The organism is Novosphingobium sp. CCH12-A3 (assembly GCF_001556015.1).
Classification (GTDB): Bacteria; Pseudomonadota; Alphaproteobacteria; order Sphingomonadales; family Sphingomonadaceae; genus Novosphingobium; species Novosphingobium subterraneum.
The window spans coordinates 115,344-173,014 of record NZ_LSIA01000121.1 but is presented as its reverse complement, the minus strand read 5'-3'; the positions used below and the strand labels follow the sequence as shown (position 1 = coordinate 173,014).

Genomic DNA, 57,671 nt, shown 5'->3' with positions numbered 1-57,671 from the left:
GATCCTCAAGCTGCTGGCCGAGGACCCGGCGATCCGCACCCGCGTCTTCGAGGATTATGAGAACATCGAGGCGATCAAGGCAGCAGACATCCTGATCACCTACACTTGCGACGTCACGCCCTCGTTGAAGGCGCAGGAAGCCTTGCGCGATTGGCTGCAGGCGGGCGGGCGCTGGTATGCGCTGCACGGCACCAACTCCGTCCTGCGCTTCCTCACCGAAGGCCCCAACAAGGACCTGTGGGACGCGCCGCGCTGGGCGCCGCTGATGATGGACCTGCTTGGCAGCCAGTTCCTCAGCCACCCGCCGATTGCGCCTTATACGGTCACGGTGGCGGACCCCGATCACCCGCTGGTGCAGTGTATCGAGCCGTTCGAGACCACGGACGAACTCTATCACATGGAGTACCACGGCAAGCTACATGTGCTGCTGGAAACCGACTGCACCGTGGAGGGCACCGGCTTCGTCGAAGCGGCCGACGCCATCGGCAAGCATGCCGTCATGTATCTGAAAGACCACGGAAAGGGCGGCGTGCTCTACAACACGCTCGGCCATTGCCGCGGGCACTATGACCTGCAACCCATGCTTGATTGGTGGCCGACAGTCGACCGCTGCGCCTGGGACCTGCCGGTGTTCTACGAGTTGCTGCGGCGCGGGATCGGCTGGCTCAAGGATCGCGCGCCCAAGTCTTGATCCTAAAGTCCAATTTTGGCGGCAAGGGGGTCATGTCACACCCTTCCGGGTAAACGAATCCGGGAGAGACGACATGACCATCCTCCGCACAGCGCTGATCGCCGGCGCCCTGCTGACCGCCAACGCCGCGCAAGCCGGCCCCGCCGCTCCGCCCTCAACCTGGGCCCGCTGCGCCGTCTGCCACAGCAACACCAAGGGCGCGCCCGACAAGATCGGTCCCAACCTCTACGGCGTCTATGGCCACAAGATGGGCGTCAAGGGCACCTACAAGTTCTCTGACGCGATCAAGAAATCCGGCCTCAAGCTCGATGACGCGACGCTCGACAAGTGGCTGGAAAACCCGGCAAAACTCGTCCCCGGCAACCGCATGAGCTTCCCCGGCATCAAAGACAAGGCCAAGCGCGCCGAACTCATCGCCTACCTCAAGACGCTGAAGTAACGCCGGAAAATCCTCCCCGATAGTGCTGGGCTAAAACGGGGAGGGTCTCAGTGTGGCGCTATCGTCACCGGCTCTGCCTTGACCAGCGACCGCCCGGCGTCATTCCAGCCCTCGATGCCCTCGGCGAACCAGTAGACTTGCGCAAATCCCTCGCTGGCCAGGCGACGCGCGGCGTTCCAGCTCATCCAGCAATCGCTGCGGCAGAACACCACCACCGGAAGCGAAGGGTGCCTCGCCCGCTCGGCAGAAATCGCGGTGCGCAGCCCCTGCCAAAGCGCCGGATCGGGATGGCTGCGCCCTGTTTCGGGATGCCAAGCTGCACCCGGGATCGTCTCATGCTGCGCAGCAAGCGTCCACCTTCCCGACAGCGGATCGCGCACGCCACCCTCTGCCGGAAGCACATCGATGAACAGGGCATCGACCCCCGGCCTCAGGTGGAGCGCCTCTTCCGCCGAGATGGCAACGGCCGGTATCGGCGGGCGATCGACCGGAGCGCGATAGCGTGCCTTGCGATAGCCCGCAGCGTCGAACAGTTCGGGGGGAGTTGTGGCAGAGTTGGTGGTTTGCGCCTTAGAGTTGCCGGGGAGTTGGAAAGCGGCGAAGATCGCCAGGAAAAGCGCTACATGCCTTGTGTTCATGGCCTTTTCCGCCCCCTACGCCTTATTCCAAGGTCCAATATGATCGCTCTGGCAATGCGCGCATAGTGTGCTTTGGGAGAATGCGCATGATGGTCAGGATGACGATTGCTGCCCTCTTGATGCCGGGCTCGGCGCCCGCGCTGGCAGCGCCTGCCGATCCCCTGCACTCGCCAATGTGGGAGCATCACGCCGCGCGCCTGTTCGGCAAGGACTCTATCGTGTTCGATGACCGCGTTGCCGTCCACATTCCCGAAATTGCTGAAAATCAACGTGTTTTCCCTGTGACGGTGGACGCGCGCGCTTTGCCCAACGTGCGCCGCATCGTCCTCTTTGCCGATCTCAACCCCATCCCCGTCGCCGTCGACTACGCCCCCACGCGGGCCCAACCCTTCCTCGCCACGCGCATCAAGCTCGATCAGCGCACCCCGGTGCGCGCGGCGGTGCAGACGCAGGACGGAATCTGGCACGTCGGCGGATCCTGGATCGATGCCGCAGGCGGCGGCTGCTCCGCGCCGCCGGTCAGCCGCGTGAAGGGAGACTGGGCGGATCATCTGGGGGAGGTTCGGGGCGCGCAGTGGCTTGAAAAGGCTGGAGAAACCCGCCTGCGTCTGACCTTCCGGCATCCGATGGACACCGGGCTGGTGGAGAACATTCCCGCCTATAACATCGAGCGACTGACAGTCCGCGACGCCAGTGGCAAGTCCTTGGGCGAAATGCAGATTTTCGGCTCCGTCGCCGAAGACCCCGCGTTTACGGTGGTCGTCAAGGCAACGGGACCAATTGCCTTCGAGGCACGCGACAGCGCCGGCCTGGAGTTTCCCGGCAAGGTGGGTGCGTGAGGCTGGACCGCAGGGCGCTGTTGCTGGTCGGACTGTTCAGCCCCGCCGCCGCCTTCGCCGAGAAATTTGCGAGCAAATACAATCCCGTGGCCGAGCCGATCGCGGACGGTGTGTGGATGGTGCGCGGCGCGGACGAGGCCATTGCCTTTGCCAATGGCGGCGCCATTGCCAACAGCGCGATCATCGCGACAGAGGCGGGCGCAGTGCTGTTCGACCCCGGCGTCTCACGTGAACACGGCCTTGCGCTGGGAGCGCTGGCGCAAAGGCTGACCGGCAAGCCGGTGGGCCGCGTCTATATCAGCCACCTGCACCCCGACCATGCGATGGGCGCAGCGGCGTTCGACCCTGCAATCGTCCACGCCCTGCCCGCGACGCGGGCCGAACTGGAGCGCGATGGCGAGGGATTTTCGGACGCGATGTACCGCCTGCTGGCCGACTGGATGAAGGGCACGGCAATCGTCGTCCCGCAGGGCGATGTGTCTGAAGGCGCAGTGGAATTTGGCGGACGCAAGCTCCGCCTGATGGCACTCAAGGGCCACTCCGGCGGCGATCTGGCTCTGATTGACGAGGCGACGGGCACGCTGATCGCCGGAGACCTCGTGTTCCACGACCGCGCACCTTCGACGCCGCATGCCAAGCTGCCAGACTGGCGCGCTTCGCTGGATGTGCTTGCCGCCCTGCCGCACAAGCTGCTGGTGCCGGGGCACGGGCCGATTGACCGCAATGGAGCCGCGATTGCGCAGACCCGCGATTGGCTCGACTGGATCGAGGCGACGCTGCGCGATGCGGTGGCCCGGGGCCTCGACATGAGCGAGGCTGGCGAACTGCCGATTCCGCCGCGCTTTTCAACGCTCAAGGCCGCGCGGTATGAATTGCAGCGCAGCGTCTCGCACTTCTACGCAGCGCTCGAGGGTGAACTGCTGCCGCGGTTGTGATCAGAACTCCGCCCTGAGCGATACCGTCAGCCGGCGTGGGGCGCCGGGGGCGTAGGCGCGGGGGTCTTCGGCACCGGGCGCTTCGGCAAGATCGATCTCATCGACTTCGGAAAAGGTGCCGAAAGTGGCATAGCGCTTGTTCAGCACATTGCGGACCTGCGCGACAAGGCGGATGCCCGGCGCAAGGCGGACCGCGCCGTCGAGATCGAACACGGCATAGGCAGGCGTGCGCGCATTGTCGTTGCCCTCGTCACCGGCGAGATACTGGCCGGAGCGGGCGCGCATCGTGACACCGGCAGACCAGTTCCGCTCCTCGCGCGCAAGGCGCAGGTTGAGGGCGTGGCGCGGCACGGCAGGCAACTGGTCACCGCGCGCGACCATGATCGTGCCCTCGTCATCGGCCGCCGGGTTCGACGGGCTTGAAAGGGTGAAGGCATCGCGAAAGCGCGCATCGGTGAAGGCAAAGCTGGCCGAGGAATACCAGCCATCGTGCCGCCACTCCGCCGAGGCTTCGACGCCCTGCCTGCGGGTGTGGCCGAGATTGGCGAAATAGGCCCGCCCGCGCACGCTGGAGGCAATCATGCGGATATCGTTGCTGGTCTCCGAACGCCACAGATTGACCCGCCAGGCCAGCCTTCGGCCGGTTGCACTCAGCCCACCATGCCAGTTGGTTGCCGTTACCTGCCTGAGCGGCGGATCGGCGATGAAGAAGTTCGCGAGGGTGCAAGGCGCTTCCGGGTCGGCGCAGCTCAATTCCGCAGGGGTGGGATTGCGGCTGGTGAGCGAAAAACCGGCGGTGGCGTGAAGGCCCGGGGCCAGCGCATAGTCGAATTCGATCGAAGGATTGAAGCGATCGAAGGTGTGGCGCCCATTCAGCGCGGTGCCCAACTGGTCCTTCATCACCACGCGATTGTGCGAATAACGCGCTCCGGCCTCGACCGAGAGGGCCGTGGTCAGCGGCAGTTCGAGACTGGCAAAGAGGGCGAAATCGTTCAGCTTCGATACCAGCGACACCGGCTGGATCGCCCCTTCCGCCGAGACCAGCGGCAGGCTGAGATCCTCGACCGAGCGGTCTTCTTCCAGCTCGCCAAGGTCGGTCTGCGCGCCGAAGCGCGTGCGGGCGTGCTCCCATGTGCCGCCCAGTGCGATGCGGCGCGTGCCGAGGTCGGTTTCGACCGTGCCCTGCCATTGCAGGGTGACGCCATAGGCCTGCGTGCGCTCCTTCCCGCGATTGAACACCGCGGGATCGTCGCCAGCTGCGTCGGCGGCAACGGGAACGCCATTGGCAAAGAGAGGATCGCTGTAGCCGTCGTCATCATCCTCGACGCAAAGTTGCGCCGGGTTGGCATCGCAGGCACCGAAATCGGCAAGATCGCCGTTGGCATTGCGACGATCGAGGTATTGCCAGTGGGCGCGCAGTTCGAAGCGGGACGTATCGCCGGTCGAGAGCCACGGCGCGGCGACAACGCGGGCAAAGCGGGTACGCGTGCTGTCGGGCCGGGTGAACACCGCATCGTACTTCGCATCGAGCAGCTCGGCGGGCGAGACGCCGTTGCCGGTCAGGTCGGTCGCAGCGCCAAGCGCGGAGACCTCGATGCCCCAGCCCTCGCCCTGATGGATGCCCTTGGCAAAGCCGCGATAGAGCGTCGACGGACTGGCCACGCGCCAGCCTTTGTCATGCCGCGCTTCGAAGGCGACAAGCAGGTTGCCTTGTGCGGTGCCGGTGCCATAGCTGACCGCGCCGCCCGCCATGCCTTCGCTGTCGACATCGCCCTGGCCGCGCAGGCCGGACAGGGTCACGCCGTCGCCGGTCTGGACAAGAACCGATCCGGCCAGCGCATTGCGCCCCAGCACCGGATTGGCATCGTTGACCTGCGCCGCGACAAGCACCGTATCGGGCATGAGATCGAGCAGGACGACATCGCCGAACGGCTGGTTGAAGCGCACGCCATCGAGATAGACGGCGATGCCCTGCTCCATGCCCTGCAGCGCGCCGGCGGAAAACCCGCGCCAGTTCAGCGTTGCCTGCCACGGATTGCCGGCGGCTTCGCCCAGCGTCAGGCCGGGAATGGCGCGTTCGAGTGCGCGGCCAAGATCGGCGCGGCCCGAGGAATCCATGGCCGCAAGATCAAGTGCGCGAGCCTCGTCGAGGTCGATCATGCCACCGGGAGCATTGACGACGATCTGCGGATCGGTCTGGGCGAGAGCGGGTGCGGAAACGGCGGCAAACAGCAGCGGGATCAGCTTGCGCATCATCAGATCTTGACCCTCACCCCTGCCCAGAGCGTGCGCGGATTGCCAAGGTCAATCGAGCCGCCCGCATTGCGCGTGACGATTTCGGTATCGAACAGGTTTTCCGCGCGCAGGACCAGGCTGATCCCGCGGGGCAGCGGCACTTGCGCAAACATGTCGAGCGTGGTTGCGGCCTTGAGGCTGTCGATCTGCAGGTCGTCCTCGTACTGCTGGCCGACATGGCGCAGGGTGGCCGCAATGTCCCAGCCTACGGCAGGGCTAAGCCCAAGCGTGGCGGACGCGGCAAGGCGCGGGGTCTGTGCCGGGCGCTTGCCGGTGAGGTTCGACAAGGGGCCGTTGCGCACTTCGGCGTCAGTCCATGCCAGCGAGCCGTCGAAGCGGACGATGCCCACTTCGGCGTGAGCGGAGGCTTCGATGCCGCGGGCGCGAATCTCGTCGACGTTGCGGCGCTGGCGCAGGTTGGTGCCGATAGTGACGTTGGCGATGGCGTTCTCGATCCGGTTGTCGAAACCGGTAACAGACAGGCGGATGCCCTCGGCGGGGGTCAGGTCGATCCCGGCCTCGAAGCCTTTCTGCTTTTCATTGCGCAGGGCGGCGTTGGCCTGCGTGGTTACCGGGAAGACGGTAAAGGGCCGGTAGAGTTCGTTGAGCGTGGGCTGGCGCAGGCCGGTATAGGCCGCGGCGCGCAGAGCAATCCTGTCACTGACGCGCAGCACCGCGCCGCCGCGCCAGGTGACGGTCCAATCGGTCTGCGTGGCGTAATCGGTGCGGCTGGTGACAGTGCCTGCCGTGTTGCGCACTTCGAAATAGCCGTCGGCGATCACGGTGCGATCGGCGCGCAGACCGCCAGTGAGGACAAGGCTGCCCAGCGTCAGGTCGTTCTCGGCATAGAAGCCGAGGTCGGTGTTGTTGCCCCCTGCCCGGCGGCGCGCGGTGATGGCGCCGGTGGCGGCGCTGATCGCGTTCTCCTTCATCGTGCCCGATGCCCGGCGCCAGTCGACGCCAAGGCGCAGCACATCGTTTTCGCCCATCGGCGGGCGCAGCTCGAACTTGCCGCCAAGCCCTTGCGCGGGCGTATCGTACTGGTCGAGCGTGGGTTTGAAGCTGGTGGCGGAGACGACGATGTTGTCGAAATTGCGGACCTGGACATAGGCGAGGGCATCGAACTGCCAATCGCCCCGGCCGACCAGGCGCAGGCTGGCGTCCTGGCCTTCGCTGGACGTGGTGGCGCCCTTGAAGCGCAGCAGGCGATCATCGCGATAGACCAGCGCGCGGGCCTGAAGCTCCACCGTATCGGTGAGCGGCGCGACGGCGCGGACCTGGGTGGACCAGGACTCGTAGCGGGCACGAACGGTGGCGGGAACGCGCTGCGATTCCGGCGTGGTGAAGAAGCCCTTGCCGCGATCCCAACGGCCCGAGACGACAGCATAGCCCGAGCCGAGGCGCGGGGCGATGCTCAGGGCAGCTTCGGTCTCGCCGCGCTGGCTGGCGAGGAGCTGGCCGTTTACGAGGCCAAGCTGATCGGGTCCTGCGCTCTCGAGCTCGATCGTGCCGGACAGCGCTCCCGCCCCGAACGGGCCCGAGCCCCCGCCGCGGGTGACGCGGATCGAGCCCAGCGTATCGGGCGTGAGCGCCGGGAGCGGGACGTAGCCGAAGAAGGGATCGGCCATGGGGACGCCGTCGAGCAACACGAGCGCGCGGCTCGTGGCATTGCCACCCAGCGCCCGCAACGTGACTCCCTGGGCCGAAGGGTTGGACGAGCGGCTGTCTGACCGGCGGAACTGCTGGAACCCGGCGACCTGTGTCAGCACGTCCTCGATGCGGCCCGAAGCGGATGTGGTGATGGCATCGCGGCCGATCTCGACAGTGGAATAGGCAGGCGTGCCCGGGGTCTTTTCAAGGCCGGCGCCGGTGACGACGATCTGGCCATCGGGACCTTCATCGGCAAAGGCCGGAAGCGCGGTGGAGGCAAGAGCGGCTGCGGCCAAGAGGCTGCCAACCCTGACTGAACGGGCCCGAAGAAAACTGGTGTCGTCCATCTGCTGCGACTTTCCGGATGACGATTTGAAGACAGAACTGTCGGCGGCGCTTTGGGAGCAATCGGCGCCGCCGACAAGGGTGGACTTTGGTATCGAATGTTAAGTTTATGAAATCCGGCTCAGAAGAACAGGATTCCGCCGACGGCCAAGGCATCGCTTTCGGCCTTGTTGCCCGAGTGGGCGACGGCCTTCGAATGCACGTATTCGCCGATCAGCGTGACCCACGAGGTCAGGCCATAGCGGACCTGGCCGACGTAGCTGGAGTTCACATCGAGCAGGTTCGGATTGGCGAGACGATCGGTGTTGCTTGCGTAATCGAGGTGGCTCTCGCCATAGCTTCCGCCGACCGAAACCTTGCCGAAGGTGGCCAGCGCCTGGGCGTAGAAGCCGCTGGAATCGCGCTTGGCAACGCCGCTGCCGGTCTGCGGAAGACCGGTGTCGAACAGGCCGAGCACCGTCGTGCCGAGGCCGCTGGCGGTGTAGTAGTAGCCGGTCGCCGTGACCGGGCCGACGGTGACCTTGCCGCCGAAGTCCACGCCGCTGCCGGTGTAGCTGCCGCCGCCAACGATATCGTGCTTCTGGGTGATGCCCGACACCCACAGGCGCGCGGCAACATCGCCGAACTTGCCGTCATACGTCACCTTGCCCTGGAAACCGGGAGCCGAATTGCTCTCGGCAGGGCCGGTGAGCGAGGACAGCGGCTGGAACACGCCGACCGAAGCCTGCAGACCCTTGAGGTTGGGCGAGGTGTAGGTGATCTGGGGCTGGAAATCGGTGTAGATATAGCCGACGCCGATGCGTCCCAGCGTGGTGTTGCCCGGCGCAACGTTGTTTCCGGGCGTGCCCGAGGACAGCAGTGTGATGTCGTTTAGGATGCCCTCCGAGCCGAACAGGCCGATATCGCGGCCGATCTTGAAGGTGCCGACGTTGGGCTTCCCGAAGGTCATGTAGGTCTGGCGGAAATCGATGCCGGCGGTGGCAAGGGCGGTCGGCTGGCCGCCGTTGTTGGCGCCGAGAGCGCCCCAGGCGGTCGAGTTGATGCCGGGGTACATGCCGAAAGTGGCGCCGACGTCCCAACCCGACTGCTGGGTCGCCACCGAGACCTTGAGGAAGCCGGGGAGCAGGCCATTGCGGATCGCGCTGGAGTTGTTGGCGCCGACGCTGGCAATGCCCCCGGTGACGGCAGTGCGCGCCGTGGGCGTGGCGGGATTGTCGTGCACGTAGAAGCCGTTGACCGAGCCAGAGAACGTGATCGTGGCGGGGCCGACTTCTAGGCCGATGCCCGACGCGGCCATGCGGACCATGCGACTGGAATCGACGGATTCAGTGGCGCGGGTCATGGTATCGCCGGCAGGTGCGGCGGCAGCTGCGGGGGCGGGAGACGGCTTGTTTTCCTCGGCCAGCAGCTCGGCATACTCCTCGTCGGAGAGGATGCCCTTTTCGTGCAGGCGCTTGAGAAGTTCGGCCGTGCCGGCGTAGGCGGGCGTGGTCGCAATCGCCATCGTGGCGAGCGCAACCGAGGCGCAAAGCGCCTTCTTCATGTTCATTTCCATCCCCTCCGTGAAAGGTCGTGTCGATTATTCTGCGACTGAGAGGAGAGAATGCTGCGCGGAAACAAACTGCGATATTGGACTTTGGGCGTTGGACTTTGGGATAATGACGAAGGTCAGTCAGCGCCCCAGTGCGACGCCCCAGGGGCCGCCGCCTGCCTTGATCGTGGCGGTAACCTGCATCACCGCAATGTCGACGAAGGACACGGTATCGCTGGCTCCGTTGGCGACGATGGCGCGGGTTCCGTCCGGGGTTATGGCGAGGTGCCACGGGCGGTCGCCGACCTTGACGTAGCCTCGCACCGTGCGGGTGGGAACGTCGACGACGGCGATGCTGTCGGCGCGTCCAAGAGCGACAATCGCGGTCTTGCCATCGGGGGTGAAACGGATGCCGCAGGGCATGACCTTGTAGGCCGGTACACCGGGCGGAGCGAAGGCAAGGGTCTGTTCGATGGACTTGGTGGCGACGTCCGCGATCTGCACTGTCCCGGCCATTTCGGCGGCGATCCACACCTTCTGGCCTTTGCCCTCGAATTCGATGTGGCGGGGGCGGGCGTCGGTTTCCATCTCCTCGGCCACGGTGCGCGTGGCAAGGTCGATCCAGGCGACGGTGTTGTCCTCCTCGCTGGTGACGAGCAACCACTTGCCGTCGGGGCTTTGTGCGACGCCTTCGGGCTCGTCACCGACGGTGACCTGCCACGCAACCTTGCGCGCATCGAGATCGATCGCCGTGACGGCGGCGTTGTCCTCGTTCGCAGCAAAAAGCAGGTTGCCAGAATAGGCGGGGAAGAACTGCTCCGGATCTGCACCTGAAGGCAGGGCAGCAAGCAGCGCGCCAGTGGCGGGATCGCGCATTTCCACCGCGTTGTCCGCGCTGGCGGCGACGAGCACGGCCTTGCCGTCTCGCGTCATCGCGATGCCGCGCGGGCGATTGCCGACCGGCCATTCCGCCTCGACCGTGCCCTTCTCGACATCGATCACCGTCACGGTCGAGGACCGTTCGTTGCTGACGTAGGCGCGCGTTGCGTGTGCCGCAGGCGCAAGGGTGGTGCCGAGCAGCAGGGTTGCTGCGAATGCCTTCAGTTGTCTCTCCATGCTGCGCACCATATCCGACGCTCGTGCGCGCGCATATGACACCTTGGTCTTGTACCATGGTTCAATTTGCGATGGCCCGGCAGCGCGATAAGCAAGGAGCACTATCGGGGCGGACGATCATCCGCACCCGTGTCGCAGAGGATGACTGATGATCAAGATCTCCAAGGGCCGTGCCGCCCTGCTGGCGGCTGTTGCGCTGACCACCGGCGCCATCGCATCGAGCCTTTCCGCGCATGGTAACGTCACGCCGCAAGCGGTTGACACTTCGGCACTGCCCGACCTTGTCGGTGGCAATGACACCTGGGTGACGGTCAACCCCTACCGCGGCAACGAGAAGGCACTGGAGATCGGCCAGTCTGCCTATGGCCAGAACTGCGCGCGCTGCCACGGGCTCGACGCGATCTCGGGCGGGATTGCGCCTGACCTGCGTTATCTCGAAACCGGCGACAGCGGCGACGAATGGTTCGTCCAGCGCTTCCAGCACGGCTCGTCACGCGATGGCAAGGTCTATATGCCACCGTTCGGCGAAGTGCTCGGCCAGAAGGCCGGATGGGCGATCCGCACCTGGATCGAATCCAAGCATACGGAAGAGTGACCGCAATGCGCGCCAGCAGGCGTTCGTTCCTGCAGGGGCTGGCGCTATCCGCGCTGGCCGCGTCCTCCAGCGCCTTTGCTGCACCGCTTGAGAAGGTCAAAGACCTCGGAGTCCTTCGGGTCGGACTCTATGCGGATAACCGGCCCTGGTCGTGGAACCAGGACGGCAAGGTGGCAGGCATCGATGCCGACATTGCGCGCGCGCTCGCCGAAGCGCTGGGCGTTCGCGCCGATGTCCAGCTGTTCTTCGCGGGCGAGGACATCTCCGACGACTTGCGCAACGTGGTCTGGCGCGGGGGGCTGCTCGGGTTTCAGCCATGCGACGTGATGCTGCACGTACCCTTCGAGCGGCAGCTGATACAGCAGGAAGACAATGTCGTGTTCCTTGCGCCTTATTACCGCGAAACCTTTGGCGCGGCCTGTTCGCGCGATGGCGGCAACTGCGAAGCGGTGCCGGCGTCGTTCAAGGGCCGGAAGATCACCGCCGAACTCGCCTCGATCCCTGACTTCTACCTGCTCGGCCACGCTGGCGGCGTCCTTGCCAAGGACCTGGTCCACGTTCCCAATGGCTATGATGCGCCCGCCGCGCTGGTGGATGGCAGTGCCGACTTCACCGTGGCGACCACCGCGCAGATCGAGGCTGTCGTCGCCGACAACCCCGACGCCGGGATCAAGGTGCGCAAGGGACCGCTGCCAATGATGATGTCGCCGGGCTGGGACATTGGAATCGCGGTGAAGGAAAATTCGCGCAACCTGGGCTTCAGGCTTGAGGAAGTGCTCGAGCCGATGATTGGCGATGGGCGCATGGCCGCGCTGTTCCAACGCCATGGCGTGAACTGGAAGCCGGCGCTTTCCGCGCAATCCTGAACGGTCAGCTCGCACCCGCCATCCTCGATTGGCGGGCCAACGGGGGGACGGGAACACCGACTGCGACCGGTGTTCCCCGAACCGTTTTTGCTGCGGTTGTATTGCGCAGCATTTGGCGCGCTTGGGCATGAAGCACAAGGCCTTATCCCAAGGTTCAATTGTGCAGCATACTGCAACCGATAGGCTCACATTGACGATAGGGGATCAGTGGCGAACCGGGGGGATTCCCGCATGACCGCACTCCATCGCAGAACAAGACCCCATAACAGGAGGGACAGGATGAAGCGGCGTTTTTCAATCGTGTTGGCAGGCCTTGCGGCAGCCACTAGTCTTTCGGCAGTTCCAGCCATTGCCGGCGGGCCGACCAGCGCGGACATCATCAACGATGCGGCCACGCCCGGCGACGTGATCAGCTATGGCATGGGCCCGCAGCAGCAGCGGTTCAGCTCGCTCGACAAACTCAACACCAGCAACGTCAAGAATCTCGTGCCCGTTTTCGCAGCATCGCTCGGCGGTGAAAAGCAGCGCGGCCAGGAATCGCAGCCGCTGGTCTATGACGGCACGATCTATGTAACGGGTTCGTATTCGCGCCTCTTCGCGTTCGATGCGCGCACCGGCGAGAAGAAGTGGGAATACAACGCCCGCCTGCCCGATGGCATCATGCCCTGCTGCGACGTGGTCAACCGCGGCGCGGCGATCCATGGCGACAAGGTGATTTTCGCGACGCTGGACGCGCATCTCGTTGCCCTCGATCGCCATACCGGCAAGGTGATCTGGAACAAGAAGCTGGCCGACTACCAAGCCGGCTATTCGGCAACGGCGGCGCCGCTGATCGTCAAGGACATGGTCATCACCGGCAATTCGGGTGGCGAGTTCGGCGTGATCGGCGAAGTGCAGGCCCGCAACGTGGATACGGGCGAGCTGGTGTGGTCACGCCCGACCATCGAAGGCCACATCGGCACGCTGGGTGGCAAGCCTTCCACGATGACCGGCAAGCTCAACGCTTCTTGGACCGGCGACTTGTGGAAGACCGGCGGCGGCGCGACTTGGCTGGGCGGCACTTATGACCCCGGCACCAACCTGCTCTACTTCGGCACCGGCAACCCCGGCCCGTGGAACAGCCACCTGCGCCCCGGCGACAACCTCTACACGTCCTCGACACTGGCGATCGATGCCGATACCGGCGAGATCAAGTGGCACTACCAGACCACGCCTCATGACGGCTGGGATTTCGACGGCGTGAACGAGTTCATCCCGTTCGATGCCACGATGAAGGGCAAGCCGATGAAGCTCGGCGCCAAGGCCGACCGCAACGGCTACTTCTACGTGCTTGACCGCACCAACGGCAAGCTGCTGGGCGCGCACAAGTTCGTGATGCAGACGACCTGGGCCAATGGCATCGACCTGAAGACCGGCCGTCCGAACTACGTGGCCGAAAACCGCCCCGGCGCGCCCAATGCCGCGGAAAAAGGCAAGACCGTGTTCGCCAGCCCGTCGTTCCTCGGCGGCAAGAACTGGATGCCGATGGCCTATTCGCAGGACACCGGCCTGTTCTATGTGCCCAGCAACGACTGGGGCATGGACATCTGGAACGAGCCCATCGCCTACAAGAAGGGCGCGGCCTACCTGGGTGCAGGCTTCACCATCAAGCCGATTGCAGAAGACCACATCGGTGCGCTTCGCGCGATGGACCCGGCCACCGGCAAGATCGTGTGGGAGTACAAGAACAAGGCTCCGCTGTGGGGTGGTGTTCTGGCCACGCGCGGCAATCTGGTGTTCACCGGCACGCCCGAGGGCTACCTCAAGGCCTTCGACGCCAAGACGGGTGCGGAACTCTGGAAGTTCCAGACCGGGTCGGGCGTGGTCGGCTCGCCGGTGACCTGGGAGCAGGACGGCGAACAGTATGTCGCGGTCATGTCCGGCTGGGGCGGCGCGGTGCCGCTGTGGGGCGGCGAGGTGGCCAAGACCTTCAAGGAGATCAGCCAGGGCGGTTCGCTCTGGGTGTTCAAGCTGCCGAAGTGATTTTCCCCGGGGCGCCGGACCTTACCGCAGGTCTGGCGCTCCACCCCCTCCCCGGGTAGAGACAGATGAGCAATACCATCGCAATGACCACGTTCGCAGCCGAAAGGGGGAGCGCTGCCATGGCCGTAAACGGACCTGATCGCGTGCTGATTGTGGACGACCATTCGCTGGTGCGTGATGGGCTGCGCTCGATCTTCGACGACGCCTTTCCCTCCTGCACGATCCTTGAAGCAGACAGCCTGGAAGCTGCGCTCAATACCCTCGAGCAGGAAGGGGATGTCGACCTGGTCCTGCTGGACCTCAACATTCCCGATGTTTCGCACCTGTCGGGCCTCGAAGCCCTGCGTGACCGCTTTCCGGCGACGCCGGTAGTGATGGTCTCGGGCGTGACAGACCGCAAGGTGGTGCGCGATGCGCTGGCCGCAGGGGCGGCGGGCTTCGTGCCCAAGAGCCTCAAGCGCGCGGCAATCCTCGACGCGCTGAACCAGGTGCTTTCGGGCGAGATCTACATGCCTGAACTCGAAGGTGATGACTCCGCCGCTGCCGAGGAAGACGCGATCCGCAGCCGGATCGACAGCCTCACCCCGCAGCAGCGGGTGGTCCTGGGGCACCTCGTCGCCGGGCGGCTCAACAAGCAGATCGCCTATGAACTCGATGTCTCGATGACGACGGTGAAGGCGCACGTTTCCGCGATCCTGCAGAAGATGAACGTCTTTTCGCGGACGCAGGCGGTGATCATGGCCGGCAAGATCGGCTTCAAGGGGTAAACGGTCACGATCCGGCAATTGCACTACGCGCCCGGTCTGGCAGACTGGCGCGGGGGAGATTGCCATGCTGATCAAGACACCGCTGGCCCTGCCGTGCGGCATCGTCATTCCGAACCGCCTCGCCAAGGGCGCGATGACCGAGGGACTGGCCGATCCGTCGGGCAGACCGACGCCGGAACTTGACCGGCTCTATGGCGTGTGGGCCGATGGTGGCGCGGGCCTGCTGATAACCGGCAACGTGCAGATCGATGGTGACCATCTGGAGCGCCCCGGCAATGTCATCGTCGATCGCGCGCCCGATGCGGCGACGAAGGCGGCTCTGGCGCAGTGGGCAAAGGCCGGGACGCGCGCAGGCAACCAGTTGTGGATGCAGATCAGCCACGCAGGGCGGCAGACGCAGGCCACTGTCAACCCGCACCCCAAGGCGCCATCGGCGGTGAAGCTGGGGCTGCCGGGCGGGCAGTTCGGCGAGCCGGTGCCGCTTGAGGAAGCGGAGATCCTCGATCTGATCGGGCGGTTTGCCGCTTGTGCGAAAGCGGCGCAGGACGCGGGCTTTGGCGGGGTGCAGATCCATGCCGCGCATGGCTACCTGCTTTCGCAATTCCTCAGCCCGCGCAGCAACCAGCGCACCGACCGATGGGGCGGATCTCTGGAGAACCGGGCGCGGTTCCTGATGGAGACTGTGCGAGCAGTGCGCGAAGCCGTGGGCCCGCAGTTCGGCATCTCGGTGAAGCTCAATTCGGCAGACTTCCAGCGAGGCGGGTTTGCCTTCGAGGAGAGCCTGACCGTCGCGCGCTGGCTGGAGGAGGCGGGCATCGACCTGCTGGAGGTTTCTGGCGGATCGTATGAGCAACCGGCGATGATGGACATGGAAGGGCTGGACCCTTTCGAACGGCCGGATGTCCCGGCCTCGACGGCGGCACGCGAGGCCTATTTCGTGGACTTCGCCAAGGCGATGAAGGCGAGCCTGACGAGGATGCCGCTGATGGTGACCGGCGGCTTCCGCAGCCGCGCGGCGATGCAGCATGCGCTGGAGACGGGCGCGGCGGACCTGATCGGCATCGGGCGACCGCTGTGCGGGGCGCCGGATGCCTGCCGCAATCTGCTGGAGGACCGCGCCGACCTGCCCCGCTTCGAGGCCACGCTGCGCCTGCTGCCCCCGGCGCTGCGCTGGCTGGAGAAATTCGATACCGTCCGCACCATCGCGGGCTTCGGCGTTCAAATGTGGTACTATGCCCAGATCGATGCGATCGGGCGGACCGGCACGCCCGAGCCGCGCAAATCGGTGTTCGCCTCGCTATTGCAGGTGCAGAACCACGCGAAGGCGTGGATGAAGGCACGGCGCGCGCTCTAGGGTAAGCGGGTGTCGGACCCGGGGATCAGAGAACGTCCCTCTGGCGCAGGAAGGCGCGGAGTTGGGCGGGTTTGACCGGCTTGTTGAGGATCGGCAGCACCAGTGCGTTCAAGCGGGCTTTGGTCTCCTCGCTGCGGTCGGCAGTGATGACCATGGCGGGCAGATCGAAGTTGGCCCGGGCTCGCAGCGCGGCGATGGCCTGCTCTCCGGTCAGGCCGTCATCGAGCTGGTAATCGACGATGGCCATGGCAGGGCGGCGGGCAAGAGCGGCAGCGACGCAGGCCTCTGCCGGATCGCGCGCGGTGACCACCTCGAGGCCCCAGTTCTCGAGCAGCGCTTCCATGCCCGAGAGGATCGCGGGATCGTTGTCGATCACCAGGACAAGGCCGCCGCTGCCGGTCGACGGTCCCGAGGCCGGCTCGACCGGCGCAGGCGCGGCGACAGGTTCGACGCGGGGGAGCATGATCGAGAACGCGGAACCGAGGCCGGGGACGGAATCGAGGCCGATCGGGTGATCGAGCATGGTCGACACGCGGCGCACGATGGCAAGGCCGAGGCCCTTGCCGGGGATTTTCTGCGTCTTGCCGACGCGGCGGAACTCGCCGAAGATTTCCTCGCGGTCGGACGCGGCGATGCCGGGGCCGGTATCGCGCACGGTGACGCGGATCATGCCCTGTATCTCGTCGACTTCGACAGCGACGCGGCCAGCCTCGGTATAGCGGATCGCGTTCGATACGAAGTTCTGGAGGACGCGGCGCAAGAGGCGCGCGTCGGAGCGAACCCAGGCCGGCGTTTCGACCACGTCGAATTCGAGCTTGCCGGCGGCGGCGAGCGGGGCGAATTCCACGCGCAGGGCATGGAGGATCGCGCCGAGCGAATGATCGCCGATTTCGGGCTGGATGGCACCGGCATCGAGGCGGGAAATCTCGAACAGGGCTTCGAGCAGGTCCTCGACCGAATCCAGCGCGGTTGACGCCTGGCGGACGAGAGCGCGCGGACGCTCCGGCAACTTGAGGCCGTCCATTGCCGAGACGAACAGGCGCGCGGCGTTCAGGGGCTGGAGCAAGTCATGGCTGGCGGCGGCGAGGAAGCTGGTCTTGGAGCGGTTGGCGGTTTCGGCCTCGTTCTTTGCCTCGACCAGCTGGCGGTTGACTTCGACCAGTTCGGCGGTGCGCTCCTGCACCCGGCGCTCCAGCAGTTCGGCGGTCTCGGTCAACGAGCGTTGCAGGCTGACGTGGTCGGTCACGTCGTCAAAGGTGAAGACCATGCCGCCGTTACCGAGCGGGACCGAGCGGATCACGAAGTGCCGGCCATCCATCAGGCATTCGGCGGAAAGCTGGCGCGTATCGCCTTCCCGCCAGGCAAGGCTGTCGGCACATTCGAGGCCCAATCGCCAGCTGCACCACTGCACCAGCTGGGCATGGCTTTCGACATGGCGCAGCAGGTCACTGCCGGAAAGGCCGAGCACGCGGACGAGGCCTTCGTTCCACGCCTGCATCCGGCGCTGGGCATCGAACAGGCAGACGCCTTCGGACAGGGTATCGAGCGTGGCCTGCAACGCGAGGTTGCGCTCTGCCAGTTCCAAGGCGCGCTGGCGGGCGTCCTCGGCCTTGACCGAGGTGATATCGGTATAGATGCCGACGATGCCGCCATCGCTGGTGCGCAGTTCGTTGATCTGGATCCAGCGCCCGTCGCCCAGCGCCTGCACATGGGCCCCTTCGGCACGGCGGTGCCAGTCGACCCGGTCGCTGAGCCAGCGATCCGGACCGGTTGCGGCGCCGAGAGTCGAGCCGGTCAGCGCCACGCGGCTGGCCATTTCGGCGAACTCGGGGCTGTCACCGGAAATCGGTTCGACGGCAGGGAATATCTTGAGGAAGGCGCGGTTGCACAGGATCAGGCGGTCATCGGCGTCGAAGAGGGCAAACCCGTCGCTGAGGGATTCGATCGCATCGCGCAGCAGGACGCGGGCGGCAGTGGCGTCTTCGTTGGCGGCGGCGAGTTCGGCCATGGCCGCCTCGAGCGCGCTCGTGCGGTCCCGGACCACGGATTCGAGCGCGATGGCGGTTTCGAACATCGAGAACGCGCCGCCCTCCATGTCACCTGAGCGTTCCACCCGGTCCATCAGCGCGGCGTTGATCTTTTCGAGCTGGCGCACGCGGGCGCGCAAGGCGGTGATCTCGTCCTCGCCATTGACCATGGCGGGGGCAAGAATGCCGGTGAGATTCGAGCCGCTCATCGCCCGACGGCGAGACCGGTGAATGTCTGGTTCATGTGCGCGGCGCGAAACTGCTCGCCATAGGTGTTGAAGCCGAAAACGCGGTTGGCGACGTACATGCGCGAGACAATGCCGGCCTGCTGGCGGTCTTCGGCATCGAGGCGGTTCAGCACGCAATCGAAGCCGACGACATGGTCGATCTCGCCCACCTTGCGACCGATTTCATCGAACAGGGCATCCATTTCGGCGATGCGATCTACCGGTTCCCCGATGGACAGGACGACGCCGGTATCGATCGCGCAGTAGAAGGTCAGCGAGCCATCGTCATTGGCCGTCTGGATCGACCGGACGTGGAACTGGCCGCCGGTGCGCACGATGGGAGGATAGGCGGCAAAGAACTGGGCGTTGAGTTCGGACGGCGGACTTCCGGCAAGGCGGCGGTATTCCTCGGCGGCGGGGGCGGCATTGATCTCGGTGACGACCCGAGATTCGGCATCGGCCTCGGTTATGACCATCTTGGCTGGGCCGGGACGATAGAAGCTCTTGCAGAAGACATGCAGAGGGCGGCGGCTGGTGAGAAGGACGATGACAGCGGCGTCCTTGTGGAAGGCTCCTTCGTGGAAAATGGCCGTGTCGCGGAACGACAGGCCGTCGCCGCTTGACCCGCCGATCAACTGGATATCGCCCAGCGCATGTTGCGCGGTCATCGTCAGCAGTTCTTCGCGGTGGGAAAGGCCATCGACGAAGAACAGCGCGACCTGATGCAGCCCCTCGCCATGTTCGCGCCGCGATTGGGCGACGAGCTGGCGGATGGCGCCCTGTGCAGCCTGCGGATCGAAATGATCGAGATCGTCAAAGCGCAGCGAGGCCATGGAAAAGGGGCCTTCGGGGAATCCAATCAGCACGACCGAATGGGTATCATACCCCTGATCGTTCAATTCACCTGCGCTGGTGCAGCCAAAGAGCCGCACTTCGGGCATAGCCCTGGCCAGTTCGGCCTGAAGGGCATCGCGGGGATAGGCGTTGGAGCAGAACAGCAGCGCCCCGGCCAACTTGCGGCCTTCGATGCACTCGGCAAGCTCGGCCACTGCGGCGCGGGGATCGGCTGCGCGCGAAGTGCACGCTATCATGCGCGCCTCGTCCACTGCTGTCGCCGTTTCCATCACCGCATCCTCCATGGCCTGACCTCTTGCGGGTTCTCCTGCCTGCCGCGCAGCTTAGGGCGAAGCCGTGCCCTCGCCAAGTGCAACGCTGTCCCCTCGCGGCGGCTCGCCTGCGGCCTCGAGCGCGGCGCTTTCATCATCGCTGAACACCCGGCTGCGCACGATGAAGCGCACGCCTTCGGGCGCTTCAAGGCTCATCCCCGAGCCGCGCCCCGGAACGACGTCGATGGTGACCTGGGTGTGCCGCCAGTATTCGAACTGCGCCGCCCCGATCCATACCGGCGTACCCTCGGCCACATGGCCGAGCAGCACGTCCTGCCCTCCGACCCGGAACTCGCCAGCCACGAAGCACATCGGGGCGGAGCCATCACAGCATCCGCCCGACTGATGGAACATCAGCGGTCCGTGAGCAGCCGTCAGCCGGGCGATCCAGTCCCCGGCTTCAGGCGTATTGAGAACGCGGGCCGGCAGGTTGCTCATCCGACTTCGGAGATCATGACCGATGCGCCGCCCGTGGCGAAGTTCGGAATGTCGCCAGTTGCGGCCTGGGCTTCGGCCGAGCCCATGCCTGCGGCCATGGCGGCGGCATCGGCGAACCAGATCTGGGTCAGGCGGTAGTACGGCGGAGGGCTCCCATCGGGTCCGGGCAGGCCCTTGAGGAGGACGACCTTCTCGACCGAGGGAATTTTCCCTGCGATCGGCATGTGCGTGCCGAAGTAATAGGCTTCGAACGCTTCCGGATCGGCAGGCGCGTTGTACATCACGTTGACGACGACTTGGGCCATCGGTTCATCCTCTCTTGTTCATCGCTTCACCTTCGCGCTCTTGCGGCCGAAGTGCAAAGGGCAGATCACAAATGGTGACGGCGCGGGCGGGACCTTCCTCCCTGCGCCGCGCCGTCTCCCTCCAGCAGTTACGCCGGTATCTCCATCTTCCGCCTCAGAAGAAGCCAAGCTTCTTGGGGCTGTAGCTGACCAGCAGGTTCTTGGTCTGCTGGTAGTGATCGAGCATCATCTTGTGGGTTTCGCGCCCGATGCCCGACTGCTTGTAGCCGCCGAATGCCGCGTGGGCCGGGTAGGCGTGGTAGCAGTTGGTCCACACGCGCCCTGCCTGGATGCCGCGGCCGAAGCGATAGGCGCGGGTTCCATCGCGGGTCCAGACGCCAGCACCGAGGCCGTAGAGGGTGTCGTTGGCGATCTCCAATGCTTCCTCGTCGGTCGAGAACCTGGTCACGGCGAGGACCGGACCGAAGATCTCTTCCTGGAACACGCGCATCTTGTTGTGGCCTTCGAGCACGGTCGGCTTGACGTAGTAGCCTTGCGCAAGATCGCCCTCGTGCATCGCGCGCTCGCCGCCGGTGAGGACCTTGGCACCTTCGTCCTTGCCGATCTGGATGTAGGAGAGGATCTTCTCCATCTGGTCGTTCGAGGCCTGCGCGCCGATCATCGTCGATGCATCGAGCGGGCTGCCGAGCTTGATCGCCTCGACCCGGGCAATCGCCTTTTCCATGAAGCGGTCATAGATCGATTCATGCACCAGCGCGCGGCTCGGGCAGGTGCAGACTTCGCCCTGGTTGAGCGCGAACATGGTGAAGCCTTCGAGCGCCTTGTCGAGGAAGTCGTCGTCGTGGTCCATCACGTCAGCAAAGAAGATGTTCGGGCTCTTTCCGCCCAGTTCCAGCGTGCAGGGGATGAGGTTTTCCGACGCATACTGCATGATCAGGCGACCGGTGGTGGTCTCGCCGGTGAACGCGATCTTGCTGATGCGCTTGTTGGTGGCAAGCGGCTTGCCTGCTTCGATGCCGAAGCCGTTGACGATGTTGAGCGTGCCGGCGGGCAGGATGTCGGCAATCAGTTCGGCGAGCACGAGGATCGACATTGGGGTCTGTTCGGCAGGCTTGAGCACCACGCAGTTGCCTGCGGCCAGCGCCGGGGCAAGCTTCCATGCCGCCATCAGGATCGGGAAGTTCCACGGGATGATCTGGCCGACCACGCCCAGCGGTTCGTGGAAGTGATAGGCGACGGTGTCGTGGTCGATCTCGGCAATCGAACCTTCCTGCGCCCGCACGCAGGCGGCGAAATAGCGGAAGTGGTCGATGGCGAGCGGAATGTCGGCGGCGGTCGTCTCGCGGATCGGCTTGCCGTTGTCGATGGTCTCGGCCATCGCCAGCAGATCGAGGTTCGCTTCCATCTTGTCGGCGACCTTGAGCAGGATGTTCGACCGTTCGGTGGTCGACATCTTGCCCCAGGCATCCTTGGCAGCGTGGGCGGCATCGAGCGCCAGCTCGATGTCCTCGGCCGTGCCACGCGCGACCTGGCACACGACCTGGCCCGTCACCGGCGAGATATTGTCGAAGTACGCACCCTTCACCGGGGCAACCCACTTGCCGCCGATGAAGTTGTCGAACTTGTCGCGAATGAGTGAAACGCCAGTGAACTGGCTAAGGGCCTGCTGCAACATCCTCGGTCCTCCGAAATCCTGTTATCGAGATCTGGCGGCAGTGTGCGCCCAAGCCGGGACGAGGCCAATTGTACCTTGGAAGGATGCTGCGCGCATCGCGAGGGTCCTGCCCCTTGGCCAAGCCGAAATCTGCACCAAAGGACATGAGGAGTTTCAACAATCGGGCATGGAGGCCGGCGTTCATGCTCGAGAGGTAAGACGGTTCGCGAGATTGTTCGCAGTTCATCGCCGTGCGCACCAATGGAAGCGGCGAGGAAAGAAAGGAACCGCTGCATGTTGGACTGGTTCGAAACGCAGGCGCCGATCCGCGAAAAAATGCGCGTGATGATGCTGGCGCTCGTGGGCGCTTCGGCATTGAACCTTTTCGACGTTCCCGCCATTCTGCTGTTCCCCGAGCACATCCTCATGCTCGTTTCAGGCGCCGCAGTCATCTCGCTGGTCCTGACCTTCATGATCATGCGCACCGTGACGGAGCGGATTTGCAGGCCCTATGTGGACACGGTGGTGCGCATGGAAGCGCTGGCCGGCGGCGATACCGAAAGCCCTATCCACTATACGCACCATACGGATTGCGTGGGGCGCATGACCAAGGCGATGGAGAAGTTTCGCCTCAGCATCCGCGCCTCGACCGATCTGGAAACGCAGCGCCGGATCATCGATCGGATGAACAGTTCGCTGGAACGACTGGCCGCCAACGACCTCACGGCAGAAGTCAACGAGGCGTTCCCCGGCGAGTACGAAGAGATGCGACGCAATTTCAATGCGGGGCTTGCCAGCATCTCGGACGCGCTCGCCAGCATTCGCGGCCTCGCCGGAACGGTGCTGACCGGATCGGAGGAGATTGACGCAGCTTCAGCCGATCTTGCCCGCCGCAACGAACGGCAGGCCGCCAACCTGCAACGTGCGGCGACGGCGATGAACCAGGTTACCAGAGCGCTTGGCCAGACCGCGGAGCGCGCAGATACCGCCCACCGCTCCGTGGCCAGCGTAGCCGCCAAGGCCGCAGAAGGCCACGAGGTTGCCGCCTCGGCAATGGATTCCATGCACGAGATCGAGAAGTCGTCTCAGGAAATCGGCCGGATTGTCGGGCTGATCGACGGCATCGCCTTCCAGACCAACTTGCTGGCGCTCAACGCTGGCGTGGAAGCGGCGCGCGCAGGGGAGGCCGGCAAGGGTTTTGCCGTTGTCGCCACCGAGGTGCGCGCCCTTGCCCAGCGCTGCGCCGAAGCTGCGCGGGATATCAAGGGGCTGGTCGATAGCAGTACCAGCACGGTTGCCAGGGGCGTCACGACCGTCGAGCGGACGCGCTCCGTCCTCGGCGAATTGAACGGACTGATCGACGAGATCAGCAGCTTCATCACCGAAGTCGCCTCGCATACCGCAGAGCAAGTGCGCAACCTTGCCGGCGTGAATGCCGACGTGGCCGAGATGGACCAGATGACGCAGCAGAACGCCGCCATGGTCGAGCAATCGGCAGCGGCGGCGCGCAGTCTGTCGGAACAGGCCAATGCCTTGTCCGCAGGCGTCGGCGCGTTCCTGATCAAGGATCAGCCGAGCGCCAGGCCAAGGGTTACCGGACCGGTCGTGGTACGTTCGCCCGGTGCTGCCCTTCAGTCTCCTGTAAAGTCAGCTGCTCCGATGCAAACCAGCGGCAGCCTCGCGCTTGCCGAAGACTGGTCGGAATTCTGAGGCAAGACGGCCCTGAAACCTTCAGGTTCGGGCCATCTTCCTTCAGGCAGCAGCAAACCGGTCAAGCGCGGCAAGGCCGTCGTCGGGCCAGCGCGACAGGGCGAGCAGGCGCTTGTGACCGTGGCCGATGAACAGTTCGTCGGTCACGCCCATGCCGCCATGGAACTGGATCATCTCGTGCCCTAGTTCGACCGAAGCCGGGGCGACGAAGGCGCGCAGGCCGTCAACGGCGGTGGCGAACCTGTCCGATCCCTGGCTGACAATGGCAAGATCGAGCAGTGCCCTACCCTGCTCGATCGCGGCATATTGCGCGGCCATGCGGTGCTGGATCGCCTGGAACGAGCCCAGGGGCGTGCCGAACTGCTGGCGCGTGCGCAGGTAATCGAGCGTGGCATCGAACAGCTGCTGCATTATGCCCAGCGCCTCGGCAGATCGGGCGAGCGAGGCAAGCACGCCGACTTCGGCGACATCGGCCAGCGAGCCGCCGAGCCGCTGGGCCGGCACCGCAGCGAGATCGAGCGAGACTGCCAGCGATCCGTCCACCATCCGCCACGGGTTGATCGAAAGACCGGGCGCATCGGCGGCGACGAGATAGAGCACCACGCCGTCCTGATCGGCAGGTGCGCCATGTTCGCGCGCGGTGACGATATAGGCATCAACGCCGGCGCCGGCGGGAACGCACGATTTCGCTCCGGTCAGAGCGCCCGCATCATCAACGCGCGTTTCGATGAAGGTCCGTCCTGCACGGGCACGCTGTTCTGCATGGGCCAGCGCAAGGCGGCGGGTGCCCATGGCGAGGCCTTCCATCCACTGCGCAGCAAGATCGGCCGGAGCGACGCGTTCGAACAGCCGCGCTGCGACCATCACGTTTTCTATCAGGGGTTCGACGACGAGGCCCTTGCCCAGCGCCTGAAACACCGTGGCGATCGCAGTGGCATCTAGCGCCATCCCGCCACTTTCGAATGACAGGGGTGCCGCAACGAGGCCGAGCTCGGCCAATAGGGACCACATCTGCGGCGAGAAGCCATTCGCCCCGCCGAGATAGACACGGCGGCGATCGAGGTCGTAGTTGTCATCAACGAAGCGCTCGGCAAGGGCCTTGAGCATTTCCTCGTCTTCATTCAGGTCGAAATTCACGTCCCTCTCCTCAAGGAGACGACCTGTAACAAGTTCGCACGGCTCGCCATGCTGCGCAAATGACTAGGCGTTTGAGCCAATACCGTCGTTGTTTCCAAAGCACTTGGCCGGTATGACCCATGTCCATAAGTACAGGAGAGGTCAGTGCAGCTTTCGGTGGAGTCGATCGACTCGGTCAGGATCAGCAATCCGCAGGACGTGCGCCGCGCGGCAGAAGCCCTGCACCAGATCGCAACGGCCGCCGGCATGCGTGCCGCCCCTGCGCACGATATTGCTGACAAGCGCACGCCGGTCGATGCCGATGGCAACATCCTGGCACGCGACGTATTCGGCTGGAACGACGAGAAGGTGTGGTGGCGCAATTCGCGCATCGCGCTCGATTCGCCGCTGACGTCTGCGTGCCGGTTCGAGAGCGAGCCATTCTGGGTGAACGCCAACGGTTTTCACACCCGCCAGCCTAACCACTACCTGACCGCCATCGACCTCACCAACTTCGAGGCTCGCGCGATGACCCGCGCTGCCATCGTCGTGCCCGTGCACCTGCCGTTCGGGCAGATCGGTGCAGTCAGCTTCAATCCGCTCGATCCTGCGCAGACCGAACTGGATGACGTGTTCCTTGAGAACGGCGACGCCTTCGGCATCTATGCACGCACCTTCATCGCCAGCTATGTCCATGCGATGGGATCGGCGCAGGCCCTGCCCTCGGGCTCGCGCCTGTCAAAGCGTGAGGTGGAGTGCCTGCGCTGGGCGGCCATCGGCAAGACCGACCTGGAAATCAGCATGATCATGGGCCGCAGCCGGGCCACGGTGCGTTTCCACATCCACAACGCCTCGATGAAGCTCAATGCGGTGAACCGCAGCCAGACAGTCTTCAAGGCGGCGCAGCTGGGCTATATCTCGCTGGCGACTTGAGGGTGGTCACCGAGGCATGTGCATGAAGCGGCCGTTCGAGGTCTCAGCCTTCCGTCTCGTTCATCGTCCCTCACTCATCCCACGGCGGAATTTCGCCAGCGCCAACCTGGCTGGAGATGCCGAGCAGGAACCCGCCGTAGACTTCGGTCGCATTGGGATACTTCGCGGCCATGATCGCGGCGAGTTCCTTTGAGGTCTTCGACCGGCTGCGCGCCTCGGCGAAGGCCTTGATGTAGGCGCGGGTCCAGCCGATGCTCATGCTGTCATCAGGCAGGCCGGGCTTGGTGTGTCCGGCGACGACCTTGACCGGATTGAGCGCCTCGAGCTGGTCAAGCGTCTTCAGCCAGGCATCGTACTGCGCAGGTCCGTGTTCGCCGAGCCAGACGTAGACGCCATTGTAGAGAATGTCCCCTGCAATCAGGGTGCGGGTCTCGGCGTCCCAGACCACGGTCGAATGGACGTGATCGCCCTGCATCGGGCCCAGAACCTGAAGTTTGTGGCCTTCGAGATCGAAGCTGTCTCCGGCCATCGCCACGGGCTGCACAGGACGCTTGGGCGCATTCGTGCCGAGCTGTCCGCTCCAGCGCTTGAACTTGATCGGGATCGAGCGCGCCATATCCTTGGCGGCAACCGGATTGGCGATGATCTTCGCGTCCGGGAATGCATCCTGCAGCACGTCCAGTCCGAAGAAGTGATCGGGGTGATCATGCGTGATGATGATCGCCTTGAGGCTCTTGCCGCTGTCGAGCACTTCAGCGGCAACGCGCATGGCGTCGGACCGGGCAAAGGGTACGTCGACAAGGACGGCGTCCTTCTCACCGGTGATCAGGGTGACGTTGGCCACCATGCTGACCGGGCTGGTCGGGATCACCTTGTATTCGAGCGGCCCCTTTGCAGGTGTCTGGGCATGGGCTGCGCTGATTGAAAGCGCCGATGCCGCGAGAAGCGAGAGAACCTTTCGCATTTCCGTCTCCTCAGTGTGCGGTTTGGCCGCCGTCGATGGTGAAAGTGGCGCCGTTGATGAAGCTGGCTCCGTCCGAGCACAGGTGCAGCACCGTGGGAGCGATTTCCTCGGGGCGCGCGGCGCGGCCTGAAATGTTCTGGGCGAAGAACATCTGGGTGAATTCGTTGCTGTCGGCCCAGTGCTGGGTCATCGGGGTGACGACGAAGCCGGGCGCGATGGCGTTCACGCGGATGCCTTGCTGCGCATATTCCACGGCCGCCGCCTTGGTCAGGCCGGAGACGGCGTGCTTCATTGCGCAGTAGGCGCTCATATTGGGGTCCGCGATCAGCGCGCCGACGCTGGCGGTGTTGACGATTGCCCCGCCGCCGACCTTCAGGAAGTGGCGGATTTCGGCCTGCATGGCGAAGAACACACCCTTGAAGTCGACGTCGATGGCAAGGTCGAGTTCGTCCTCCGGAATTTCGTGGATCGGACGCTGTGGTGGCAGGACGCCGGCGTTATTGAACGCCGCATCCATCCGGCCGAAGCGGTCGAGGCATTGCGCCACCAGTTCGTCCAGCTCCGGGGCCTTGCGCACGTCGGTCTTGCGGAAGGCCGCCCGGCCCCCTTCTCCGAGAATCATCGCGACGGTTTCATCGGCGCGGTCGTCGATGTCGCCGATCATTACCGAGGCGCCTTCGCGAGCGAATGCGATGGCTGTGGCCCGGCCGATGCCGGTGGCGGCGCCCGTCACGAGGACGGCCTTTCCTTCGAAGCGCATCATCTTACACGATTCCTGATTTGCCGGGGGCGAGAATGCCGTTGGGATCGAGCGCGTGCTTGATCTTGGCGTTGAATTCGCGATTCACGGCCCCGTACTGCTGGGCGACAAGCTCCATCGAGTTCACGCCGGTGCGGTAGCTCGCCCAGCCTTGCGCGCCGAAGCGGGTGACGAGTTCGCGGTAGCAGGCGTCGGCCTTCTTCTCCTGCTCGGCATCGGACTTGTCGAACAGCAGCGCGATGATGTGGTGCAAGTCGCGCCAGCCGATGGCGTAGGCGGCGGTGTAGTCGAAGCCGTGGCGTTCGATGATTTCCTTGGCCAGCGCGGTCTGGCGCTCGGCCTCAACGCCGCGCGCGGCGGCGACAGGCGCGAACCACGCAAGGCCCCCGCCGGCCCCGCGCCAGCGCAACAGGCCGATCTCGTCAAGGTTGAGGCCGCCTTCCATCAGCGTGGCGTGGTGATGGAACCACGGGTTATCGCCCATTTCGGCCGCGGTAAGCACTTCACCGCCGCTGGCTTCAAGGCTGGCGCGGATGATCGGCTCGACGCCCGCCACGGTCTGTTCGGTGCCGTAGAGTGCGAAATAGGTGTTCCACATGCCGAGGCCATTGGCCTTGGCCGCCTTCTTGAGAGAAACCTCGTCGAGGGCCGCGCCATCGGGCACGATCTCGTTGCGGCGCTTGAACATGGCGAGCTGGTAGGACGCGCTCATCATCAGGTTGCAGTTGGCGACGAGATTGGAGACGCGAAGCGGGCGCATCGCCTCGATGATGCGCGGCACGTCGGCCATTTCGCCATGACGCACCATGAACGGCTTGTAGACTGGCGGCTTGGGCATGAGCCACAGGCCCATCTTGGTGACGACGCCGAAGTTCGACTGGGTGAACAGGCCGTCGAGATAGGGTCCGTAGCCCCACTTGAACGCCTGCCACGCGGTGCTGCCCTTGATCGAGCCCATGCCGGTGCGCATGACTTGCCCATCGGCCAGCACCACTTCCATGCCGCACTGGAACATGAAGTGTTCGCCATAGGGCGTATAGCCCACCCCGCGATCGAGCGTGTTGCCGACAGGCGAGGCAATCGGGCCGACAGTCGGCACGTCGATCCATAGCGGAATGTTGTTGTCTACCAGGTAATCCTTGAGCTGCTGGTAGGTGACGCAGGGTTCGAGCAGGCAGGTCCCGAGATCGGCGTCGACTTCAAGGATGCGGTTCATCCGCTTGAGATCGAGCACGACCTGCCCCGGCGTGGCGGGCGCGGTCATCCCGTAGCCCATGTTCTTGCCGGTGGAGACCGGCCAGAGCGGCTGGCGGTACTTGTTGGCGATGCGGACGATCTCCTGCACCTGCTCAACGCTTTCGGGGCAGACCGCTCCGATGGGCACGTGGCGGTTCGCCGGGTCTGGCACGTAGACCTTGGCGTAGGGAGCGACAGCTTCCTCATCGCCGAACACCCATTCCGCGCCAACGACAGCGCGGAAGGCCTTCATCGCCCCGGCAAAGTCTGCCTTGGACATGTGAGGGGCGAGCGGCGCGGGGTTCCTTGCGCTGGCGCCGGTGCCAAGGCCAAGGCTGGCTGCACCGATGATGCCTGCGCCAAGCAGGCCGCGACGGTCGAGGTTCAGATCGCTCATTGTCCGTGCTCCCCCTTGCGAGCATCGCTTTTCTCGATCCAGGCGGCGAGAGCTTCCAGCTCCTCAGGCTTCACCTCGGTCGGGCGGAAGGCGGGCATGCCGTTCTGGCCATGGCGGACGATGTACTTGACGCTCTCCGCCGGGATTGCCCGGCCAAGGATGATCGGGCCGACGTTGCGGCCATGACAGTAGCCGCAGGTCTTGGCGTAGACCGTCTCCGGCGCGCGGATCGGTTGCGTCTCGCCCAGTTTCTGGCTGGCAATGGCCGGCGCGGCCAGCGCGAGCAGCGTTGCCCCTGCAATGGCAAGGGCTGTGGTCTTATCGGGCATATATCCCCTCCGGTGCGGCGTGATCTCCGCTTGCCGAAAGAGTTATCGCGCCTGTGGGCGCCTCGCTATCGGCGCTGTTCCGGAGCGTTCCACCAAGCGAAACGTGCGTGCGAGATCAGCCAAGTGATGCGAGTGCCAGGGTCAGGATGCCAAGGCCGCCCGCCATCCACGCCCGCAAACGCAACCAGCCCGGCGGCAGAGTGACGTCGCCGGAAAGCTTGCGGTCGACCAGCGGGCTGGCCAGCAGCAGCAGGCCCAGCGCAACCAGCGAAGGGCCCGGCCAGTGCCAGCCCTCACTCCACGGCAGCAGCGCAGCCCACGCAGCAAGGCTGGGCAGCACCGACACGACATAGAGCCCGGACTTCCGCACCCCGCCAAGCAGCCCGGCCATCCACCACAGCCCACCGAGGAACGACAGGATCAGCGCAGCGTAGAAGCAGCCTGCCGCCTTGGCGGTCCACTGATACGGACCCTTGTCCAGGACTGCCCAGATGCACAGCGCCTGTGGCAGCCAACCCGCCAGACCCAATATGGTGACGGCAGGAGGCAGGGTTGTTCGGGTCAAGCGGGCAGACTCCTTCATGGTTCGTCTGCTCTGCCCCTGCGCTTATCCTGTCGCAACACGGCCCTGTTGCCACGTCGAGGATTACTGCCAGCGGGTTTAGGCCATGGGCATGGACAGGTTCCCCCTCACCCGCGCCGCTGCTCTCAAACGACTCGAACGTTTCGTTCCCCGCGCCGGCAGCGCCTATGCGGCGCGGCGCAATCTCGTCGACCCGCAGGGCAACCACGCCAATGTCTCCCGCCTTTCCGCCGCGCTGCGCCGCCGTCTGATCGGCGAGGATGAAGTCGTGCGAAGCGTTCTGGCGGCGCATCGGCTGGACAAGTGCGAAAAGTTCATCGCCGAGGTGTTCTGGCGGACCTACTGGAAGGGCTGGCTGGAGCAGCGCCCCGGGGTGTGGAGCGCATACCTCGCCGATGTCAGCGCGTTTCATCCCGGCACCATGATTGCCGAGGCGATGGCAGGCCGCACCGGCATCGATGCCTTCGACCATTGGGCACGTGAGCTTGCGGCGACTGGCTACCTGCACAACTGGGCGCGGATGCAGGTTGCATCGATCTGGATCTTTACGCTCGGCCTGCCCTGGCAGTTGGGTGCGCAGTGGTTCTTCGAGAAGCTGGTCGATGCAGACCCTGCTTCCAATACGCTGAGCTGGCGATGGGTGGCGGGCTTGCACACGCCGGGCAAGACCTATCTTGCCGATGCCGACCGGATCGCGGCGATGACCGGGGGCAGGTTTCGGCCCGATGGTCTTGCCCGAGTGGCGCGCACTCCCGAGGCGGCTTCACCCTTGCCGCGATCGCCGCTCCGCACGGCCGTTGCCCCTGACCCTGCCCTGCCCACGCTGGTCCTGTTGACGCCTGAAGACTGCTCGCTGGAAACTGTCCTGCCAGATCTTGACGTGCGCGCCGTGGTTGTTGCCGACGATCTTGCGGCCAACGAGTGGGACCGGATGGCACTCGACGACGCAGCCCTTCGTACTGCTGCTCACTGGCAATGTCCTGTCGGGGTCGCAAATCCCGTGGCCTTCGCCGAGCTTCACGGCTGCAGGCAGGTGGTTACCGGCTTTGCCCCCGTCGGTCCGGTCGCTGCCGCGCTTGACGCGCTGCGATCACGACTTGCCGCAAACGGCATGGTCCTTGCCGAACACCAGCGCACGTGGGACCGCCTGTGCTGGCCCCACTGCGGCAAGGGCTTCTTCAACCTCAAGAGCGAAATTCCGCGCCTGCTGGACCAACTTCGACCAATGCGCTCGCCCCTGTCCGTTTGCTTGCCCTAGCGTTTTGCTGACCCTAGCGTTTTGCCCACCCTAGCGTTTTGCAGAGTCGGCAAATGCTGCTTCGACGGGTCTAGTGCAGGAAACCGGAATCAGGCCTCCGGACTTGCACGGACGGGAGTGGAATGCACGTTATCGCCCAAGGGCTCATTACCGAGGACAAGCCGCCGCACCTGATCGGCGGGCGCGAGCGTGATACGGGCCGCGTGGTGTTTCCCTGTCCCACTGGTGACCGGTACGATCGAGTCGCGCTGTCACGCACCGGCACGCTGTGGTCCTACACCATCCAGCGCTATCGCCCGAAATCGCCACCCTACAAGGGCCCCGAGGCCTTTCGCCCATGGGCCGTCGCCTACGTCGAGCTGCCGGGCGAAGTGATCGTGGAATCGCGCCTGACCGACATCGCCTTCGAAGACATCCGCATCGGCATGCCGCTGGAACTGACCATGATACCGCTCGATCCGGATGCCGCCGATCCGGTGATGATCCCCGCCTTCCGGCCTGCAGGAGATGCGGCATGAGCGACGATGTCTGCATTGTTGGCGTCGGCATTCACCCGTTCGGTCGCACCGATGGGCTGTCCGGCCTCGAACAGGGCGTACATGCCGTGCGCGAGGCGCTGGCCGATGCCGGGATCGACTGGCCGCAGATCCAGTTTGCCTATGGCAGCTCGGACGCGGCCGGCAATCCCGATACGATGGTCGAGCGCCTGGGCCTGACCGGCGTGCAGTTCATCAACGTGCGCAACGGCTGTGCGGCGGGAGGCTCGGCGCTGTTCTCTGCCCAGATGGCGATCAAGAGCGGCGAGTTCGACATCGGTCTTGCCGTCGGCTTCGACAAACACCCGCGCGGCGCGTTCAATGCCCTGCCTTCGGAATACAACCTGCCGGAATGGTATGGCGATGCCGGCTACATGATCACCACGCAGTTCTTTGCGGCCAAGATCATGCGCTACATGCACGATCACGGCATCAGCCAGACCAGCCTGGCGCGCGTGGCCAACAAGGCCTTCCGCAATGCGGTGCATGCGCCCCATGCCTGGCGGCGCGAACCGGTGGACATGGAGACCATTCTCGAGGCGCCGCTCGTTTCGGACCCTTATACCAAATACATGTTCTGCTCTCCGGCTGAGGGCGGCGTCGCGCTGATCCTGGCCAGCGAGAAGAAGGCGCGCGAGCTGGGCAAGCCGCTGGTCCGGCTCAAGGCTGCGACGATGCGCACCCGCCCGCCGAAGAGCTTCGAGGTTTTTGCGCCGTCGATCGACATCGGCGGTGGCAAGGCCACGGCCACGCAGATCGCCAGCGCCGATGCCTTCCGCATGGCCGGTATCGGGCCCGAAGACATTGCCCTTGCCCAGCTGCAGGACACCGAATGCGGCGCGGAGATCATGCACATGGCCGAGAACGGCTTCTGCAAGGACGGCGATCAGGAAGCATGGCTGGCGCAAGGTCGCACCGAGATTGGCGGCAGCCTTCCGGTCAACACCGATGGCGGCTGCCTCGCCTGTGGTGAGCCGATCGGCGCATCGGGCCTGCGCCAGGTCTACGAGAACGTCGTCCAGCTGCGCGGTGATGGCGGCGGCAGGCAGGTTCCCGGCAATCCCAAGACCGCATACAGTCATGTCTATGGCGCCCCCGGCGTCTCTGCCGTTACAATTCTCGAGCGTTGACAGTTATGGATATCGATCTTTCTCCCGAAGAACTGGCCTTCCGTGACGAAGTGCGCGCCTTTCTGGCCGAGAAGCTGCCTGAAGAAGTGAAGCATGGCGCCGCGATGTCGCCCACCGTGTTCGTCGAACCGGACATCGGCCAGCGCTGGAACGCGGTGCTGAACGAACAGGGCTGGCTCGCCTATCAGTGGCCCAAGGACGTGGGCGGTACGGGCTGGACGCCCACGCAGCGCTACATCTTCGAAAAGGAGTGTGCACTTGCCGGCGCACCGAACCTGACGGTGCTGGGTCTCAAGCTCGTCGCCCCGGTGATCTATACTTTCGGAACGCCCGAACAGAAAGCGAAGTACCTGCCCAAGATCCTGTCGGGCGAGGATTACTGGTGTCAGGGCTTTTCCGAACCCGGCTCAGGCTCTGACCTTGCCAGCCTGCAGTGCCGTGCCGTGCTTTCCGAATATGGCACGCATTACAAGCTCAATGGATCGAAGATCTGGACCACGCACGCCCACTGGGCCAACAAGATGTTCGCGCTGGTCCGCACCGATGCCAGCGTGAAGAAGCAGGCAGGTATCTCGTTCCTGCTCGTCGACATGAACCAGCCCGGCGTCTCGGTCCGGCCGCTGCTGACGCTGGCCGGTGACCATGAGGTCAACCAGGTGTTCCTCGAAGACGCCATCGTGCCGGTCGAGGACCGCGTTGGCGAGGAAGGTGATGGCTGGAAGCTCGCCAAGTTCCTGCTCGAGAACGAGCGCGGTGGTTCGTGCCATTCGCCCAAGCTGGAATACGACCTTGCCCAGATCGAACAGGCGGCGCAGGACGAGCCCGATGGGCGTGGCGGCAGGCTGGCTGACGACACTGACTGGAAGCGCCGCGTGGCCAAGGTGCGACTGGGCATCCAGAGCCTCGAGATGATCGAGCTGAAGATTCTCTCGGAGATCGCCAAGGGTCGCCCGCCCGGACCGCAAACCTCGCTGTGCAAGCTGCTGGCCTCCAACCTCCGTCAGGACGTCGATCTGCTGGCAGTGGATCTTTATGGCCCGGCCGGCCTCCAGCTCGATCTGGCGCGGCCGCTTTATGGCGACAATGCCCCGGCACCGATCCACGCAGAGGGCGCGCAGGTCGCGTCTGCGCGCTATCTCAACAGCCGGGCATGGACAATTTTCGGCGGAACCAACGAAGTGCAGGCAAGCATCATCGCGCGCACTGTGCTCGGACTGTAAAGGAAGAAGAGGATGCAACTGAGCCGTGAGGCGCTATTGCGCGCCTATCGCCAGATGAAGGTGATCCGCGAATTCGAGGAACGCCTGCACGTCGATATCCAGACCGGCGAAATTGCCGGGTTCACTCATCTCTATTGCGGGCAGGAAGCCGTCGCGGTCGGTGTGTGCGAGCATCTCGACAATGACGACAAGATCGTCTCGACCCATCGCGGCCACGGCCACTGCCTTGCCAAGGGCTGTGACGTGAACGGAATGATGAAGGAAATCTGGGGCAGCCGCGAAGGCCTGTGCAAGGGCAAGGGCGGCTCGATGCATATTGCCGACGTCGACAAGGGCATGCTCGGCGCAAACGGCATCGTCGGCGCGGGCGCTCCCATCGCGGTAGGCGCCGGGATCGCCGCCAAGATCGATGGGAAGGGCAAGGTCGCCATCACATTCTCGGGCGACGGCGCGTGCAACCAGGGAACCACGTTCGAAGCGATGAACATGGCCGTGGTTACCAAGGCCGCGACCATCTTCGTGTTCGAGAACAACCACTATTCCGAGCACACCGGCTATCAGTATGCGGTCGGCACCAATGGCGACATCGCCAGCCGCGCTGAAGCCTTCGGCATGAAGGTGTGGCGCGGGGACGGGACCGACTTCTTCTCGGTCTATGAAACCATGCGCGAAGTGCTCGATTACGTGCGCGTCCCCGGCAACGGTCCAGCGGCGGTGGAATTCGATACCGAGCGCTTCTTTGGCCACTTCGAGGGCGACCCGCAGCGCTACCGCGGCCCGGGCGAACTCGATCGCATACGCGAGCAGCGCGACTGCCTCAAGAAGTTCCGCGAAAGCGTGACCCAGGCCAAGCTGCTGGCAGGCGAAGACCTCGACAAGATCGACGCCGAGGTGCTGGAGGCCATCGAGGAATCCGTCCGGCAAGCCAAGGCTGCCGATCGTCCCACCGCCGAAGACGTCCTGACCGACGTCTACATTTCGTACTGAGACGAGGGAGCGGACCAATGGCAAAAATGATGTACCGCGACGCTGTCGTCTCGACGATCGCAGAGGAAATGGAGCGCGACGAGAACGTCGTGTGCCTGGGTGAAGACATTGTCGGCGGCATGGGCACGCCCGGTGGTCCCGAAGCCATCGGCGGCATCTGGTCGACCTCGACCGGATTGTTCGGGAAGTTCGGCGCGGACCGCGTGATCGACACGCCGATTTCGGAAAGCGCGATCATGGGCGCGGCTGCGGGCCTTGCGCTTTCGGGAAAGCGCCCGATTGCCGAGCTGATGTTTGCCGACTTCATCGGCGTCTCTCTCGACCAGATCTGGAACCAGATCGCCAAGTTCCGCTACATGTTCGGCGGCAAGACCAAGTGCCCGGCGGTGATCCGCATGGCCTATGGCGCGGGCTATAATGCCGCTGCCCAGCACAGCCAGGCAGTGCATCAGATCCTGACCGGCATGCCCGGCCTCAAGGTGGTGATGCCGACCACTCCTGCCGACGTGAAGGGTCTGCTGCGCACCGCAATCCGCGACGATGATCCGGTGATCTTCCTTGAGCACAAGGCGCTTTATGGCGTCAGCGGCGAAGTGCCTGACGATCCGGACTTCATGATTCCGTTCGGCCACGCCCGCCTTTCCCGCGCCGGGCAGGACGTGACGATCGTCTCGACCGGTCTGCTTCTCGGCTTCTGCGAAGCGGTGGCGGACAAGCTGGCCGCCGAGGGCATCGGCTGCGACGTAATCGACCTGCGCACCACAAGCCCGCTGGACGAGGAAACGATCCTCGACTCCGTCGAAGTGACCGGTCGCCTCGTTGTCGTCGACGAAGCGCCGCCGCGCTGCAGCCTCGGGGCCGATATCTGCGCGCTGGTAGCTGAAAAGGCCTTCGCCAGCCTCAAGGCGCCCCCGCTGTCGGTCAACCCGCCGCACACCCCCATCCCGTTCGCGCGCGAGCTGGAATCTGCCTACCTCCCCTCGATCGACAAGATCGAGGCGGCGGTGCGCAAGGTTCTGGGCTACCGCTGAGGAGCCGCGACATGGCCAATATCCGCCCGTTCTGCATGCCCAAGTGGGGCATCGAGATGACCGAGGGCACGATCGCCGAATGGATGGTCAAGGAAGGCGAGGCCTTTTCCAAAGGCCAAGTCCTGTGCCTGATCGAAACCGCCAAGATCACCAACGAGGTCGAGGCTGAATACGATGCGGTGCTCAAGCGCCTGCTGGCCCCGGCGAGCGACGAAGCGCACCCGGTGGGGGCGCTGCTGGCGGTGTTCGCCGATGCCGATACCAGCGACGCCGAGGTCGACGAGTTCATCGCCGGCTTCAAGCCCGCCGAAACCTCGGTTGCGGCCAAGGGCGGTGGTTCTGCACCGGCCCCGGCGGCAGCGACACCTGCTGCACCTGCCCAGGCACTGGCGCGCGAGCCGAAGAAGATCGTCACCAATCGCGCGATCAGCCCGGAAGCGCTGAAGCTCGCCGAAGCGGAAGGCGTCGATATCGAGCCGATCGAAGGATCGGGCCGCAACGGACGCATTACCTACCAGGACGTGGTGCAGGCTTTGCGCCCCGAACGCGCGGTATCCTACAAGGGCAGCGCGCAACTTGTCGAGGACAGCCCCGAGGCGTTCGCCTCCCCCCTCGCCCGCCGCATTGCCGCGCAGCACGGGATCAGCCTATCCTCCATCAGGGGCACCGGCGCGCGCGGCCGCATATCCAAGGCCGACGTGCTGGCGCTGGTCAAGCCGACCACGGCCGCTGCGCCAGTCTTCGGTGCGCCGTTCGAACTCGTTGTCAACCAGCCGAGCGTCCAGCCCTTCGACAAGGTGCGCAAGGTCGTGGCGAAGCGCCTCACCGAGGCCAAGCAGACCATCCCGCATTTCTACCTGCGCGTCTCGGCCTCGGTCGATGCGCTGATGGACTTGCGCAAGACGGCGAACCTCGTTCTCGGTACCAAGGCGTCGATCAACGATTACATCGTCAAGGCCGTGGCGCTGGCACTGGTGAAGCACCCTGACGTCAACGTACAGGTCCATGGCGACAGCGTGCATTCGTTCCCGCACGCAGACGTCGCCATTGCCGTGGCCAGCCCCAAGGGCCTCGTGACTCCGATTGTCCGCCAGGCAGACCGCATGCACATCGCCCAGATCGCGGCGACCACTCGCGCCCTGATCGACAAGGCGCAAGCAGGCAAGCTCGGCTATGAGGACATGGATGGCGGCACCTTCTCCGTCTCCAACCTCGGCATGTTCGGGATCGAGCAATTCGATGCGATCATCAACCCGCCACAGGGTGCGATACTTGCCGTCGGCGGAGCCAATCGCGTCGCGGTCGAAGCGGACAGTGGCGACATCGCCTTCGAGACCCGCATGCAGCTGACCATGTCGGTTGATCATCGTGCCATTGATGGCGCAGCAGGGGCGCAGTTCCTGCAGACGCTCAAGGGCCTGCTCGAAGCACCGGAGGGCCTTTTCCAATGACCCGCGCGATCACCAAACTCGGCCCTGTCGGCCAACTCGCCTACCTGCCGCAGGATTTCGACGCGGCGGTGAAATACTGGACCGAGACGATGGGCGTCGGCCCGTTCTACCTGATGGAGAATGTCGCGCTCGGGGATGCCAAGTACAAGGGCGTGCCCACCGGCGCGGTGTTCTCCATTGCCATCGCCTATTGGGGTGATGTGCAGATCGAACTGATCCGTCCGGAAAACAGCGAGCCTTCTATCTACACCGGCGAATACGCGGTGACCGACAGCCTCCACCATATCTGCATCTTCGTCGATTCCATCGCCGAAGCGCGCGCGGCCTGCGCGCAAGCGGGTGCAACGATCTTGGTCGAGGGTAAGGTCGGCGAGGATGGCGAAGTGATCTACGTCGACGCAGGCCAAGGCCCCGGCCACGTCATCGAACTGCTCCAGAACATGACCGGCGCCGATGCCATCTTCCAGATGATCAAGGACGCCGCGAAGGACTGGGACGGGTCAGAACCGCTGCGCAAGCTGGGCTGACAAGCGCACGCTTGGCAGGCGTTGCTATATTCTATAACAATGCTGCCGGAGAGTCCTGAAACCGGCGGTAAAACCATGCTCGAAGTTCTCAGCACGCGCGAACTCGCTCCGGTCGAGCGGCTCGATTATTGGAACGAGCTGATCGCCTCGACCTACACCGGCATGGTCGTCGACGCCCCGCGCGACCGCTTCGACGCGAGACTGACCGTCTGGCAGATGGGAACGCTGCGCATGGTTCGCCCCTATTCGCGGGCTGCCGTGATCTCGCGCCATGCCGAAAGGCATACCCGGCCTACCGATCAGACGGTTGTCGCGCACTTGCTGACGCGCGGCGCAGCCCGGCTCGAACAGCGTGGCCGCACCGTCGATCTGACGGAAGGAGACATGGTGCTGTGCGCGGCCGAGGAGTTCTATCGCTTCGACACCAGTACGACGCACGAGATGATGGTGGTGGAGTTCGATCGCCGCACGCTGGCCGAGCGCATGCCCAACATCGACGATTTCGTTGCACGGCGCATTTCCGGCCAACTACCCTCAACCCGTCTTGCCCATCGCTATATGTCCTCGCTTTGGCAGGAAGCGCCCGAGACTCTACCCGATGCGCATTGGCAGATGCACGCGGGCATCCTTGGCAACATCATTGCCTCGTGCATCGAGGGCAGCGGCGAGGTGACGGAAGCGCCCAGTCACTTCCTCCTGACGCGCGCCGAAGCCGTCATCCTTGAACGGATCGGTGATCCAGACCTCACCCCGTCGGTTCTGGCGAAGAGCCTTGGCGTTCCCCTGCGCACGCTACAGGCCGCTGCTGCCAGTACCGGAACAACGCCAAGCGCCTTGATCATGCGCCGCCGCCTGCACCGCGCGGCAAGGAGGCTGGTGAGCGAGCCCGGTGCGAGCGTCACCACCATTGCCATGGAATGCGGCTTTGCCGATCCCGCGCACTTCGCCCGCCGGTTCCAGCAGCACTTCGGCACAACGCCCAGCCACTATCGCCGCATGAACTGACAGGTCCTTGCGCATCCGTCCGGTTTCCTGCGCGCGCGGACATGCAGCTTTGAAACGGACAGCTAGACCGATCCCATAAACATGGGAGGTTCTGCATGAAGGCTCGATTCACTTCGGCTAGCGTCTTTGCGCTTGCTGCATCAATTCTCGCCGTTCCGGCGTTTGCCCAGGAAACCGCGCAGGCCGATAATGCTGGCGGCATCGAGGAGATCGTCGTCACCGCGCAGAAGCGCGTCGAGAACGTGCAGGACGTGCCGATCGCGATTTCCGCATTCGGCGGCACTGCGCTGAAGGAGCGCGCCGTTGCCGATATTTCTGCGTTGAGCGGCATCGCGCCCAACGTCAACCTTGATGGTGGCACGCCGTTCTCGGGATCGTCGGCCGTGCTTTCCGCAACGATCCGCGGCATCGGTTCTGACGACTTTGCGTTCAACATCGATCCGGGCGTCGGCATCTACCTCGACGGCGTATTCCTGGCCCGTACCGTCGGCGCCAACCAGGACCTGCCAGATGTAGAGCGCATCGAGGTGCTGAAGGGACCGCAGGGCACGCTGTTCGGACGCAACACCATCGGCGGTGCGATCTCGATCGTCACGCACAATCCCGGCAAGGAGTTCCGCCTGACCGGTGACCTTACCACCGGCAGCTTCGACCTGCTGCGCGCACGCGCCACGCTGGACCTGCCACTGACGGACGGCCTTGCCGCCTCGCTGACGGGCGCGGTCACCAGCCGCAGCGGCTTCCAGAAGCGTATCCCATACAACGGTAGCGCGGCGGAAATGCGCGCTATTGCCAATTCCGATCCTTTCACCTCGTTCAACAACGCGGACTACTCGACGTCATCGCGCCAGAGCGCGGACAACAACTTGAGCCTGCGCGGCAAGCTGCGGTGGGACGATGGCGGTGCCTTCCGCGCAACGCTTTCGGGTGATTACACCAATCAGGATTCCTCGGGGCAGAACAACTCGCTGCTCGGCGTGTCCTTCCCGCCGGGACCCGCCGGGACCGTTTGCCCCGACCAACCCCCTGCCCGGAACCGGCATCAACCCGATCGATCCGGCCGGCGGCTTCCTCTTCGCCGGGCTCTACAACTTCTGCATCGGCTCGACTCAGGCGGAGATCGCCGCACGCGGTGCCAGCGCGATCTGTGGCGCGCGTGGCACCAGCGTCAACCCCGGTCGCCTCCTGGGTTCGCTGGCAGGCGTCAACACCGACGCCGACCCCACGAACAATCGCCTGCCATGGGATGGGCGCTTCATCACCGGCGATCCTGACAAGACCTATGCCACCGGTCCGACGCTCAACAAGCTGCGTGCCTGGGGCTTTGCCGGGAATCTGGAGTATGACCTTGCCGAAGGCCTGATGGTCCGCTCGATCACCAGCTACCGCAAGACCGACTGGAAGGCGGGGTCAGACCTCGACGGTTCGCCGCTTTCCATGCTTGAGCTGACCTTCAGCCAGAACCAGCAGCAGTTCAGCCAGGAAGTGCAATTGCTCGGGTCCAACCTTCTCGACGGCAAGCTGAATTTCGTGGCCGGCGCCTATTACTTCAAGGAAGACGGTGACCTGCACGATTACGTGACCTTCGACGAAGGCTTGCTGCAGGTGGATGGCCCCAACAGCTTCGACACCAAGAACTACGCCTTCTTCGGCCAGGTCGATTTCCGCGTTAACGACTGGATCGGGATCACGCTGGGCGGGCGATACACCAAGGAGACGAAGCTGTTCGAAGGCGGCCAGCAGGATCTGAACGGCGGCAACTACAAGTTGTTCGGCTGCGCGAACGCTGCGGGCACGATCTTCCCGTTCGGCGATTTCCCGCTGGCCCCGCCGCAGGCTGCGGGCGGCCCGCCCTGCTTTGCCGCGCTGTCCTATCCCGATCCCACCAACCCGGTACGGGTCTACGTGCCAGGCGTGAACCGCAAGACCTTCTCGAACTTCGCGCCGAAGATCGGCGTGCAGCTGCACCCCAATGACGACGTGATGGTCTATGGCAGCTATTCCGAAGGCTACAAGACCGGCGGTTGGACCACGCGACTGACCAACCCGCAAGGTAACGTGGCGCCCGATTTCGACGAGGAAATTGCCGAGACCTTCGAAGTTGGCGTGAAGTCCACCTGGCTCGACCGTCGCCTGCAAGTAAACGTCGCGGCCTTCTCGACCAATTACAAGAACGTCCAGTTGAACCAGCAGGTCGGCACTTCGCCCACCATCGACAATGCCGGCACAGCGCGGATCAAGGGCGTGGAACTCGAAGCCATCGTCGCTCCGGTCAAGGGCCTGACGATCAACGCTTCGGTCGGCTATCTCGATGCCTGTTTCACGGCGCTCTCGGCAAGCGTGCTGCGCCCCGACGTGGCAGGCCCGATCCCCGGCTTGCGCGAAGGTGCCGTGGTTGGCGGACAGCTGCCCAAGACCGCGAAGTGGTCCACCAATCTGGCGCCGCGCTATGAGCTTGGCCTTGGCAACGGCGGATCGATGGTGTTCCTGGCTGACTGGACGCACAAGAGCGCGGTGTGGAACGACGTGGCGCGCTATCTGCCGCTGCGCCGACAGCCGATCGACATCGTCAACGCCAGCCTCACTTACCGCGAACCGGGCGGAAAGTGGGACCTGACCGTGGGCGGCACGAACCTGACCGATGAGCGCTACCTCGTTTCGGCAGGCGCCAACGACGCGGCCGGGGTTTACTTCGGCAGCTACAACCGGCCCCGCGAATGGTACGCCCGCGTCGGCTTCAAGTTCTGATCGTCCGAAGCCCCGCCACAAATCCGAACCGTGGACAGGGCTTCGCCTCCATCGCTTTTGCCATTCACAGGAAATCCGACATGACCACCGGCAACGCCGCAGTCCTGCGCACTGCGGGCGCAGCGCCAAGGATCGAGACTGTCACCATTGACGCTCCGCGCGCCGACGAAGTGCTCGTCGAAATGCGCGGCGTAGGCATCTGTCATACGGATATGGTTATGCGCGACGGGCACCTGCCAGTGCCGCTTCCCGTGGTGCTGGGTCATGAGGGTTCGGGCGTCGTCCGGGCGGTGGGCAGCGACGTGTCCGATCTCATGGTGGGCGATCATGTCGTGCTGAGCTTCATGTTCTGCAGCGATTGCCCCAGCTGCGACGAGAAGGCGCCCGCCTATTGCCATTCATGGGTACCGCTGAATTTCTTCGGTGCGCGCACCGATGGCTCTACCGCGCTGACCGACGCAGGTGGCGCACCGGTGCATAGCCATGTCTTCGGCCAATCATCATTCGCAACGCATGCCGTGGTCAACCGGCGCAATGCGGTGAAGGTGTCCGAGGATCTGCCGATCGAGCTGCTCGGCCCCTTGGGCTGCGGCATCCAGACCGGCGCGGGCGCGGTGCTCAACGCCTGCCGCGTGCGCGCAGGATCCAGCGTCGCGGTGATCGGAGTGGGCGCGGTTGGCCTGTCTGCGGTCATGGCAGCGGGCATCGCCGGCGCAGGAACGATTGCGGCGATAGACGTCAATCCAGCGCGGCTGGACCTCGCCATTGAACTGGGCGCGACCCACGTCTTGCGGAGCGGTGATGACTTCACGGCGCTGGCGGCGGAAGCGGGCTGTCCGGCAGGGTTCGACTATATCATCGATACCACGGGCATTGCCTCGCTGGTGAACGCTGCGATCCTTGCCCTCGCGCCGCGAGGCGAAATCGCGCTGGTCGGCGCCTATGCCCCCGGCACAGAAGTGCGGGCCGACACCACCCACGTCATGAGCGCGGGCCGCGTGATCCGCGGCGTTGTCGAAGGCAGCGCCGATCCCCAAACCTTCATCCCTGAACTCATCGAATACCACCGCGCAGGTCGCTTCCCGTTCGACCGCCTCGTCGAATGGTTCAGGTTCGACGAAATATCCGAGGCGTTTGCGGCTGCAGAATCGGGACGCGTGGTAAAGCCGATCCTGCGGTTCTAGGTTGCGGCGCTGTTGGGCGCGCCTGATAATCGGTGTCCATCTTGAGGACACCGCATGACAAGCACCGTCGAGATTCTGGCAGAAGCGATCCTTGATCGACTTTCGCAAGACCGCAAAGGTCCCTTCGCGGTCGGCATCTGCGGAGCGCAAGGTTGCGGCAAAACGTGGACCACTCGCCTGCTGGCCGAGCGCATGGAGCAAGACGGCCTACAAACGGTAACGCTGTCGCTCGATGATCTCTATCTGCCCAAGGCCGGCCGGCAGCGACTGGCTGAGATGGTCCATCCGCTCTTTGCGGTGCGGGGCGTTCCGGGCACGCATGACATTGCAGCAGGCATCCGCATTCTCGATGCGCTTGGCGGGACGGGATCCCTGGCCTTGCCGGCTTTTGACAAGGCGAAGGACGACCAGGTTCCGCACGAGGACTGGCGGATGGTAGACACCCCCGTCGATATCGTCCTGTTCGAAGGCTGGTGCATCGGGGCGCGGCCGCAGGAAGTCGGCCTGCTCAGCGCTCCCATCAACGCGCTGGAACGGGACGAAGACCCGGATGCGGTCTGGCGGAGCCACGTGAACGACTGCCTCGCTGGACAGTATCAGGCGTTCTTCTCGAAGTTCGACATGCTGGTGCTGCTGCAGGCCCCCGGCTTCGAGGTCGTGGCCGAGTGGCGTCTGGAGCAGGAGGAGACCCTGCGCCGCGCTCTGGCCAGCGAAGGCCGTGACGTTTCAGGCTTGATGGACCGAAACGCGATCGACCGTTTCGTGATGTACTACGAACGGATCACACGGCACATTCTCGATGAAATGCCGGCTCGGGCGGAACTCGTGATCGCACTGGACGCGCAGCGGCGGCCAGCCTCGGTGAAGGTCAACCGCCAAAGGCGTTGAGGGTGCGCGTCTGCAGAGGGAGAACCGCGCGCGCACCCGTGGCCTCAGAACTCGGAGAGGAGTCTTCCGAGGCCTTCGATCCGGTCGGTAATGCCGAGCGTACGCAACGCATGCCAATACGTTGCGGTGTTGATCGCGATCACCGGCTTGTCCAGCTTGAGCTCGTATTCGGCAGCAAGGCTGACCATCGAAAGGTTGGTGCCGACCTGCACGATTGCATCGACATCGCTACCGTTGAGATGGTCGATCACTTCACGCAAACGCTGCGGCGTTACCTTGGCGATGTCGGTCCACCGCTTGCACTGCAGGGGCACGTCGCGCACCACCGAAAAGCCGGATTCCTCAAGGAAACGGCGTACCTCAGCGTTGGCGACGGGGTAATAGGGCGAGACAAAGCTGACGGTCTTGACGTTGCCGTAGGCATGAAGCGCTGCCGCCACCGATTCCGATCCGGTCGATGCGCCGACGCCGGCGAGTTCCTCAACCTCGGCCTTGAACTTCTTGCCACCTTCGACCCCGCCGTAGAACGTGATCGCCGACATGCCGAGCACCAGATACTCGGGACGCAGCGTCATCGCCGAGCGCACCGCATCCATCGTGTTTTCGGCAATCGCCGTCGTGCCGGCAATGAAATCCTCGTTTGAGAGGGCAACCGGGTCTTCCACGAAAATGCGCGAGAAGTGGTTGGTCACGCCGGCGGGGCGCATGCGCTCCATATCGGGCTGGACGGTGGTGTTGGTGGAAGGGGCAATCACGCCGAGACAGGCGCGGTAACCCTGGACGTCAACCATTGGATTTGTCTCCGGAAAAAGCCGCGCCGCAGTCCCACCACCGCAACGCTGCTTCGCATCATACGATCGCAGCCGCCTGGGCGAGGCTATCGAACATGGCTTGCCGCATCAGATAGTTGCGGCGGGTTTCGTCGTTGTTCTTGATTTCCAGCATCTTGGCACGGCGCGCTTCGTGCGCTCCGTCCTGTCCGCCCTTGATGAAGGCCATGTTTTCCTTGGTCTGCATCTGGGTGAAGCTGTGCGTCACCTCGCGGCGTTGGCGATCGTAGAGCGCAAGGCTTGGCTCCATCGCCGCCTTGCCCTTCAGCACCGGCTCGAGCTTCTCGAACAGGTTGAAGGCATCGTGGACGCCCGAGTTCATGCCGAAGCCGCCAAGCGGATTGTTGAGGTGCGCGGCATCGCCGACCAGCATGACGCGGCCCTCGCGGAACGACTTGGCCACGCGCTGGTGGACACGGTACAGTGTGCGATGCTCTGTCTTCACCGCGGCGCCATCACCGACGAGGCGGTCAAAGATGCCGTTCTTGATCCTGTCGGAACGCAGCTCTTCGTCGCTGAGCGAGCCATCGGTTGGAACCAGCACACGCCAGAGCGAAGGCACGCGCAGCAGCACCAGCCACTCCTTCGGATCCGACACGTAGTTCACCAGCGCAAGGTTCGGCAGGTGATCGGCCAGTTCAAGGTCGGTCGAGAGGCACAGGAAGCGTTCGGGATAGGTAAACCCGTCGAACTCGATCCCAAGCCATTTGCGCACGATCGAGTTGGCACCATCGGCGCCGACCAGATAATCGGCACGCAGGCGATTGATGCCGTAGGGCGTTTCGGCCCACAGATCGACGCCGCTTTCGTCCTGCTTGAATGTCAGCAGGCGCGTGCTGAAGTGCATCTTGGCGTTAGAGTACTTTTCCAGACCGCCAGCCAGCGCGCGAGACAAATGATACTGTTCGCACTGGATGCGGAAGGGATAGCGGGTCACGTCGTCGATCTCGCTGAGGTCGAAATCGATCACTTCGCCAGTGGTGCGATCACGCCAGTGATAGACGGGCGCCTTCAGGCCCTTTTCCAGCAACATCGGCGTAATGCCGATGGTATCGAGCATTTCGAGCGTCGGCGGGTGGAACGTGGATGCGCGCAAATCCTGCGCGCAGTCCTCGCCCGATTCGAGCACGACCACATCAACCCCCGCCTGGGCCAGCAGCGTGGCCAGAACCGTCCCGACGGGACCAGCTCCGACAATCGCCACCTGGCACCGTTCAACCCCTGTCATATCCAGCGGACTCCAATCTAACTTCTGGTACGGGGTATGGACCGGGCCGCTTCGAGAGGTTGCGAAAGCCAGCAAACTATCCGCCTTGCGGTGATAAAGCGGGGCAAGCGATGGAGATCGCGCACATTCGCGCAGAAAATCGGAGAACTGCAGGCGCGGCCACTGGCGCAGAAACGCCAAGGACCAGGCCGCAAATTGGGGAATGGCCATGAAACCAACTCGTATTGCGCTGCGCACTGCGCAAACCGCTCTCTTCCTCGCCATTACGTGCACAAATGCAGTGGCACAGCCTGACTGGTCAAACCCGCGCGCAATCTTCGATGAGCGGCTTGCTACATTCATCAAGGACCCGGGCAACTTTCCCTATGCCCCGATGGAACCCCTCGCCGGGACCAGCCACTGGCAGCCGTTGGCAAAGGCAAACGCGAAGCAGAGCGGCATTGCGCCCGAAGCTCTCGAGCGGGCGCGGGCCTATGCGCAGGCGATGAACAGCAGCGCCTTCATCGTTTGGCGCGATGGCCGGATAGAGAGCGAATGGTACGGCAAGGGCGTGGATGCCCGGACGCCGTTGGTATCAAAGTCGCTGTCAAAACCGCTGACCGCCATTGCGGTCGGCCGTGCCATTGCCTTGGGAAGAATACGCTCGCTCGACCAGTCCATTGCCGATTTCATACCTTCGGCAAAAGGTACGCCGAAAGCGAAAATCACCATCCGCTACCTGCTCGACATGCGTTCAGGCATGCTCGACCAAGGCTTCAGCACCGACCCTGCGCATCCCTACAACTCCGCCCTGCTCGACACCGATTTTGGCCAGCGGATCATCGAGAGCTACCCGATGCCGTATGAGCCGGGCACGCGCTATTCCTATGCCAATGCGCCAAGCGACCTGATTGCGATGGTGATCGAAGGCGCGACCGGGCAGCGCTATGGCGATTTCCTCAGCCGCGAAGTGCTACGCCCCCTGGGCGCGCAAGGTGGCAGGATATGGGTCGGCAAACCCGGCGGCCTCGCCCATTCCGGCTGCTGCACCTATCTGCCGGCCGACACCTACCTGCGCCTGGCCGTGCTTCTGCTCGACGATGGCAAGTGGCAAAACAAGCGCCTGCTACGAAAGGGTTATGTTGCCGAAATGCGCAAGGGCACGGTCCAGAATCCCAACTTCGGCCTCGGCATCTGGATCGGTGAACCCTACCACCAGCGTCGTGGCTTTGGCGCTCCGGGGACATTGGGGCCACAGGTGCTTCATTCCGAACCCTATCTTGATCCTGAGCTGTACCTGTTCGATGGCAACTCGAACCAGATCGTGGCGATCAGTCCGAAGTATCGGCTGATCACCCTGCGAGTGGGGCCGACGCCTCCTGCACCCAAGGACGGCAGCGCGGAATGGGACAATGCGTTTCTGCCAAACGCACTGATCCGCGGGCTGAACCGGCGCTAGGCTGGTGGGGCGCTCGATTGGCGAACGATGATCTCGTGATCGAGAATGACGTCGCGCCCCTCGGCGGCCCTCTCCCCGCCTGACGCAATCTTCTGTACCAGCAGGCCCAGCGCCTCCTTGGCGAGGCGATGGACGGGCTGATGCACGGTGGTGAGCGGCGGCCACAGCATGACAGCGGCGGTGGTATCGTCGAAGCCGACGACGGTGAGTTCATCCGGCACGTGCAATTGGCGGCGGTGCGCCACCGAAACGACAGCGGCAGCCATCTCGTCGTTGCTGGCGAAGATGGCGGTGGGCGGGTTGTCGCTTCCTAGCAATTGTTCGCCGGCGATGAGACCGGATTCGTACCGGTAGTCGCCTGCGACCACCATCGTTTCCACGCCGTCGACCTCGCGCACCGCGTCGTGAAATCCGGCCATGCGCTCGGCGCTGGCCGACTGGTCAGGGTTGCCGAGGATGAAGCCGATGCGGCGATGGCCGAGGCCGATCAGCAGACGCGTGATTTCACAGGCGGCCTTGCGGTCGTCAATGCGAACGCGGATCACGCCGGTCGTGCCATAGGCACCCACCGCGGCGATAGGCAGTCCTGCCTCACCAAGGATGCGCAAGACGCGGGGCGATTCCCCCAGCGGAGGGGTAACCAGCACACCAAGCACGCCAGACCGGACCAGTTCGCGCAGCGATTCCTCGGATGGCGGTTGGCCGCCCTCGCCTTTGACCAGGATAAGCCGCGCCCCCCGCGCCGATGCCTCCTCATAAACCCCTGTCAGGAAATCGCTCATGAAAGTGGCACTGGGGTTGGAATAGACTACGCCGATGCGCAGTTCTGTCGACCTGACGAGGCTGCGGGCGGCAACATTTGGAACATAGGCGAGTTCAGCGATCGCTCTCTCCACCGCCTCGCGCGTTTCGGCCTTTACCCTGCCCTGCCCGTTGATGACGCGCGACACGGTCATCGCCGAGACACCGGCGCGTGCGGCCACATCGATCACGGTGGCGCCGCGCTGCTGGCGTTCGCTATCGCCACTCTGGTCCTGGCCCCGGCCCCTGCCCTGCTTCATATTAAATCAGACATATCCTTGTTCGAACGTGGTTGTACGTTAACACAGATTGGCAATAACGATACCTGGCAAATGCCTTGGTCAGGAAAGGTCGTTCCCGCGGTATCGCAGGAAGTGGAAGTCGGCATGGGCGCCGTCACCCGACAAATCCTGCGCAGCAACGCCGACAAACGTTCCGGTGAAGTTGGGCAGGCCTGGCAGCGATACTTCGTCCGACAGCACGCTGGCATCCAGTACATGCGGCCACTCGATCCACCCGTCATCTCCGCAACGCCAGCTGAAGCGAAGATCAGGCCCCGAAACCTCGACCCGCAGCTCGATCGGACCATCGGGCAGCTCTTCGGCGACGACATAGGCAGCCGTCTCCTCGTTTGGCACTGCGGAAAGCACCTGCAACTGGCGGCGCTCCCCTTCGACGGTAACGTTGAGGTAGTGAAACTTTGTGCTGTTGTAATAGCAGATGAGTCCGGCGGACTGCTGGAAATCCTGTGGATCGAACTCGAGCATCGTGCTGGCTTCGTACGCGAAATGCTCCTGCCGGCGCGCGACGAGCGCCTGCTCGAAGAAGCTGCCTACCGTCTCTCGACCATAGAGCCGCAGCCAGCCCGGTCGCGCCGAAAGGCTGAACAGGCGCTCAGGCCGGGGAGTCCGGAGCCATTGCAGAGGCAGCGGCAGGCACCCTGCCTCAAAGGTGCCATCCCAGTCTGCATCGGCGATCTCGGGGGCGGCCTGCAACGGCGGGAGCGGCGGTGCCGGGTCGGGCGCGCCGTCGCCCGCGACGGTCCGCAGCCAGCCATCGTCGCCCCAAACCATCGGCTGGACCGCGGTTTCACGCCCGAGAACGCAGCGTTCGTGACCCGGCAAGGGGCGACCGCAGAGATAGGCGATCCAGGTGCTGCCATCTGGCAGATCGATAAGATCGCCATGACCGGCACGCGTCAGATTACCCTCCCGGCGCCCGGCCGAGGTCAGCACGGCACCATCGGGATGGACTTCGTAGGGCCCGAACAGATCACGCGACCGGGCCATGACCACAGCATGGTCCCAGCCCGTACCGCCCTCGGCCACGAGGATGTAATACCAGCCATTGCGCTTGTAGATGTGGGGGGCCTCTGTAAAGCCGCGCTCGGTTCCCCCAAAGACAAGACGGCGCTTGCCAACAAGGCGCATCGTCTGGCGATCGAGCTCCTGCACCATGATGCCGCCGAACCGGCTGCGGCCGGGGCGATGGTCCCACAGCAGGTTCACCAGCCACGTCCGCCCGTCGTCATCGTGAAACAATGAGGGATCAAACCCGCTGCTGTTGAGGTGAACCGGATCGGACCACTCGCCATCGATCTCTCTCGCGGTGACGAGATAGTTGTGAAAGTCTCGTAGGGACGCGCCGGTGGCACCGCTGACGGTGGTCTGTCCATAGCGCTTCACATCGGTGAACATCAGCCAAAACCGGCCATGCGCATGAGTGAGGTCGGGCGCCCAAACACCGCAGGAATCGGGATCGCCGCGCATGTCGAGCTGGCTGGGCCGGTGCAACGGGCGTGCCGCGGTTCTCCAATGAACAAGATCGCGGCTGTGGTGGATTTGCACTCCCGGATACCATTCGAAGGTCGACGTCGCGATGTAGAAGTCGTCGCCTACCCTGGCGATCGAAGGATCGGGGTTGAAGCCACGGAGAACAGGATTGGCGAAATGGGTCATGCGGGCTTTCGCACCAGGGTCCAGAGGAGGGCCGCGCCGAAAAGGTCGAGCAAGCCCAGAACGATGAAAAAGGGTTCATAGCCGACGCGGTCGACCAGCCCGCCAAGCAGGAGCGAGAAGATCAGAACGCCGAGATTGGCGGCAAGGCCCGCCAGGCTGGCGGCGGTGGCCACTTCGTTGCGGCGGAACAGGTCAGACGCCATGGTGATGACAGTGACCGACAGCGTCTGGTGGGCAAATCCGCCAAGGCAGAGCAGCGCAATGGCAACGTAAGGGCTGCTGACCATGCCGACGAAGGCCATGCCGGTCATCATCACTGCGCCCAGCGTAAAAGAGAAACGCCGCGCATCGACAAGGTCGACGCCGCGCCGGTTGAGCGCTGACGCCACCGCCGGGCCGAACAGGCAGCCAAGGTCGGCGGCAAGGAATGGCAGCCAGGCAAAGATGGCGATCTGCGTCAGGTCGAAACGGTGAACCCGCGCAAGGTAAAGCGGCATCCAAAATGACAGCATGCCCCAGACAGGATCAGCCAGCAGCCGCGGCAGGGCGATGCCCCAGAGGTTGCGGCGGCGCAGGATCTGCAGGATCGAGGGGCGTCGCTCGGTGGCGGCGAGATGTGCTTCCTGCCCGCTGGCGATCAGTTCCCGCTCATTCTCTGCGATGTGACGGTGCCGGTCGGGACTCTGATACCAGAACAGCCACAGCATGACCCACAGCAGCCCGAAGCCGCCGGCCACCACGAAAGCCGCACGCCAGGAGTAAGCCAGCACGGCCCACGCCACCAGCGGCGGGGCCAAGACGGCGCCGAACGATGCACCGATGTTGTAGATGCCGCCGGCCGTACCCCGCTCACGCGCCGGAAACCAGGTGGCGACGAGTTTCTGCCCTGCCGGCTGCGCCGATCCTTCGGCAAGGCCCAGCAGCCCGCGCAAGGCCGCGAAGCTCAACCAGCCGGAGGCGAAGACGTGGGCCATGGTGATGAGCGACCACGCCGCTGCGCAGATCGCGAAGCCGACGCGCAGGCCGACGCTGTCGAGGAAATATCCGGCCAACGGCTGAAGCATGATGCCAAGCTGGAAGGCACCGGTGATCCAGCCATATTGTTCGCTGGTTATGCCCTGCTCTTCCAGCACGACCGGCGCAGCGACGCCAAGGACCGAGCGCGCCAGATAGTTCAGAACCATCGCGCCGACGAAAAGCGCAATGATCGTCCACCGGATTCGGGTCATCCTCAAGCCTGGCAACCAAGTATCTCCTAAAACACGATTTTTCGGCCGACGGCGCCGAACGATCATGTGCAGGCATTTCTGCTACTGCGGAGGCAATGCCAATTTGTCAGACTATGGACAAGAGAGGATTCGCGACCTAGAGAAAAATGCGTTAACGTTACCACTAATCGGGGAATTCCGCTTAGTAAAGCCCCGGAACATCAAGGATCGGGGAGGAAAAGCCTAACCACCGACTCGCAGCGCAGACGCTTCCAGGAGCGTCGGCGCGGTGACCGGCAGTTACCGGCGGAAACCCTCCCGATCATATTTGTCAGTGAAAAACGCCGCACGATCCGATGCGGAGCACACGAAATTCTATGTGGAGGAGTGGGATGCTGTTGAACTTGCTGGATTGTCGTCGCCTGCTGCTGCAAGGCGCATCGCTTGGGGTCGTGGCGATAGCCGCGCTTGCACCGATCGCGGCCAGCGCCCAGGACGCGGCTGCGCCTTCCGTCGCCGCCGAAGATGCGGATCAAGCTGACGACAGGCCCAGCGCGGCAGAGATCATCGTGACCGGGTCGCGCATCAACACCAGCGGCTTCACCGCGCCGACGCCGACGACGGTGATCGGGAGCGAGCAGATCGCCGCAAACGCCCAGCCCAACATCTTCACCACTATCTCGCAGCTTCCCTCGCTGCAGGGGTCGAGCGGCACGCAGGTCAACACCTTCAGCACCTCAAGCGGCGCGCAGGGACTGAGTTCCTTCTCGCTTCGCGGAGTCGGCACGATCCGGACGCTTACCCTGCTCGACGGCCAGCGCGTCGTCGGCGCCAACGTGACGGGCGTGCCCGACATCAGCCTGTTCCCGCAGCTTCTCACGCAGCGTGTCGACGTGGTGAATGGTGGTGCCTCGGCATCCTATGGTTCGGACGCGGTTGGCGGCGTGGTCAACTTCGTCACCGACACCCGTTTCAAGGGCATCAAGGGCAATATACAGGGCGGCATCACCAACTACGGCGATGATGAGCAGGCCGTGGCCCAGCTCGCGTTCGGCACCGCCTTTGCGGACGACCGCCTGCGCGTGATCGGCAACGTCGAATACTCGCATGAAGGTGGCGTCGGCGGCGGCGAATGGGGCATCGGCCTTGCCAACGGGCGCGACTGGTTCAAGCAGACCACGCTGATCAACCGCGGCGTGCTCAACGACGGTTCGCCGCAGTTCCTCGTGCGCGACTTCGCGCAATCGACCACCTTCACCAAGTACGGCCTGATCACGGCAGGTCCGCTGCAGGGCATTGCGTTCGACGCCGCGGGCAATCCGTTCCAGTTCCAGTACGGTTCTAATGGCGTTCCTGCCAAGGATGCGGCTGGAAACATCAGCGGCTGCTTCCCCGGCTTCTGCCTTGGAGGTGACCTGACCGGCAACGTCGATGCGGGCCGCTCGCTCAAGTCTCGGATAGATCGCTACAACGGCTATGGTCGCGTCGGTTTCGAGTTCACGCCGGGCAGCGAAGTCTACGCCACGTTCAACTATGGCCGGGTGAAAACGCAGAACCAGCCGGTCAATGGCCAGAACCGCCCGGGCCTGACGATCCAGTGCTCCAATCCGTTCCTGCCGGGAAGCATCGCCGCTGCCTGCGCCAACGCCGGGATCACCAGCTTCCGCTTCGGCACCAGCAATGCCTCGCTTGGCAACACCCAGGTGCATACCGATCGCGAGCAGGTGCGCGCGGTGATCGGCGCCAAGGGCGCAGCCGAGATCGGCGGCACCGAGTGGACTTACGACACCTACTACGAGCACGGCGTCAATCGCACCCGCATCGACGTCGACAACATCCTGCTCAGCAACCGCTTCAACAACGCGATTGACGCAGTACTCGAAAACGGCGTGATCGTATGCCGCAATCCGGTCGCCCGGGCCAATGGCTGCGTGCCGCTGAACATCTTCGGCGACAAGGCTTCGGAAGCTGCCCGGAACTACATAATGCCCGAAGCCGGGCCCTACCAGCGCACGCGCCAGACACAGGACGTGGCCAGCATCAACTTCTCGGGCTCGCCGGTCGAACTGTGGGCCGGCCCGCTTTCCGTTGCCTTCGGCGGTGAATGGCGGCGCGAGCATTACCGCGTGACCGCCGACCCTTACGGCGCGGGCTTCGCCAACACGCCGGCGGGGGGCGACTACCCGGCCGACCCGCTGCTCATCCAGGGCGGCAACAACTGGTATGCAGGCAATTACAAGAACGGCAACGGCACCTACACAGTCAAGGAAGCCTATCTCGAAGTCGACGTGCCGATCCTCAATTCGGACAGCACCGGCAAGCTCAACATCAACGCCGCTGGCCGCGTGACCGATTACAGCACCTCGGGCACGGTCTGGGCGTGGAAGGTCGGCGGCACCTGGGACCTGCCCGTCGACGGGCTGCGCGTTCGTGGTGTGATGTCGCGCGATGTGCGCGCGCCGAACCTTTCGGAACTGTTCGCAGCGCCCGTCACCACGACGCTGCCCAATTTCTTCGATCCGTTCACCAATTCGAACGTGCTGGCGATCCAGAACACCATCGGCAACACCGCGCTGACGCCGGAGTTTGCCCGCAACAACACGGCCGGAATCGCGCTCGCCAACCCTTCTTGGCTGCCCGGCCTCAACGTCTCGTTCGACTGGTACCAGATCAAGATCAAGGACGTGATCTCGAGCCTCGGCGCCAACGATATCGTCCAGCTCTGCTTCCAGAAGGTGCTGCTCTCCACCTGCAGCGCCTTCAACCTGAGCAATACGAACGGTCCCAACTTCATCAACGTGCAGGCGTTCAACCTCGCCTCGATCAACACCAGCGGGTTTGACATCGAAGCTTCGTACCGCTGGCAGCAGCCGCTGGGCCTGCCCGGCAGCTTCACCTTCCGCGGCCTTGCCACGCACGTGATCAAGTTCATCACCGACACCGGCCTTCCGGGCACGCTTCCGGTCGATACAGCAGGCAACAACAACGGTGCGACGCCGGACTGGAAGTTCCTGCTGATCCAGAGCTACGAGAATGACAAGTTCTCGCTTCTGGTGCAGGAGCGCTGGTTCAGCGATGGCGTGATCGGCAACCAGTACGTGGTCTGCTCGGCGGGCACCTGCCCGGCTTCTACCTCGCAGCGCCCGACGATCGACCAGAACTTCCTGCCAGGAGCCTTCTACCTCGACATCGGCGGCAGCGTGAACATCACCAAGGAAATCGTCGCCTACGCAAAGGTCGACAACGTGTTCGACAATGCCCCGGCGAAGACCAACATCTTCTCCAACCCCGCGCTCTATGACGGGCTCGGCCGGATCTATCGCGCGGGCGTCCGTTTCCGCTTCTGATCGAACTTCCCTCGCGCGGTCGACCTACCCACCACACGTCGCCGCGCAGACCGGGCCATGCCGTTCCACACCCTCCCGGAAAGACATGGCCCGGCCCCCTTTCTGTCAGGCGTCAGGCAAGCGATAACGGCTGAAGATCAACAGGGCGATCACCTGCAAGGTGGCAGGGATTGCACTGTAAAGCAGGATGATGCCGGTAAGCGCGCTTTCGCTCTGCGCGGCGGCACCACCAGTGGACGAGACGAAACCGAACGCGCTCATCACGATCCCGGCGATGACCGGGCCCAGCGCAAATGCCAGCTTCTCCGTGGCGGAAAACAGCCCGGCAAAGACGCCTTCGTTTGCCACCCCTTGCATGCGGCGCTGATAGTCGACCGTATCGGTCATCATCGACAGGGCAAGCAGGATGAACCCGCCGTTGAACGCGCCAATGATCACCGCGCGCAGCAGGATCAGCAGATGCTGGGTATTGACCGGCTGCCCGCCCGGTAGCGTGGCAACATCGACCCCGCCCTTGCCGACCCAAAGCCAGGTGATCGTCACCGCTGCCCAGATGGTCGCGGCAAGAACATAGGCGCGCGGTTTGCCAATGCGCCTTGGCAACCAGAGCCACAGCGGCTGCGAAGCAAGGCTGGTGGCAGACATGCACAGGATGAAGATCGGAATCAGCCAGATCGCCTGAACCACATAGAGAAACACGAACCCGATGACGGTGTAGCTCGCCGCCTGCCCGGTGTTCGAAACGAAGGTCGTGGCAAGGAGAACGAGATAGGGCTTGTTGGCGGCAACAGTGCGCAACTGGTCAAGCAGTGATCCGGGCACTGAGCCGGCATTGATCAGCGGCACGCGGCGCAGTCCGCTTGCCGTCGTGAGCATCGAAGCGAAGCACAACCCGCCGAAGATCCAGCTCATCGCGTGCCAACCGGCAGCGCCGCCGCCGAAATGCTCGATGACCGGCTGGGCAAGGCCCACGCCGACGAGCACGCCGAGCGTTGCGAAGAACATGCGCAGCACCATGATGCGGTTGCGCTGGTGCGGATCGCTGGAAAGCTCTGCTGCAATGGCCAGGTACGGCACAGAGTAGACGCTGAACGCAGTCGAGGCGAGGAAGAACAGGGCGCAGATCGCTGCAGCGGCGATATACGGGCTTGGGTATTCAGTGAAGGTGAAGAGCGCGATGAAGCCCAGCGTCGTGCCGACCGCTCCGGCGATCAGAAAGGGCGTGCGGCCAATTGCCGTCTTCATCCGGTCCGACCAGGCCCCGACCAACGGATCGCAGACGATCAGCCAGAGCTTGGGCAGCAGCACCACAAGTCCCGCAAGCCACGCCGGCACGCCCAGCATGGTCGTCATGAACAGCGGCAGCAGCACCGCTGGTGTATCGCGGAACACCTGCGCGCCCAACTGGCCCACGCCATAGCGCAGGACGACGCCGGTCGGCACCTCGTCGGGCATGGTGGAATTTGCGGCGAGGCTGGCGTTCATGGCTGGGATCCGGGTGTTCTGGGGAGAGGGTGAGGCGTCAGACGCAGGCGCAGACCGTCTTCCATTCGAGGTAGTTGTCCATCGCCTGTCGCCCGCTGTCGCGGCCCCAGCCCGATTGCTTCACCCCGCCAATGGCAAGCGAGGCATCATACATGGCGTGGCAATTGATCCAGACCGTGCCGGCGCGGATGTCGGCAGACATGCGGTGCGCGGTAGAGAGGCTCTCGGTCCAGACGCTGGCAGCAAGGCCATAATCGCTGGCATTGGCGGCGGCGATGACCTCTTCCTCGTCATCGAACGACTGGACGACAAGAACCGGTCCGAACACTTCTTCGCGCACGATTTCCATGTCGGGCTTCACGTCAACCACCACGGTCGGGGTAATGAAGGTGCCGGCATCGCCGGTACGCTCGCCACCGGTCAGCATCGTCGCGCCTTCGCCCTTCGCGCGCTGGAGGAAGCCCTCGACGCGCTCGGCATGGCGGGCCGAGACGACCGGCCCCATCTGCGTGTCCTGCAGCAGGCCATGGCCGATCTTCAGCCCCTTGGCATAGGCCGCGACGCCTTCGACAACCTGATCGTGGACCGAGCGGTGCACGTAGAGCCGCGAACCGGCGATACACACCTGCCCGCCGTTGAAGAAGATCGCATTGGCCACGCCCGGCACGGTGATGGCCATGTCGGCATCGGGGAAAACGATCGAAGGCGACTTGCCACCAAGCTCCAGCGTGACGCGCTTGAAGTTCGTCTTGGCCGCATCGAGCACGGCGCGTCCCGTCGCGGTCGATCCGGTAAAGGCGATCTTGTCGACATGGGGATGCGCAGCCAGCGTTGCGCCGGTCTGTCCGCCAAGGCCGGTAACGACGTTGAGCACACCGGCGGGCACGCCAGCCTCGACCATCAGTTCGCCAAGGCGCAAGGCGGTAAGCGAGGTATCCTCGGCCGGCTTGAGCACGACGGTGCAGCCCGCTGCCAGGGCGGGTGCGAGTTTCATGGCGGTCAGCACCAGGGGGGAATTCCACGGCACGATCGCCGCCACCACGCCGACCGGCTCACGCACTGTCCAAGTGCGCATCTGCCGACCGGCGGGCTGATAATTGATCGAGCTTTCAAGGCTGTGGCCTTCGATGGCCATGGCCTGCCCGGCGAAGAAGCGGAACTGGTTGACCGCCCCCGGGATCTCCGCCCACCGTCCCACGAACAGCGGCTTGCCCTGGTCGAGTGTCTCAAGCTCGGCGAGGTCGTCGATATGAGCGTCGATCAGGTCTGCGACCTTCCACAGGATGCGGGCCCGTTCCACCGGAACCGTTGCCTTCCACACGGCCAAGGCGGCGCGAGCCGCTTCCACGGCGGCATCGACATCAGCCGGGCTGGCCGCAGCAATGCGCCCGGTCTCGGCACCGGTCGCCGGATCGAGCGTGGCAAAATCGGCGCCGCCTTCGGCCTTGCGCCACTCGCCACCAATCAGCAGTCCTTCACCACG

Annotated in this window: 49 protein-coding genes (2 of these 49 cut by a window edge); 26 read left to right on the top strand and 23 right to left on the bottom strand. The window is 64.3% G+C overall.

The window, feature by feature from the left end; translation table 11 throughout:
• On the top strand, positions 1-691 hold the 3' portion of the coding sequence (locus AX703_RS10020; protein WP_062343849.1) for a ThuA domain-containing protein. The gene continues 95 nt to the left of window position 1, outside the view; the window shows 691 of its 786 coding nt (coding positions 96-786); the start codon falls outside the window, past its left edge; its stop codon occupies positions 689-691.
• A gap of 73 nt (positions 692-764) precedes the next feature.
• Positions 765-1,130, top strand: coding sequence for a cytochrome c family protein (locus AX703_RS10015; RefSeq protein ID WP_039335623.1), 366 nt, complete (start codon positions 765-767; stop codon positions 1,128-1,130).
• Between the two features lie 47 nt (positions 1,131-1,177).
• Here AX703_RS10015 and AX703_RS10010 read toward each other — a convergent pair whose 3' ends face one another.
• Positions 1,178-1,768: a rhodanese-like domain-containing protein gene (locus tag AX703_RS10010; protein WP_082734520.1), complete on the bottom strand. Its 591-nt coding sequence runs from the start codon at positions 1,766-1,768 to the stop codon at positions 1,178-1,180.
• A gap of 80 nt (positions 1,769-1,848) precedes the next feature.
• On the opposite strand from AX703_RS10010, the gene AX703_RS10005 reads away from it, so the two are divergent.
• Both AX703_RS10005 and AX703_RS10000 read left to right on the top strand, forming a co-directional pair.
• Positions 1,849-2,607: a quinoprotein dehydrogenase-associated SoxYZ-like carrier gene (locus AX703_RS10005; RefSeq protein WP_062343848.1), complete on the top strand. Its 759-nt coding sequence runs from the start codon at positions 1,849-1,851 to the stop codon at positions 2,605-2,607.
• Complete coding sequence (locus AX703_RS10000) at positions 2,604-3,542, top strand: quinoprotein relay system zinc metallohydrolase 1 (RefSeq protein WP_062343847.1); 939 nt, start codon at positions 2,604-2,606, stop codon at positions 3,540-3,542. Before AX703_RS10005 ends, AX703_RS10000 begins: the two co-directional genes overlap by 4 nt.
• Here AX703_RS10000 and AX703_RS09995 read toward each other — a convergent pair whose 3' ends face one another.
• The 4 genes from AX703_RS09995 to AX703_RS09980 all read right to left on the bottom strand — a co-directional run bounded on the left by AX703_RS09995 (position 3,543) and on the right by AX703_RS09980 (position 10,479).
• Positions 3,543-5,795, bottom strand: coding sequence for a TonB-dependent receptor (locus AX703_RS09995; RefSeq protein WP_062343887.1), 2,253 nt, complete (start codon positions 5,793-5,795; stop codon positions 3,543-3,545).
• A 2-nt stretch (positions 5,796-5,797) separates the two neighbouring features.
• On the bottom strand, positions 5,798-7,834 hold the full coding sequence (locus AX703_RS09990; RefSeq protein ID WP_062343846.1) for a TonB-dependent receptor: 2,037 nt from the start codon (positions 7,832-7,834) through the stop codon (positions 5,798-5,800).
• 119 nt (positions 7,835-7,953) lie between these two features.
• Positions 7,954-9,375, bottom strand: a complete 1,422-nt coding sequence (locus tag AX703_RS09985; protein WP_062343886.1) for a hypothetical protein — start codon at positions 9,373-9,375, stop codon at positions 7,954-7,956.
• A gap of 129 nt (positions 9,376-9,504) precedes the next feature.
• A complete protein-coding gene (locus AX703_RS09980) occupies positions 9,505-10,479 on the bottom strand; it encodes a PQQ-dependent catabolism-associated beta-propeller protein (protein WP_062343885.1) in 975 nt (324 codons plus the stop codon).
• A 148-nt stretch (positions 10,480-10,627) separates the two neighbouring features.
• Here AX703_RS09980 and pedF point away from each other — a divergent pair, with 148 nt between their 5' ends.
• From pedF to AX703_RS09955, 5 genes are all read left to right on the top strand, one after another.
• Positions 10,628-11,074, top strand: coding sequence for a cytochrome c-550 PedF (gene pedF / locus AX703_RS09975; RefSeq protein WP_062343845.1), 447 nt, complete (start codon positions 10,628-10,630; stop codon positions 11,072-11,074).
• Positions 11,075-11,079: 5 nt separating this feature from the next.
• Entirely contained in the window at positions 11,080-11,940 is an 861-nt protein-coding gene (locus AX703_RS09970) for an ABC transporter substrate-binding protein (protein WP_062343844.1), read from the top strand.
• Positions 11,941-12,219: 279 nt separating this feature from the next.
• Positions 12,220-13,962, top strand: a complete 1,743-nt coding sequence (locus tag AX703_RS09965; RefSeq protein WP_039335632.1) for a methanol/ethanol family PQQ-dependent dehydrogenase — start codon at positions 12,220-12,222, stop codon at positions 13,960-13,962.
• Between the two features lie 83 nt (positions 13,963-14,045).
• Positions 14,046-14,729, top strand: coding sequence for a response regulator transcription factor (locus tag AX703_RS09960; protein ID WP_193828866.1), 684 nt, complete (start codon positions 14,046-14,048; stop codon positions 14,727-14,729).
• 64 nt (positions 14,730-14,793) lie between these two features.
• The gene (locus AX703_RS09955) at positions 14,794-16,083 is read left to right on the top strand and encodes an NADH:flavin oxidoreductase/NADH oxidase family protein (protein ID WP_062343843.1); all 1,290 of its coding nucleotides are present in this window, start codon (positions 14,794-14,796) and stop codon (positions 16,081-16,083) included.
• 25 nt (positions 16,084-16,108) lie between these two features.
• Here AX703_RS09955 and AX703_RS09950 read toward each other — a convergent pair whose 3' ends face one another.
• The 5 genes from AX703_RS09950 to adh all read right to left on the bottom strand — a co-directional run bounded on the left by AX703_RS09950 (position 16,109) and on the right by adh (position 21,921).
• Positions 16,109-18,319 carry a PAS-domain containing protein gene (locus AX703_RS09950; protein WP_062343842.1) on the bottom strand — a complete coding sequence of 737 codons (2,211 nt, stop codon included), beginning with the start codon at positions 18,317-18,319 and terminating at the stop codon, positions 16,109-16,111.
• A complete protein-coding gene (locus tag AX703_RS09945; RefSeq protein ID WP_062343884.1) occupies positions 18,316-19,461 on the bottom strand; it encodes an FIST N-terminal domain-containing protein in 1,146 nt (381 codons plus the stop codon). The genes AX703_RS09950 and AX703_RS09945 overlap by 4 nt, the downstream gene beginning before the upstream one ends.
• Positions 19,462-19,515: 54 nt before the next feature.
• Positions 19,516-19,941 (bottom strand): DUF779 domain-containing protein, encoded by a 426-nt coding sequence (locus AX703_RS09940; RefSeq protein ID WP_062343841.1) that lies wholly within the window; start codon positions 19,939-19,941, stop codon positions 19,516-19,518.
• Positions 19,938-20,246, bottom strand: coding sequence for an EthD family reductase (locus tag AX703_RS09935; protein WP_062343840.1), 309 nt, complete (start codon positions 20,244-20,246; stop codon positions 19,938-19,940). The genes AX703_RS09940 and AX703_RS09935 overlap by 4 nt, the downstream gene beginning before the upstream one ends.
• A 154-nt stretch (positions 20,247-20,400) precedes the next feature.
• Positions 20,401-21,921: an aldehyde dehydrogenase gene (adh, locus tag AX703_RS09930; protein WP_039335642.1), complete on the bottom strand. Its 1,521-nt coding sequence runs from the start codon at positions 21,919-21,921 to the stop codon at positions 20,401-20,403.
• A 273-nt stretch (positions 21,922-22,194) separates the two neighbouring features.
• Between adh and AX703_RS09925 the strand changes: the two genes are divergently transcribed.
• Entirely contained in the window at positions 22,195-23,610 is a 1,416-nt protein-coding gene (locus AX703_RS09925; protein ID WP_197423669.1) for a methyl-accepting chemotaxis protein, read from the top strand.
• A 42-nt stretch (positions 23,611-23,652) separates the two neighbouring features.
• Here the strand turns inward: AX703_RS09925 and AX703_RS09920 are convergent, their stop codons facing one another.
• Positions 23,653-24,747, bottom strand: coding sequence for an acyl-CoA dehydrogenase family protein (locus tag AX703_RS09920; protein WP_062343838.1), 1,095 nt, complete (start codon positions 24,745-24,747; stop codon positions 23,653-23,655).
• Positions 24,748-24,891: 144 nt separating this feature from the next.
• Here AX703_RS09920 and AX703_RS09915 point away from each other — a divergent pair, with 144 nt between their 5' ends.
• Positions 24,892-25,659: a LuxR C-terminal-related transcriptional regulator gene (locus AX703_RS09915; RefSeq protein ID WP_039335645.1), complete on the top strand. Its 768-nt coding sequence runs from the start codon at positions 24,892-24,894 to the stop codon at positions 25,657-25,659.
• Between the two features lie 70 nt (positions 25,660-25,729).
• Here the strand turns inward: AX703_RS09915 and AX703_RS09910 are convergent, their stop codons facing one another.
• From AX703_RS09910 to AX703_RS09890, 5 genes are all read right to left on the bottom strand, one after another.
• A complete protein-coding gene (locus AX703_RS09910) occupies positions 25,730-26,623 on the bottom strand; it encodes an MBL fold metallo-hydrolase (RefSeq protein ID WP_062343837.1) in 894 nt (297 codons plus the stop codon).
• Between the two features lie 10 nt (positions 26,624-26,633).
• Complete coding sequence (locus AX703_RS09905; protein ID WP_039335649.1) at positions 26,634-27,386, bottom strand: SDR family NAD(P)-dependent oxidoreductase; 753 nt, start codon at positions 27,384-27,386, stop codon at positions 26,634-26,636.
• A gap of 1 nt (position 27,387) precedes the next feature.
• A complete protein-coding gene (locus AX703_RS09900) occupies positions 27,388-29,016 on the bottom strand; it encodes an FAD-binding oxidoreductase (RefSeq protein ID WP_062343836.1) in 1,629 nt (542 codons plus the stop codon).
• A complete protein-coding gene (locus AX703_RS09895; protein WP_052242517.1) occupies positions 29,013-29,345 on the bottom strand; it encodes a cytochrome c in 333 nt (110 codons plus the stop codon). Before AX703_RS09895 ends, AX703_RS09900 begins: the two co-directional genes overlap by 4 nt.
• 115 nt (positions 29,346-29,460) lie before the next feature.
• Positions 29,461-29,910 carry a DUF3429 domain-containing protein gene (locus tag AX703_RS09890; RefSeq protein ID WP_231735474.1) on the bottom strand — a complete coding sequence of 150 codons (450 nt, stop codon included), beginning with the start codon at positions 29,908-29,910 and terminating at the stop codon, positions 29,461-29,463.
• A 109-nt stretch (positions 29,911-30,019) separates the two neighbouring features.
• Here AX703_RS09890 and AX703_RS09885 point away from each other — a divergent pair, with 109 nt between their 5' ends.
• The 13 genes from AX703_RS09885 (at position 30,020) to AX703_RS09830 (ending at position 43,893) form a co-directional block, all read left to right on the top strand.
• Complete coding sequence (locus AX703_RS09885) at positions 30,020-31,186, top strand: FAD-binding domain-containing protein (protein ID WP_197423668.1); 1,167 nt, start codon at positions 30,020-30,022, stop codon at positions 31,184-31,186.
• 122 nt (positions 31,187-31,308) lie between these two features.
• Positions 31,309-31,704: a Zn-ribbon domain-containing OB-fold protein gene (locus AX703_RS09880; protein WP_062343834.1), complete on the top strand. Its 396-nt coding sequence runs from the start codon at positions 31,309-31,311 to the stop codon at positions 31,702-31,704.
• Positions 31,701-32,852, top strand: coding sequence for a thiolase family protein (locus AX703_RS09875; protein ID WP_062343833.1), 1,152 nt, complete (start codon positions 31,701-31,703; stop codon positions 32,850-32,852). Before AX703_RS09880 ends, AX703_RS09875 begins: the two co-directional genes overlap by 4 nt.
• 5 nt (positions 32,853-32,857) lie before the next feature.
• Positions 32,858-34,072, top strand: a complete 1,215-nt coding sequence (locus AX703_RS09870) for an acyl-CoA dehydrogenase family protein (RefSeq protein WP_062343832.1) — start codon at positions 32,858-32,860, stop codon at positions 34,070-34,072.
• Between the two features lie 12 nt (positions 34,073-34,084).
• Positions 34,085-35,059 carry a thiamine pyrophosphate-dependent dehydrogenase E1 component subunit alpha gene (locus AX703_RS09865; protein WP_062343831.1) on the top strand — a complete coding sequence of 325 codons (975 nt, stop codon included), beginning with the start codon at positions 34,085-34,087 and terminating at the stop codon, positions 35,057-35,059.
• A gap of 17 nt (positions 35,060-35,076) precedes the next feature.
• The gene (locus AX703_RS09860; protein ID WP_062343830.1) at positions 35,077-36,090 is read left to right on the top strand and encodes an alpha-ketoacid dehydrogenase subunit beta; all 1,014 of its coding nucleotides are present in this window, start codon (positions 35,077-35,079) and stop codon (positions 36,088-36,090) included.
• Positions 36,091-36,101: 11 nt separating this feature from the next.
• On the top strand, positions 36,102-37,541 hold the full coding sequence (locus AX703_RS09855) for a dihydrolipoamide acetyltransferase family protein (protein WP_062343829.1): 1,440 nt from the start codon (positions 36,102-36,104) through the stop codon (positions 37,539-37,541).
• Positions 37,538-38,068, top strand: a complete 531-nt coding sequence (locus AX703_RS09850) for a VOC family protein (RefSeq protein WP_062343828.1) — start codon at positions 37,538-37,540, stop codon at positions 38,066-38,068. The genes AX703_RS09855 and AX703_RS09850 overlap by 4 nt, the downstream gene beginning before the upstream one ends.
• A gap of 75 nt (positions 38,069-38,143) precedes the next feature.
• Positions 38,144-39,073, top strand: a complete 930-nt coding sequence (locus AX703_RS09845; protein ID WP_062343827.1) for a helix-turn-helix domain-containing protein — start codon at positions 38,144-38,146, stop codon at positions 39,071-39,073.
• A gap of 95 nt (positions 39,074-39,168) precedes the next feature.
• Positions 39,169-40,347 (top strand): TonB-dependent receptor, encoded by a 1,179-nt coding sequence (locus tag AX703_RS28870; protein ID WP_369821007.1) that lies wholly within the window; start codon positions 39,169-39,171, stop codon positions 40,345-40,347.
• Positions 40,259-41,821: a TonB-dependent receptor gene (locus AX703_RS28865; RefSeq protein WP_369821008.1), complete on the top strand. Its 1,563-nt coding sequence runs from the start codon at positions 40,259-40,261 to the stop codon at positions 41,819-41,821. The genes AX703_RS28870 and AX703_RS28865 overlap by 89 nt, the downstream gene beginning before the upstream one ends.
• Positions 41,822-41,901: 80 nt before the next feature.
• Entirely contained in the window at positions 41,902-43,005 is a 1,104-nt protein-coding gene (locus tag AX703_RS09835; RefSeq protein WP_062343826.1) for an NAD(P)-dependent alcohol dehydrogenase, read from the top strand.
• Between the two features lie 54 nt (positions 43,006-43,059).
• Complete coding sequence (locus tag AX703_RS09830) at positions 43,060-43,893, top strand: hypothetical protein (protein ID WP_062343825.1); 834 nt, start codon at positions 43,060-43,062, stop codon at positions 43,891-43,893.
• Positions 43,894-43,937: 44 nt separating this feature from the next.
• Here AX703_RS09830 and AX703_RS09825 read toward each other — a convergent pair whose 3' ends face one another.
• Entirely contained in the window at positions 43,938-44,684 is a 747-nt protein-coding gene (locus AX703_RS09825) for an arylmalonate decarboxylase (protein WP_062343824.1), read from the bottom strand.
• A 58-nt stretch (positions 44,685-44,742) separates the two neighbouring features.
• Entirely contained in the window at positions 44,743-45,951 is a 1,209-nt protein-coding gene (locus AX703_RS09820; RefSeq protein ID WP_062343883.1) for an NAD(P)/FAD-dependent oxidoreductase, read from the bottom strand.
• A gap of 208 nt (positions 45,952-46,159) precedes the next feature.
• Between AX703_RS09820 and AX703_RS09815 the strand changes: the two genes are divergently transcribed.
• A complete protein-coding gene (locus tag AX703_RS09815; protein WP_197423667.1) occupies positions 46,160-47,389 on the top strand; it encodes a serine hydrolase in 1,230 nt (409 codons plus the stop codon).
• Here the strand turns inward: AX703_RS09815 and AX703_RS09810 are convergent.
• From AX703_RS09810 to AX703_RS09800, 3 genes are all read right to left on the bottom strand, one after another.
• Positions 47,386-48,450: a LacI family DNA-binding transcriptional regulator gene (locus tag AX703_RS09810; RefSeq protein ID WP_082734517.1), complete on the bottom strand. Its 1,065-nt coding sequence runs from the start codon at positions 48,448-48,450 to the stop codon at positions 47,386-47,388. The two genes, AX703_RS09815 and AX703_RS09810, sit on opposite strands and share 4 nt — an antisense overlap.
• Positions 48,451-48,531: 81 nt before the next feature.
• Positions 48,532-50,148 (bottom strand): glycoside hydrolase family 43 protein, encoded by a 1,617-nt coding sequence (locus tag AX703_RS09805; protein WP_062343822.1) that lies wholly within the window; start codon positions 50,146-50,148, stop codon positions 48,532-48,534.
• Positions 50,145-51,377, bottom strand: a complete 1,233-nt coding sequence (locus AX703_RS09800) for an MFS transporter (protein WP_156452003.1) — start codon at positions 51,375-51,377, stop codon at positions 50,145-50,147. Before AX703_RS09800 ends, AX703_RS09805 begins: the two co-directional genes overlap by 4 nt.
• Before the next feature lie 371 nt (positions 51,378-51,748).
• Between AX703_RS09800 and AX703_RS09795 the strand changes: the two genes are divergently transcribed.
• Positions 51,749-54,703: a TonB-dependent siderophore receptor gene (locus AX703_RS09795; RefSeq protein ID WP_062343820.1), complete on the top strand. Its 2,955-nt coding sequence runs from the start codon at positions 51,749-51,751 to the stop codon at positions 54,701-54,703.
• Between the two features lie 105 nt (positions 54,704-54,808).
• Here AX703_RS09795 and AX703_RS09790 read toward each other — a convergent pair whose 3' ends face one another.
• Together AX703_RS09790 and AX703_RS09785 are read right to left on the bottom strand one after the other, a co-directional pair.
• Positions 54,809-56,188: an MFS transporter gene (locus AX703_RS09790; RefSeq protein ID WP_062343819.1), complete on the bottom strand. Its 1,380-nt coding sequence runs from the start codon at positions 56,186-56,188 to the stop codon at positions 54,809-54,811.
• Between the two features lie 37 nt (positions 56,189-56,225).
• Positions 56,226-57,671 carry the 3' portion of an aldehyde dehydrogenase gene (locus AX703_RS09785; RefSeq protein ID WP_062343818.1) on the bottom strand. Its footprint extends 60 nt past the window's final position, so 1,446 of the gene's 1,506 nt are visible here — the last part of the coding sequence; its start codon lies beyond the right edge, outside the window — the gene reads right to left on this strand; the stop codon is at positions 56,226-56,228.

Bases quoted from the DNA above. Each gene is read 5' to 3' on its own strand.
- AX703_RS09845 (WP_062343827.1), top strand. From the start codon at position 38,144: ATGCTCGAAGTTCTCAGCACGCGCGAACTCGCTCCGGTCGAGCGGCTC.
- AX703_RS09835 (WP_062343826.1), top strand. From the start codon at position 41,902: ATGACCACCGGCAACGCCGCAGTCCTGCGCACTGCGGGCGCAGCGCCA.
- AX703_RS09860 (WP_062343830.1), top strand. From the start codon at position 35,077: ATGGCAAAAATGATGTACCGCGACGCTGTCGTCTCGACGATCGCAGAG.
- AX703_RS09965 (WP_039335632.1), top strand. From the start codon at position 12,220: ATGAAGCGGCGTTTTTCAATCGTGTTGGCAGGCCTTGCGGCAGCCACT.
- AX703_RS09980 (WP_062343885.1), bottom strand. From the start codon at position 10,479: ATGGAGAGACAACTGAAGGCATTCGCAGCAACCCTGCTGCTCGGCACC.
- AX703_RS10005 (WP_062343848.1), top strand. From the start codon at position 1,849: ATGCGCATGATGGTCAGGATGACGATTGCTGCCCTCTTGATGCCGGGC.
- AX703_RS09790 (WP_062343819.1), bottom strand. From the start codon at position 56,188: ATGAACGCCAGCCTCGCCGCAAATTCCACCATGCCCGACGAGGTGCCG.
- AX703_RS09880 (WP_062343834.1), top strand. From the start codon at position 31,309: ATGCACGTTATCGCCCAAGGGCTCATTACCGAGGACAAGCCGCCGCAC.
- AX703_RS09940 (WP_062343841.1), bottom strand. From the start codon at position 19,941: ATGAGCAACCTGCCGGCCCGCGTTCTCAATACGCCTGAAGCCGGGGAC.
- AX703_RS09815 (WP_197423667.1), top strand. From the start codon at position 46,160: ATGAAACCAACTCGTATTGCGCTGCGCACTGCGCAAACCGCTCTCTTC.
- AX703_RS09855 (WP_062343829.1), top strand. From the start codon at position 36,102: ATGGCCAATATCCGCCCGTTCTGCATGCCCAAGTGGGGCATCGAGATG.
- AX703_RS09910 (WP_062343837.1), bottom strand. From the start codon at position 26,623: ATGCGAAAGGTTCTCTCGCTTCTCGCGGCATCGGCGCTTTCAATCAGC.
- AX703_RS09810 (WP_082734517.1), bottom strand. From the start codon at position 48,450: ATGAAGCAGGGCAGGGGCCGGGGCCAGGACCAGAGTGGCGATAGCGAA.
- AX703_RS09995 (WP_062343887.1), bottom strand. From the start codon at position 5,795: ATGCGCAAGCTGATCCCGCTGCTGTTTGCCGCCGTTTCCGCACCCGCT.
- AX703_RS09895 (WP_052242517.1), bottom strand. From the start codon at position 29,345: ATGCCCGATAAGACCACAGCCCTTGCCATTGCAGGGGCAACGCTGCTC.
- AX703_RS09985 (WP_062343886.1), bottom strand. From the start codon at position 9,375: ATGAAGAAGGCGCTTTGCGCCTCGGTTGCGCTCGCCACGATGGCGATT.
- AX703_RS09850 (WP_062343828.1), top strand. From the start codon at position 37,538: ATGACCCGCGCGATCACCAAACTCGGCCCTGTCGGCCAACTCGCCTAC.
- AX703_RS09935 (WP_062343840.1), bottom strand. From the start codon at position 20,246: ATGGCCCAAGTCGTCGTCAACGTGATGTACAACGCGCCTGCCGATCCG.
- AX703_RS09795 (WP_062343820.1), top strand. From the start codon at position 51,749: ATGCTGTTGAACTTGCTGGATTGTCGTCGCCTGCTGCTGCAAGGCGCA.
- AX703_RS09830 (WP_062343825.1), top strand. From the start codon at position 43,060: ATGACAAGCACCGTCGAGATTCTGGCAGAAGCGATCCTTGATCGACTT.
- AX703_RS28870 (WP_369821007.1), top strand. From the start codon at position 39,169: ATGAAGGCTCGATTCACTTCGGCTAGCGTCTTTGCGCTTGCTGCATCA.
- AX703_RS09950 (WP_062343842.1), bottom strand. From the start codon at position 18,319: ATGAGCGGCTCGAATCTCACCGGCATTCTTGCCCCCGCCATGGTCAAT.
- AX703_RS09805 (WP_062343822.1), bottom strand. From the start codon at position 50,148: ATGACCCATTTCGCCAATCCTGTTCTCCGTGGCTTCAACCCCGATCCT.
- AX703_RS09990 (WP_062343846.1), bottom strand. From the start codon at position 7,834: ATGGACGACACCAGTTTTCTTCGGGCCCGTTCAGTCAGGGTTGGCAGC.
- AX703_RS09945 (WP_062343884.1), bottom strand. From the start codon at position 19,461: ATGGAAACGGCGACAGCAGTGGACGAGGCGCGCATGATAGCGTGCACT.
- AX703_RS10010 (WP_082734520.1), bottom strand. From the start codon at position 1,768: ATGAACACAAGGCATGTAGCGCTTTTCCTGGCGATCTTCGCCGCTTTC.
- AX703_RS09870 (WP_062343832.1), top strand. From the start codon at position 32,858: ATGGATATCGATCTTTCTCCCGAAGAACTGGCCTTCCGTGACGAAGTG.
- AX703_RS09905 (WP_039335649.1), bottom strand. From the start codon at position 27,386: ATGATGCGCTTCGAAGGAAAGGCCGTCCTCGTGACGGGCGCCGCCACC.
- AX703_RS09925 (WP_197423669.1), top strand. From the start codon at position 22,195: ATGTTGGACTGGTTCGAAACGCAGGCGCCGATCCGCGAAAAAATGCGC.
- AX703_RS09825 (WP_062343824.1), bottom strand. From the start codon at position 44,684: ATGGTTGACGTCCAGGGTTACCGCGCCTGTCTCGGCGTGATTGCCCCT.
- AX703_RS09875 (WP_062343833.1), top strand. From the start codon at position 31,701: ATGAGCGACGATGTCTGCATTGTTGGCGTCGGCATTCACCCGTTCGGT.
- AX703_RS09885 (WP_197423668.1), top strand. From the start codon at position 30,020: ATGGACAGGTTCCCCCTCACCCGCGCCGCTGCTCTCAAACGACTCGAA.
- AX703_RS09960 (WP_193828866.1), top strand. From the start codon at position 14,046: ATGACCACGTTCGCAGCCGAAAGGGGGAGCGCTGCCATGGCCGTAAAC.
- AX703_RS09820 (WP_062343883.1), bottom strand. From the start codon at position 45,951: ATGACAGGGGTTGAACGGTGCCAGGTGGCGATTGTCGGAGCTGGTCCC.
- pedF (WP_062343845.1), top strand. From the start codon at position 10,628: ATGATCAAGATCTCCAAGGGCCGTGCCGCCCTGCTGGCGGCTGTTGCG.
- AX703_RS09955 (WP_062343843.1), top strand. From the start codon at position 14,794: ATGCTGATCAAGACACCGCTGGCCCTGCCGTGCGGCATCGTCATTCCG.
- AX703_RS09900 (WP_062343836.1), bottom strand. From the start codon at position 29,016: ATGAGCGATCTGAACCTCGACCGTCGCGGCCTGCTTGGCGCAGGCATC.
- AX703_RS09970 (WP_062343844.1), top strand. From the start codon at position 11,080: ATGCGCGCCAGCAGGCGTTCGTTCCTGCAGGGGCTGGCGCTATCCGCG.
- AX703_RS09800 (WP_156452003.1), bottom strand. From the start codon at position 51,377: ATGACCCGAATCCGGTGGACGATCATTGCGCTTTTCGTCGGCGCGATG.
- AX703_RS10015 (WP_039335623.1), top strand. From the start codon at position 765: ATGACCATCCTCCGCACAGCGCTGATCGCCGGCGCCCTGCTGACCGCC.
- AX703_RS09865 (WP_062343831.1), top strand. From the start codon at position 34,085: ATGCAACTGAGCCGTGAGGCGCTATTGCGCGCCTATCGCCAGATGAAG.
- adh (WP_039335642.1), bottom strand. From the start codon at position 21,921: ATGTTGCAGCAGGCCCTTAGCCAGTTCACTGGCGTTTCACTCATTCGC.